Annotated in this window: 53 protein-coding genes (1 of these 53 running past the window's edge); 35 read left to right on the top strand and 18 right to left on the bottom strand. The window is 43.9% G+C overall.

Features of this window, described 5'->3' with window-relative positions; translation table 11 throughout:
- The 5 genes from dnaA to AB4135_RS17685 form a co-directional block, all read left to right on the top strand.
- Positions 1–825, top strand: the 3' portion of a protein-coding gene (gene dnaA, locus AB4135_RS17705) for a chromosomal replication initiator protein DnaA (RefSeq protein WP_371994786.1). The gene continues 561 nt to the left of window position 1, outside the view; the window shows 825 of its 1,386 coding nt (coding positions 562–1,386); the start codon falls outside the window, past its left edge; its stop codon occupies positions 823–825.
- Between the two features lie 19 nt (positions 826–844).
- Positions 845–1,945 carry a DNA polymerase III subunit beta gene (gene dnaN, locus AB4135_RS17700; protein ID WP_371994785.1) on the top strand — a complete coding sequence of 367 codons (1,101 nt, stop codon included), beginning with the start codon at positions 845–847 and terminating at the stop codon, positions 1,943–1,945.
- 116 nt (positions 1,946–2,061) lie between these two features.
- The gene (recF, locus tag AB4135_RS17695) at positions 2,062–3,144 is read left to right on the top strand and encodes a DNA replication/repair protein RecF (RefSeq protein ID WP_371994784.1); all 1,083 of its coding nucleotides are present in this window, start codon (positions 2,062–2,064) and stop codon (positions 3,142–3,144) included.
- A 16-nt stretch (positions 3,145–3,160) separates the two neighbouring features.
- Positions 3,161–5,578, top strand: a complete 2,418-nt coding sequence (gene gyrB / locus AB4135_RS17690) for a DNA topoisomerase (ATP-hydrolyzing) subunit B (protein ID WP_371994783.1) — start codon at positions 3,161–3,163, stop codon at positions 5,576–5,578.
- A 116-nt stretch (positions 5,579–5,694) separates the two neighbouring features.
- On the top strand, positions 5,695–6,735 hold the full coding sequence (locus AB4135_RS17685) for an HDOD domain-containing protein (RefSeq protein ID WP_371994782.1): 1,041 nt from the start codon (positions 5,695–5,697) through the stop codon (positions 6,733–6,735).
- A gap of 83 nt (positions 6,736–6,818) precedes the next feature.
- Here AB4135_RS17685 and glyS read toward each other — a convergent pair whose 3' ends face one another.
- Entirely contained in the window at positions 6,819–8,888 is a 2,070-nt protein-coding gene (glyS, locus tag AB4135_RS17680; protein ID WP_371994781.1) for a glycine--tRNA ligase subunit beta, read from the bottom strand.
- An 11-nt stretch (positions 8,889–8,899) separates the two neighbouring features.
- Positions 8,900–9,805, bottom strand: coding sequence for a glycine--tRNA ligase subunit alpha (gene glyQ, locus AB4135_RS17675; RefSeq protein WP_371994780.1), 906 nt, complete (start codon positions 9,803–9,805; stop codon positions 8,900–8,902).
- 117 nt (positions 9,806–9,922) lie between these two features.
- Here glyQ and AB4135_RS17670 point away from each other — a divergent pair, with 117 nt between their 5' ends.
- Complete coding sequence (locus AB4135_RS17670) at positions 9,923–10,489, top strand: DNA-3-methyladenine glycosylase I (protein ID WP_371994779.1); 567 nt, start codon at positions 9,923–9,925, stop codon at positions 10,487–10,489.
- A gap of 338 nt (positions 10,490–10,827) precedes the next feature.
- Here the strand turns inward: AB4135_RS17670 and AB4135_RS17665 are convergent, their stop codons facing one another.
- The 5 genes from AB4135_RS17665 to AB4135_RS17645 form a co-directional block, all read right to left on the bottom strand.
- Positions 10,828–14,022, bottom strand: a complete 3,195-nt coding sequence (locus AB4135_RS17665; protein ID WP_371994778.1) for an amidohydrolase family protein — start codon at positions 14,020–14,022, stop codon at positions 10,828–10,830.
- Between the two features lie 262 nt (positions 14,023–14,284).
- Complete coding sequence (locus AB4135_RS17660) at positions 14,285–14,734, bottom strand: MOSC domain-containing protein (protein ID WP_371994777.1); 450 nt, start codon at positions 14,732–14,734, stop codon at positions 14,285–14,287.
- Positions 14,735–14,901: 167 nt separating this feature from the next.
- Entirely contained in the window at positions 14,902–15,147 is a 246-nt protein-coding gene (gene tusA / locus AB4135_RS17655) for a sulfurtransferase TusA (RefSeq protein WP_371994776.1), read from the bottom strand.
- A gap of 135 nt (positions 15,148–15,282) precedes the next feature.
- The gene (gene ybaK / locus AB4135_RS17650; protein ID WP_371994775.1) at positions 15,283–15,750 is read right to left on the bottom strand and encodes a Cys-tRNA(Pro) deacylase; all 468 of its coding nucleotides are present in this window, start codon (positions 15,748–15,750) and stop codon (positions 15,283–15,285) included.
- A gap of 18 nt (positions 15,751–15,768) precedes the next feature.
- Positions 15,769–16,230 carry a GNAT family N-acetyltransferase gene (locus tag AB4135_RS17645; protein ID WP_371994774.1) on the bottom strand — a complete coding sequence of 154 codons (462 nt, stop codon included), beginning with the start codon at positions 16,228–16,230 and terminating at the stop codon, positions 15,769–15,771.
- A 276-nt stretch (positions 16,231–16,506) separates the two neighbouring features.
- Between AB4135_RS17645 and AB4135_RS17640 the strand changes: the two genes are divergently transcribed.
- The 5 genes from AB4135_RS17640 to AB4135_RS17620 all read left to right on the top strand — a co-directional run bounded on the left by AB4135_RS17640 (position 16,507) and on the right by AB4135_RS17620 (position 21,338).
- A complete protein-coding gene (locus AB4135_RS17640) occupies positions 16,507–17,256 on the top strand; it encodes an ETEC_3214 domain-containing protein (protein WP_371994773.1) in 750 nt (249 codons plus the stop codon).
- 15 nt (positions 17,257–17,271) lie between these two features.
- Positions 17,272–18,243, top strand: coding sequence for an LPP20 family lipoprotein (locus tag AB4135_RS17635; RefSeq protein ID WP_371994772.1), 972 nt, complete (start codon positions 17,272–17,274; stop codon positions 18,241–18,243).
- 33 nt (positions 18,244–18,276) lie between these two features.
- Positions 18,277–19,317, top strand: a complete 1,041-nt coding sequence (locus AB4135_RS17630) for a hypothetical protein (protein WP_371994771.1) — start codon at positions 18,277–18,279, stop codon at positions 19,315–19,317.
- A gap of 9 nt (positions 19,318–19,326) precedes the next feature.
- Positions 19,327–19,923 (top strand): LPP20 family lipoprotein, encoded by a 597-nt coding sequence (locus AB4135_RS17625; protein ID WP_371994770.1) that lies wholly within the window; start codon positions 19,327–19,329, stop codon positions 19,921–19,923.
- A gap of 86 nt (positions 19,924–20,009) precedes the next feature.
- Entirely contained in the window at positions 20,010–21,338 is a 1,329-nt protein-coding gene (locus AB4135_RS17620) for a transglycosylase SLT domain-containing protein (RefSeq protein WP_371994769.1), read from the top strand.
- A gap of 61 nt (positions 21,339–21,399) precedes the next feature.
- Here AB4135_RS17620 and fadA read toward each other — a convergent pair whose 3' ends face one another.
- Both fadA and fadB read right to left on the bottom strand, forming a co-directional pair.
- Positions 21,400–22,563, bottom strand: coding sequence for an acetyl-CoA C-acyltransferase FadA (gene fadA / locus AB4135_RS17615; RefSeq protein ID WP_371994768.1), 1,164 nt, complete (start codon positions 22,561–22,563; stop codon positions 21,400–21,402).
- 18 nt (positions 22,564–22,581) lie between these two features.
- Positions 22,582–24,735, bottom strand: coding sequence for a fatty acid oxidation complex subunit alpha FadB (gene fadB / locus AB4135_RS17610; RefSeq protein WP_371994767.1), 2,154 nt, complete (start codon positions 24,733–24,735; stop codon positions 22,582–22,584).
- A gap of 403 nt (positions 24,736–25,138) precedes the next feature.
- Between fadB and AB4135_RS17605 the strand changes: the two genes are divergently transcribed.
- From AB4135_RS17605 to hemG (AB4135_RS17540), 14 genes are all read left to right on the top strand, one after another.
- Entirely contained in the window at positions 25,139–25,885 is a 747-nt protein-coding gene (locus AB4135_RS17605; protein ID WP_371994766.1) for a helix-turn-helix transcriptional regulator, read from the top strand.
- A 327-nt stretch (positions 25,886–26,212) separates the two neighbouring features.
- Positions 26,213–27,388: a hypothetical protein gene (locus tag AB4135_RS17600; protein WP_371994765.1), complete on the top strand. Its 1,176-nt coding sequence runs from the start codon at positions 26,213–26,215 to the stop codon at positions 27,386–27,388.
- Between the two features lie 29 nt (positions 27,389–27,417).
- The gene (locus tag AB4135_RS17595; RefSeq protein ID WP_371994764.1) at positions 27,418–27,786 is read left to right on the top strand and encodes an iron-sulfur cluster assembly scaffold protein; all 369 of its coding nucleotides are present in this window, start codon (positions 27,418–27,420) and stop codon (positions 27,784–27,786) included.
- 3 nt (positions 27,787–27,789) lie between these two features.
- A complete protein-coding gene (locus AB4135_RS17590) occupies positions 27,790–28,974 on the top strand; it encodes a cysteine desulfurase family protein (protein WP_371994763.1) in 1,185 nt (394 codons plus the stop codon).
- Positions 28,971–30,650: a fatty acyl-AMP ligase gene (locus tag AB4135_RS17585; protein ID WP_371994762.1), complete on the top strand. Its 1,680-nt coding sequence runs from the start codon at positions 28,971–28,973 to the stop codon at positions 30,648–30,650. Before AB4135_RS17590 ends, AB4135_RS17585 begins: the two co-directional genes overlap by 4 nt.
- Positions 30,651–30,677: 27 nt before the next feature.
- Complete coding sequence (locus AB4135_RS17580) at positions 30,678–30,941, top strand: acyl carrier protein (RefSeq protein ID WP_371994761.1); 264 nt, start codon at positions 30,678–30,680, stop codon at positions 30,939–30,941.
- A 1-nt stretch (position 30,942) separates the two neighbouring features.
- Complete coding sequence (locus AB4135_RS17575) at positions 30,943–32,004, top strand: flavin-containing monooxygenase (RefSeq protein ID WP_371994760.1); 1,062 nt, start codon at positions 30,943–30,945, stop codon at positions 32,002–32,004.
- Positions 32,001–34,340 carry an RND family transporter gene (locus AB4135_RS17570; protein ID WP_371994759.1) on the top strand — a complete coding sequence of 780 codons (2,340 nt, stop codon included), beginning with the start codon at positions 32,001–32,003 and terminating at the stop codon, positions 34,338–34,340. Before AB4135_RS17575 ends, AB4135_RS17570 begins: the two co-directional genes overlap by 4 nt.
- 7 nt (positions 34,341–34,347) lie before the next feature.
- Positions 34,348–35,172, top strand: a complete 825-nt coding sequence (locus AB4135_RS17565) for an outer membrane lipoprotein-sorting protein (RefSeq protein ID WP_371994758.1) — start codon at positions 34,348–34,350, stop codon at positions 35,170–35,172.
- A gap of 8 nt (positions 35,173–35,180) precedes the next feature.
- Positions 35,181–36,359, top strand: a complete 1,179-nt coding sequence (locus AB4135_RS17560; RefSeq protein WP_371994757.1) for a hypothetical protein — start codon at positions 35,181–35,183, stop codon at positions 36,357–36,359.
- A gap of 133 nt (positions 36,360–36,492) precedes the next feature.
- Positions 36,493–37,815, top strand: coding sequence for a Xaa-Pro dipeptidase (pepQ, locus tag AB4135_RS17555; RefSeq protein WP_371994756.1), 1,323 nt, complete (start codon positions 36,493–36,495; stop codon positions 37,813–37,815).
- Between the two features lie 57 nt (positions 37,816–37,872).
- Positions 37,873–38,484 carry a YigZ family protein gene (locus AB4135_RS17550; RefSeq protein WP_371994755.1) on the top strand — a complete coding sequence of 204 codons (612 nt, stop codon included), beginning with the start codon at positions 37,873–37,875 and terminating at the stop codon, positions 38,482–38,484.
- 125 nt (positions 38,485–38,609) lie between these two features.
- Positions 38,610–40,067, top strand: a complete 1,458-nt coding sequence (locus AB4135_RS17545) for a TrkH family potassium uptake protein (RefSeq protein WP_371994754.1) — start codon at positions 38,610–38,612, stop codon at positions 40,065–40,067.
- Between the two features lie 88 nt (positions 40,068–40,155).
- Complete coding sequence (hemG, locus tag AB4135_RS17540) at positions 40,156–40,683, top strand: menaquinone-dependent protoporphyrinogen IX dehydrogenase (RefSeq protein ID WP_371994753.1); 528 nt, start codon at positions 40,156–40,158, stop codon at positions 40,681–40,683.
- A gap of 71 nt (positions 40,684–40,754) precedes the next feature.
- Here the strand turns inward: hemG (AB4135_RS17540) and AB4135_RS17535 are convergent, their stop codons facing one another.
- Positions 40,755–41,060, bottom strand: coding sequence for a metalloregulator ArsR/SmtB family transcription factor (locus tag AB4135_RS17535; RefSeq protein ID WP_020910282.1), 306 nt, complete (start codon positions 41,058–41,060; stop codon positions 40,755–40,757).
- A 198-nt stretch (positions 41,061–41,258) separates the two neighbouring features.
- On the opposite strand from AB4135_RS17535, the gene hemG (AB4135_RS17530) reads away from it, so the two are divergent.
- Entirely contained in the window at positions 41,259–41,801 is a 543-nt protein-coding gene (gene hemG, locus AB4135_RS17530) for a menaquinone-dependent protoporphyrinogen IX dehydrogenase (protein WP_371994752.1), read from the top strand.
- A gap of 178 nt (positions 41,802–41,979) precedes the next feature.
- Entirely contained in the window at positions 41,980–42,486 is a 507-nt protein-coding gene (speG, locus tag AB4135_RS17525; RefSeq protein ID WP_371994751.1) for a spermidine N1-acetyltransferase, read from the top strand.
- 117 nt (positions 42,487–42,603) lie between these two features.
- On the opposite strand, the gene AB4135_RS17520 is transcribed toward speG, so the two are convergent.
- The 5 genes from AB4135_RS17520 to def are packed head-to-tail and all read right to left on the bottom strand — an operon-like array spanning position 42,604 to position 48,262.
- Positions 42,604–44,046 (bottom strand): TrkH family potassium uptake protein, encoded by a 1,443-nt coding sequence (locus AB4135_RS17520; RefSeq protein WP_371994750.1) that lies wholly within the window; start codon positions 44,044–44,046, stop codon positions 42,604–42,606.
- A gap of 27 nt (positions 44,047–44,073) precedes the next feature.
- Positions 44,074–45,483, bottom strand: coding sequence for a Trk system potassium transporter TrkA (gene trkA / locus AB4135_RS17515; protein ID WP_371994749.1), 1,410 nt, complete (start codon positions 45,481–45,483; stop codon positions 44,074–44,076).
- A gap of 7 nt (positions 45,484–45,490) precedes the next feature.
- On the bottom strand, positions 45,491–46,771 hold the full coding sequence (rsmB, locus tag AB4135_RS17510; RefSeq protein WP_371994822.1) for a 16S rRNA (cytosine(967)-C(5))-methyltransferase RsmB: 1,281 nt from the start codon (positions 46,769–46,771) through the stop codon (positions 45,491–45,493).
- 5 nt (positions 46,772–46,776) lie between these two features.
- On the bottom strand, positions 46,777–47,745 hold the full coding sequence (gene fmt, locus AB4135_RS17505) for a methionyl-tRNA formyltransferase (protein WP_371994748.1): 969 nt from the start codon (positions 47,743–47,745) through the stop codon (positions 46,777–46,779).
- 4 nt (positions 47,746–47,749) lie between these two features.
- The gene (gene def / locus AB4135_RS17500) at positions 47,750–48,262 is read right to left on the bottom strand and encodes a peptide deformylase (RefSeq protein WP_371994747.1); all 513 of its coding nucleotides are present in this window, start codon (positions 48,260–48,262) and stop codon (positions 47,750–47,752) included.
- Positions 48,263–48,397: 135 nt separating this feature from the next.
- Between def and AB4135_RS17495 the strand changes: the two genes are divergently transcribed.
- From AB4135_RS17495 to AB4135_RS17485, 3 genes are all read left to right on the top strand, one after another.
- A complete protein-coding gene (locus AB4135_RS17495; RefSeq protein WP_371994746.1) occupies positions 48,398–49,498 on the top strand; it encodes a LysM peptidoglycan-binding domain-containing protein in 1,101 nt (366 codons plus the stop codon).
- 139 nt (positions 49,499–49,637) lie between these two features.
- On the top strand, positions 49,638–50,657 hold the full coding sequence (gene dprA, locus AB4135_RS17490) for a DNA-processing protein DprA (RefSeq protein ID WP_371994821.1): 1,020 nt from the start codon (positions 49,638–49,640) through the stop codon (positions 50,655–50,657).
- A 2-nt stretch (positions 50,658–50,659) separates the two neighbouring features.
- On the top strand, positions 50,660–51,133 hold the full coding sequence (locus AB4135_RS17485; protein WP_220737799.1) for a DUF494 family protein: 474 nt from the start codon (positions 50,660–50,662) through the stop codon (positions 51,131–51,133).
- Positions 51,134–51,203: 70 nt separating this feature from the next.
- Here the strand turns inward: AB4135_RS17485 and AB4135_RS17480 are convergent, their stop codons facing one another.
- Positions 51,204–52,976 carry a collagenase gene (locus AB4135_RS17480; protein ID WP_371994745.1) on the bottom strand — a complete coding sequence of 591 codons (1,773 nt, stop codon included), beginning with the start codon at positions 52,974–52,976 and terminating at the stop codon, positions 51,204–51,206.
- Positions 52,977–53,100: 124 nt separating this feature from the next.
- Here AB4135_RS17480 and AB4135_RS17475 point away from each other — a divergent pair, with 124 nt between their 5' ends.
- From AB4135_RS17475 to hemF, 3 genes are all read left to right on the top strand, one after another.
- Positions 53,101–53,664, top strand: coding sequence for a topoisomerase DNA-binding C4 zinc finger domain-containing protein (locus AB4135_RS17475; protein WP_371994744.1), 564 nt, complete (start codon positions 53,101–53,103; stop codon positions 53,662–53,664).
- A 99-nt stretch (positions 53,665–53,763) separates the two neighbouring features.
- On the top strand, positions 53,764–54,327 hold the full coding sequence (locus AB4135_RS17470; protein WP_371994743.1) for an L-threonylcarbamoyladenylate synthase: 564 nt from the start codon (positions 53,764–53,766) through the stop codon (positions 54,325–54,327).
- A 12-nt stretch (positions 54,328–54,339) separates the two neighbouring features.
- Positions 54,340–55,254 carry an oxygen-dependent coproporphyrinogen oxidase gene (gene hemF, locus AB4135_RS17465; RefSeq protein ID WP_371994742.1) on the top strand — a complete coding sequence of 305 codons (915 nt, stop codon included), beginning with the start codon at positions 54,340–54,342 and terminating at the stop codon, positions 55,252–55,254.
- A gap of 31 nt (positions 55,255–55,285) precedes the next feature.
- Here hemF and AB4135_RS17460 read toward each other — a convergent pair whose 3' ends face one another.
- Positions 55,286–55,720, bottom strand: coding sequence for a group II truncated hemoglobin (locus tag AB4135_RS17460; protein ID WP_371994741.1), 435 nt, complete (start codon positions 55,718–55,720; stop codon positions 55,286–55,288).
- A gap of 128 nt (positions 55,721–55,848) precedes the next feature.
- On the opposite strand from AB4135_RS17460, the gene aroE reads away from it, so the two are divergent.
- Together aroE and AB4135_RS17450 are read left to right on the top strand one after the other, a co-directional pair.
- Positions 55,849–56,664 carry a shikimate dehydrogenase gene (aroE, locus tag AB4135_RS17455; RefSeq protein ID WP_371994740.1) on the top strand — a complete coding sequence of 272 codons (816 nt, stop codon included), beginning with the start codon at positions 55,849–55,851 and terminating at the stop codon, positions 56,662–56,664.
- A 22-nt stretch (positions 56,665–56,686) separates the two neighbouring features.
- The gene (locus AB4135_RS17450; protein WP_371994739.1) at positions 56,687–56,965 is read left to right on the top strand and encodes a DUF1488 domain-containing protein; all 279 of its coding nucleotides are present in this window, start codon (positions 56,687–56,689) and stop codon (positions 56,963–56,965) included.
- Positions 56,966–56,972: 7 nt separating this feature from the next.
- Here the strand turns inward: AB4135_RS17450 and AB4135_RS17445 are convergent, their stop codons facing one another.
- A complete protein-coding gene (locus tag AB4135_RS17445; RefSeq protein WP_371994738.1) occupies positions 56,973–57,530 on the bottom strand; it encodes a gamma carbonic anhydrase family protein in 558 nt (185 codons plus the stop codon).
- Positions 57,531–57,671 lie beyond the last annotated feature (141 nt).

Raw genomic sequence — 57,671 nt, 5'->3', positions numbered from 1 at the left:
CCTGATGCAAAAGTGGTTTATATGCATTCAGAGCGTTTTGTTCAGGATATGGTTAAAGCCCTGCAAAATAACGCGATCGAAGAGTTTAAGCGTTACTACCGCAGTGTCGACGCCTTGTTTATTGATGACATTCAATTCTTTGCCAACAAAGACCGATCTCAAGAAGAGTTCTTCCATACCTTTAATGCATTGTTAGAGGGTAACCACCAGATCATTTTGACCTCTGACAAATACCCAAAAGAGATCGACGGTGTTGAAGATCGTCTTAAGTCTCGCTTCGGTTGGGGTCTAACGGTTGCGATTGAGCCACCTGAGCTAGAAACCCGCGTGGCGATCTTGATGCGTAAAGCACAAGAGAGTGGCATTAACTTGCCTGATGAAGTGGCATTCTTTATTGCTAAGCGTTTACGTTCGAATGTTCGTGAGCTTGAAGGCGCATTGAATCGTGTTATTGCTAATGCCAACTTTACCGGGCGCCCGATTACTATCGATTTTGTCCGTGAAGCACTGCGTGACTTACTTGCACTGCAAGAGAAGCTGGTAACTATCGATAATATTCAAAAGACAGTGGCTGAATATTACAAGATTAAGATGGCCGATATGTTGTCAAAGCGTCGTTCACGTAGCGTGGCGCGTCCAAGACAGATGGCGATGGCATTATCAAAAGAACTTACTAACCAGAGCTTGCCAGAAATTGGCGACGCATTTGGTGGTCGTGACCATACAACTGTTTTACATGCATGTCGTAAAATTGCGCAGTTGCGTGAAGAAAGTCATGACATTAAAGAAGATTATGCTAACTTGATAAGAACCTTATCTTCTTAATATCAGGGATTTGAAACCAATGAAATTTTCTATTGATAGGGATGCCCTATTAAAGCCACTGCAGCTAGTCAGTGGCGCGGTGGAAAGACGACACAACTTGCCTATTCTGGCAAACCTCTTGGTAGAAGTAAGTGCTCACTCACTTAAGTTGACCGGTACCGATTTAGAAGTTGAACTGGTCGGTGAAGTGCAACTTGAAGGTGAAGTACTTGAAGGTCGTACAACGGTACCCGCGAAGAAATTCCTCGATATTGTTAAGTCGTTACCTGATCAGGTAGAGCTTAAAATAGAGCAACAAGAAAACCGTCTATTGTTACGTTCTGGTCGTAGCCGCTTTACCTTGGCAACTTTGCCTGCGGAAGAGTACCCGAATGTAGAAGCATTTGAAGCTGAAATCGAGTTTACCCTCAAGCAAGGCACGATGAAGTCCTTGATTGATGCGACACAGTTTTCAATGGCTAACCAAGACGTACGTTACTACCTTAATGGTTTGCTGTTAGAGACAGAAGGCAACGTTTTACGTGCTATTGCGACTGATGGTCATCGTTTGGCGTTAAGCCACCGTATGATAGAAGCATCACTGCCTGAAAAGCAGGTGATTGTGCCGCGTAAAGGTGTGCTTGAGCTTATGCGCTCATTTGAGGGTGATGATTTAGACGTCACTATAGCCATTGGTGAAAACGCAATTAGAGCGACCACCGCCACAGCAGTGTTTACCAGTAAGTTGGTTGATGGTCGTTTCCCTGATTATCGCCGCGTGTTACCAAAAGGCGGTGATAAGATTGTTATCGCCAGTCGCCAGCAACTTAAGCAGGCTTTGCTACGTGCTTCTATTCTGTCGAATGAGAAGTTCCGTGGTGTGCGTGTACAGCTAGAGAATAATCTCATTAAGATCACTGCTAATAATCCTGAGCAGGAAGAAGCGGAAGAGATCTTAGATGTTGAATACGAAAACACGCCGTTAGAGATTGGTTTTAACGTTAGCTATTTGCTTGACGTACTAAACAACCTGCCGTCTGATGATGTGCGTATTACGTTAATTGATGGCAACTCTAGCGCGCTTATCGATAACCACATAGAGCAAGACTCTATGTATGTGGTCATGCCAATGCGTTTGTAGCAGGCTGTATTACTCTGCTTTAGATACCAGATAAAGTTTCTCAGACACTCTGTCGGCTTTATCTGGTATAAATACCACCTCTTAAATTTTTGTCCCCGCAGTGTTAAAAGGTATCAATGAGTCTTAACCGCCTTCATATTGAAGCATTCCGTAATATTAGCTCGGCGCAGTTGCAGCCAGGTGAAGGGCTAAATGTTATTTATGGCCAGAACGGTAGTGGCAAGACTAGCATTTTAGAGGCGATTTACTTTTTGGGAATGGGGCGCTCTTTTCGAAGTCACTTGTCTCAGCGTGTTATCAAGAATGATACCGATGCACTGACCTTGTTTGCCAATATGGTGAGTGGCGAAGATGAGAGTAAAATTGGTCTTAGGCGTTTTAGAAGCGGCGAGATTGAAGTTAAAATTAATGGTGATAAAGTAAAGCGTCTATCAACGTTAGCTGAAACATTGCCTATTCAGGTGATCACACCAGAAAGCTTTTCGTTGCTTTTTGAGGGACCAAAATCCCGACGGCAGTTTATTGATTGGGGGGCGTTTCATTCTGACCCTCGTTTTTATGCTGCATGGGTGAATGTCCGCCGTATTTTGAAGCAAAGAAATCAGTTACTCAGAGACGAATCACCCTATAGTTCGATTCAATTTTGGGATAAAGAATTTATTCGTTATGCTGAACTGGTTACTGAGATACGAAAGCAATATGTAGACTCGTTAAATGAGCTACTTAAGGGTATAATCGAAGAGTTTTTACCTCAGGTTGATGTTAAGGTTTCTTTTACCCGAGGATGGGATAGTAAAACAGAGTATGCACAGCTGCTCGAGACGCAGTATCCCAGAGATTTAGCCACAGGCTTTACCGTCAGCGGACCTCATAAAGCGGACTTAAGATTGCGGGTGGGAACACTGCCTGCACAAGATGCTTTGTCCCGTGGACAGTTAAAATTGTTAGTCTGTGCATTGCGTATTGCACAAGGAAAGTTGCTCAAACAACAAATAGATAAAAAAAGTATTTATCTGGTGGATGATCTTCCATCGGAGTTGGATGCACAGCATAGGAAACTATTGCTGCAGCAGTTAGCAGATACCGGCGCACAAGTTTTTGTCACGGCAATTGAACCTGCAGCCATAGTTGATTCGTTAATCACGCCACCAAGTAAGATGTTCCATGTGGAACATGGGCGTGTAACGGTAATTGAATAACCGACGAGAGAATAATATGTCAGAGAATAGTTATGATTCTTCGAGTATTAAGGTTTTAAAAGGCCTTGATGCGGTACGTAAGAGACCAGGAATGTACATCGGTGATACCGATGATGGCACCGGTCTACATCACATGGTATTCGAAGTGGTCGATAACTCTATCGATGAAGCGCTAGCGGGCCACTGTAGCGACATTACTATTACCATTCACGCTGACGGTTCTGTATCGGTCACCGATGATGGCCGTGGTATTCCGGTTGAGATCCATCCTGAAGAGGGTGTGTCTGCTGCCGAAGTTATTATGACGGTACTGCATGCTGGTGGTAAGTTCGATGATAACTCTTATAAAGTATCTGGCGGCCTTCACGGTGTAGGTGTTTCAGTGGTAAACGCACTGTCTCATAAGCTGCAATTGACTATTCGTCGCGATGGTAAAGTCTATGAGCAGTTTTACGCGATGGGTGAACCTGTAGAGCCGATTAAACCGGTAGGTGATGCAACAACAACGGGTACAGTAATCCGTTTTTGGCCAAGTGAAGAAACCTTCTCTGATGTTTTGTTCCATTTCGACATCTTAGCTAAGCGTGTTCGTGAGCTGTCGTTCTTAAACTCAGGTGTGGGTATTCGCCTGACTGATGAGCGTGATAACCGCGATGAATTCTTCAAGTACGAAGGCGGTATCAGTGCATTTGTTGACTACTTAAACGTTAACAAGACACCAGTAAACAAAGAAGTGTTCCACTTTATTCAAGAGCGTGAAGACGGCATTACCGTTGAAGTGGCGATGCAGTGGAATGATGGTTTCCAAGAGAACATCTTCTGTTTTACCAACAACATCCCACAGCGCGATGGTGGTACTCACTTAGCGGGCTTCCGTGGTGCGTTAACCCGTAACTTGAACAACTACATGGAACGTGAAGGGTTCAATAAGAAAGGCAAGACCGGTGCAACCGGTGATGATGCTCGTGAAGGCTTAACTGCTGTTATTTCAGTTAAGGTTCCGGATCCTAAGTTCAGCTCACAAACTAAAGACAAGTTAGTTTCGAGCGAAGTTAAAACGGCTGTAGAGCAAACTATGGGTGAGCAGTTAGGTGATTACCTAATCGAGCATCCAAACGAAGCTAAGTTGATTGTCGGTAAGATTATCGATGCAGCTCGTGCTCGTGAAGCAGCGCGTAAAGCCCGTGAAATGACTCGTCGTAAAGGCGCTCTCGATTTAGGTGGTTTGCCAGGTAAGTTGGCCGATTGCCAAGAAAAAGACCCTGGTCTTTCTGAAATATACATAGTGGAAGGGGACTCTGCTGGCGGATCAGCCAAGCAGGGACGTAACCGTAAGAACCAAGCGATTCTGCCACTTAAAGGTAAGATCTTAAACGTTGAAAAAGCACGTTTTGACAAGATGTTATCTTCGCAAGAAGTTGCCACGCTGATTACTGCACTCGGTTGTGGTATTGGTCGTGACGAATATGATCCTGATAAGACGCGTTACCATAACATCGTCATCATGACCGATGCCGACGTCGATGGCTCGCACATTCGTACCTTGCTATTGACCTTCTTCTTCCGTCAAATGCCTGAGCTAATTGAACGTGGTTATATCTACATCGCCCAACCACCTTTGTACAAAGTTAAGAAGGGTAAGCAAGAGCAGTATCTGAAAGACGATCCTGCATTGACTGAGTACCTAACTACTCAAGCATTGGATAATGCCAACGTTTACCCAGCGCAAGGTGCACCAGGCATGTCTGGTCTACCATTAGAGCGTCTGGTTAACCAGTACCGTGAAGTAGAAGCTATTATTGAGCGTTTAGAGCAACGTTACCCAGCTAACATTACTGATTTGATGTTGTATCACCCTGCATTGACCAATGAAATGCTGAGTGACGAAGCACAAGTTAAAGTTTGGTCTGACACTTTTGTTGCTGCACTTGAAGAGAAAGAGACTGGCGGTATTTTATATAGTGCTGAGCCAGTACTCGATCCTGAGCGTCAAGTTTACCTGCCGAAGGTTACTATTCGTAAGCATGGTATTGATACTCACTTCTTGTTCACGTATGACTTCTTCCAGTCTAACGACTACGCGACAATTGTTAATTTGGGCGCTGAAATCAGTGGTCTCATTGAAGAAACTGGCTATGTTCAACGTGGTGAGCGTACTAAAGATGTTAGTAGCTTTGTTGAAGCACTAGATTGGTTAATGAGCGAGTCTAAGCGCGGTCAATATATTCAGCGTTATAAGGGATTGGGTGAGATGAACCCTGAGCAATTGTGGGAAACTACGATGGATCCTGAGTCACGCCGTATGTTGCAAGTGACGATCGAAGATGCGATTGGCGCCGATCAGCTATTCACCTGTTTGATGGGTGATCAAGTTGAGCCTCGTCGTGACTTTATTGAGTCAAATGCACTGAACGTGGCTAACCTAGACGTCTAGTTTTATTGCGAACTTTGCAAATAGTGAAATCGGCGCTTCTAGCGCCGATTTTTTGTTGTATTGCATTTCATATCTGCTTGCTAAATTTAAGCAACTGATATGTCCGGTCATGTAAAATGTTTAAGAAAGCATTCAAAAAACTGTTTAATATCAGAGATAAAGTCGTAATCGAAAAGCCAAAAAGCTTTTCAACGACAACAGAGCTTTATCAACCCTCCCAGCTAAAACTACAACCAAGTAATATTCAGTCAGAGGTTACTCAAGTTACCGCTGTAGATGTTACTTCTCTTTTCTACAGCTTGTTGTTTCCTAGTATTCAACAAAGCGGCGTGGCAAATGAATTAGAGAAAAATGTGTTTAGGCGAGTAGAAGCTGCGTTGTCTGCGCCGAAAGCCATTGCAGACAGAGTATTAAAGCTACCAACCCAGGTTGCGGCATTGGATAAACAACTGGCAGATGAGGCTAGCGATACCAAAGCCTTGCTCGCCTTGATAGAAAAAGACCCTCTACTCAGTATTGAGGTGCTAAAACTATGTAACAGCCCGTTGTTCAGACGCAGCGAAAAAGAGATCACCAGCTTGCAGCAAGCATTAGTGCAGTTGGGGCGAGAGCAGATAAGGCGTTTTGTTACGACCAGTTTACTGCGTGGCTGTATCGAAATTAAGCCTATCTATTTCCGTCGCTTTGGTTCGCAAATTTGGCGTCATTCAATGCAAGTGGCCTATTTGGCAGGTGAGTTGGTTGAAGAGGATAGCGAAAGTGCCTTTATGTTGGGATTAATCCATGACGTTGGCAAAATAGCGATCTTTAAATTGTTGTTAGAAGCGTTTAAGCAAGCAGAACCGGGTGAGCAGCCTTGTTCTAGTCTCTTTAAGCAAGTGATGACTGCTAAATCACTCAGTCTAAGCGCCTTATTGGCGCAGTATTGGGAGTTACCTGCAATATTCAAGGCAGAGCTTAGTCGGTTAGCGATTGTTGATTCTAAGCCTGCTGGTGGCCTTGCTGAAGCGGTATGGCGGGCTAACTTAATTAGTGAGTGTTCGATGTTGTTGGAAGTTGGGAAGTTACAGGAGCAGCAACTTATTCGGTTACTCACCGATACAGGTATTGATAGGGCTAGCTTTGATGAATTACACCTGAAGTTGATCCAGTTTTGATACTGGCAATAATGGTCGTCAGTTTTAAGATACAAAAAAGCCCCAAAAATTGGGGCTTTTTAATGGCTAACTGTTATCAGTCATTACTGTAGTAATGAGATATCAGCAGCATGTAAGAACTGCTCGCGTAGGCTAGAAAGTAGCGCTAGGCGGTTATTCTTTAGAGCTTCATCATCAGCCATTACCATGACATCTTCAAAGAAGGTGTCTACGCTTTCACGCAAGCTAGCGAGTAGTGCGAGTGCTTCTTGATAGTTAGCAGCAGCGAATAATGGTGCCAATTGCGGCTGTAATTCAGCTAGCTTTGCAGCAAGTGCTTTTTCAGCGGCTTCAACTAACAAGTTATCGTCGATAGTGGCGGGTAGTTCACCTTCCACTTTAGCCAAAATGTTAGACACACGCTTATTAGCAGCTGCTAGAGCTGATGCTTGTTCTAGGGTTCTGAAGTGAGCAACAGCTTTAATGCGGCTTTCAAAATCTGCTGGCGCCGTTGGACGACGAGCGAGTACGGCTAGAATCACATCTACACCAACACCTTGATCTTGGTACCATGCACGGAAGCGACCCATAAAGAACTCTAGTACCTGCTCCGGAGTCTTGTCGTTAGTGAGGTTTTCGCCATGTAGCGCTTGTGCTTGAGCAATCAAATCGACTAGATCAAGTGGTAAGTTATTTTCTAAACAGATACGCAACACACCAATCGCTGCACGGCGCAGTGCGAATGGATCAGCAGCACCTTTAGGTGCTTGGCCAATACCAAAAATACCCACGAGTGTGTCGAGCTTTTCAGCCAACGCGACACAGATAGATACTGCTGCAGTCGGTACTGTATCGCCTGAGAACTTAGGTTTGTATTGCTCAGCTAGTGCAACCGCTACCGCTTCTGTTTCACCATTTAGGCGTGCGTAATGCATGCCCATAGTGCCTTGAAGATCGGTAAACTCCATTACCATGTTAGTCATCAAATCAGACTTAGACAGTAGACCTGCACGAGCCGCTTCTTCACTATTAGCACCGATGCTGGTGGCAATATATGCAGCCAAGGTAGAGATACGTTCAACGCGTTGCTTGATCGTGCCAAGCTGCTTTTGGAACACAACGGTTTCTAAACTGCTAAGGCGTGACTCAAGCGAGTTTTTCTTATCTGTTTCGAAGAAGAACTCTGCATCGGCAAGGCGAGGGCGAACCACTTTTTCGTTGCCAGAAATAATCTGTTGCGGATCTTTCGATTCAATATTGGTAACAAAGATGAAGTTCGGTAGTAGCTGACCCGCATCATCAAATACTGGGAAGTATTTTTGATCGCCTTTCATGGTATAAACCAAGGCTTCTGCTGGTACATCGAGGAACTTTTCTTCGAAACTCGCCGTTAATACAACTGGCCATTCGACGAGTGAAGTCACCTCTTCAAGCAGGTCATCTTCTAGATCGGCGACACCACCAATTTTAGCCGCAGCAGCTTCTGCATCAGCTTTAATCTGCGCTTTACGCACGGCATAATCGGCTTCAACTTTGCCTTGTTCTTTCAGTGCAGATAGATAGTTGTCTGCATGATCGAGTTCGAAACTAGGCTTACCCATAAAGCGGTGACCACGGATGATGCGATCAGACTTAATGCCTAATAGTTCACCTTCAACCACTTCACTGCCTAATAGCATAGTCACTGTATGTACTGGACGGATAAACTGGGTGGAGTTGTTACCCCAACGCATTGGTTTAGGGATTGGTAATTTGTCTAGTGAGCGCTGCGCCATTGCCGCAATCAAGCTCTTAGTTTCAACACCAACCACTTTCGCTTGGTGCAGTAACCATTCACCTTTATCAGTCTTAAGGCGATCAGCTTGCTCAACGGTTATACCATTTCCACGTGCCCAGCCCATGGCTGCTTTTGTTGGGTTACCGTCAGCATCAAAAGCTTGCGCTACTGCTGGACCACGTTTTTCAACGACCTTGTCTGCTTGAGCAAGCGCAAGTTGGTTGATGTTTATCGCTAGGCGACGCGGTGCCGCGTGCCAGACTGCTGATTCAAAGCTAAGTTCTGCTTTTTTCAGTTCATCAGTAAAGTTGCTAAGAAAAGACTCAGCTAATTTACGTAGTGACTTTGGTGGCAGTTCTTCTGTACCGACTTCAATCAGTAAGTTTTCAAAATTCATCAGTTAATCCTCTACTTACCGATAGGGAAGCCAAGTGCTTCACGAGATTGATAGTAAGCTTCAGCAACGCCTTTAGCCATGGTGCGAACGCGTAGAATATAACGCTGGCGTTCAGTAACAGAGATTGCGTGGCGAGCATCAAGTAGGTTGAATGCATGCGAGGCTTTCATTACCTGCTCATAAGCTGGTAAGGCGAGAGGTTTTTCTAATGTGAGCAGGTGCTGGCATGCAACTTCACAGTCATCGAAGGCTCTAAATAAGACTTCAACATTGGCATGTTCAAAGTTATAAGCTGATTGCTCAACTTCATTTTGATGGAAAATATCACCATACATCACTTTGCCCATTGGGCCGTCTGTCCATACTAAGTCATAGACGTTATCTACTTCTTGAATGTACATAGCAAGGCGTTCAAGACCGTATGTGATCTCACCAGTGACGGGCTTACACTCTAGTCCACCCACTTGCTGGAAGTAAGTAAATTGCGATACTTCCATGCCGTTTAACCATACTTCCCAACCTAGACCCCACGCACCTAAAGTCGGTGATTCCCAGTTGTCTTCAACAAAGCGAACATCATGGATGTTCATGTCGATGCCTGCGGCTTCTAACGATCCAAGGTATAGCTCTTGGATACTATCTGGTGAAGGCTTTAGCACGACTTGGTACTGATAAAAGTGCTGTAGACGGTTTGGGTTGTCACCGTAGCGGCCATCGGTAGGACGACGACTTGGTTGTACATAGGCACAACTCATCGGCTCTGGGCCTAGCGCTCTTAGGAAAGTCATAGGGTGGAATGTGCCAGCGCCTACTTCCATATCTAATGGTTGAACAATTGCGCAACCTTGCTGCGCCCAGTATTCCTGTAGGGTCATAATAAAACCCTGGAATGTTTTTACGTCGTGTTTGGTCGTCATATCCGCTTGTCTACTGCCTGGAAGCCTAAATAGAAAATGGTTTCGATTATACCTTGTAGAATAGCGCTTATGTAGGTTATTTTTTATCTGGTTGGTTAAAATTATAGGATTTGTACTATGGAAGTAATACGTTGTGCTTGGGTGGGGAATGATCCTATCTACCAGGAGTACCATGACCAAGTATGGGGTAGACCGGTATTTGACAGCCAAGAGCTGTTTGAGAAGCTCTGTCTCGATGGTCAGCAAGCCGGTTTGTCTTGGATTACTATCCTGAAAAAGCAGCAAAACTATCAGGCCGCTTTCGCTAATTTCAACCCTGATATTATCGCTACATTCGACGCTGATAAAGTTGAGGAACTACTGCTCAACCCTGGCATTGTTCGCAACCGTTTGAAGGTTAATTCAATTATAAGAAATGCTAAGGCATATATAGCATTCGTAGAGCAGGGTAATGATTTTTCTAACTTTTTATGGGAATTTGTTGATGGCAAGCCTAAAGTGAATCATCCTCAGTCGATGACAGAAGTGCCAGTACAAACTCCCGAGTCAGAAGCAATGTCGAAAGCACTTAAAAAGCTTGGTTTTAACTTTGTCGGACCGACTATTTGTTACGCTTTCATGCAAGCGGTTGGTATGGTCAATGACCACACCACAGATTGCTTTTGCCATCGCTCGCAAAGCTAAGATCAGGTGCTGCGCTGTAATAGAGAATGGAACTAGGTTTAGAAAAGTTTGGTGTTCGTTTTTAGGAAGCACAATGACAGTGAAGCCAGAGCATTATCATTTTTGTAGGTTGGGCTTTAGCCATCGATTAAGGTTTATGCTAGAAGTTAAAGTTTCTAATACTCGAGTCTAGAATTTAGCTGCAATAATATTAGGAATAAAAAAGGATGTTCCACGTGGAACATCCTTTTTGTTTTTTGTTAGAGATCAGTTTTTATTCATTTTTAGAACAAAAAATAATTTTCCTAAAATATTAAAACCTGAGTAAAGTTAGCCAGATTTAAAATTAAAAAACGATATTATTTTTCAAAAAAGAATGGTTTTCTCTCTTTACCGCGATTTTTGTTGCCGCCATTTAGTTGGTCCATCGTTTCAGCGTTATAAAGTTTGCCATTGACCATAGTGTAAGTCACGCGATCTGTTACTCGAATATCTTCAAGTGGATTGCCATCAATTACAATTAAGTCAGCTAGCTTACCCTGTTTGATTGAACCAATTTGATGATCCATCGCAAAATGTTTGGCTGGGTTAATCGTCGCTGTTTTAAGTACTTCAAGGTTACTCATACCACCTTGGGCAAACATCCACATTTCCCAGTGAGCCGCTAAACCTTCTCGTTGACCATGAGCACCGATGTTTGGCTTAATGCCAATGTCGTTCAGTTCATTGGCAACGCGGGCAACATTGAAATGGTTGTAATGCTCATCCGGTGCAGTGGGGCGACGCATTGAGCGTGCATCTAGAATATCTGATGGTACATACATAGATAGACGGGGATGAGCCCAAACATCTGTTTTGTCGTACCAGTAGTTTTCACCTGAAATACCACCGTAAGCCACAACCAGAGTCGGGGTGTAGCCAACTTCTGTTTGTCCCCAGAACTGCTTAATATCGCTATAGATATTCGCCGCAGGTAATGAGTGCTCTATACCGGTGTGACCATCAGCAATCATGGTGAGATTGTGCTGCAGTAAACTGCCACCCTCTGGAACAACCATCATTTCAAGCTCTCGCGCTGCAGCAATCACTTGTTGACGTTGGTTACGGCGTGGTTGGTTGTAACTCTTAACGCTGAAGGCTCCCACTTTCTTTAATCGCTCTAGGTGGAACTTAGCATCATCCAGCGAGTCGATATGCGAGGTGTAGCCTGGAGCGTTCGCTCCATACAAAATTGTACCGGTTGAGAAGATACGTGGGCCGGCGATGTTACCTGCTTTTTGCTGCTCAGAGGCTGCAAAAATTTCAGTGGTATCATTTGATGGATCATGAATGGCGGTAACGCCAAGTGACAGGTTAGAGTAAAGCTCCCAGTTTTGCTGAGGGATGATTTCATTTTCACCTTGTGCGCCATGGGCGTGAGCATCGAATAAGCCTGGCATCAGTGTTTTGCCTTTAATATCGATAACCTTTGCATCACTTGGAATATCAATGACAGATGATGAGCCTACACTCACAATGTGATTATCTTTGACAATAACGGTGCCGTTTTCGATGACTTGGTCATTTTCCATGGTAATGATATTGCCACCAACAAAAGCTATTGTTCCACGTGGAACATCTGCTTTTTTAGTGAAGCCTAGGTCGGTAATTGTTGGCTCGACTTTATCATCTTCAGCTTGTTCGCCATATTGGGTATCAACGCTAACTTGGTAAAGTTCTGGACCTAGCGTCCAATAAAGCTGGTCATTATTACTGTTCCAGCTAATACTTTCACCGGCTCGAACACTTAGCTGAGTAACCGGTAAGTTACTTGCTTTCGGACCAATCTGAACCGTTTCACCATGCTTGGCAAACGGAGTTACAAAGACTTTAAAGCGCTCAGCAAAGGCTAGCTGTTTACCATCAGGTGATACTCTAAATTCGGTTGCATGCTTACTGGTGTAATGCACACGCTTTTCGAAACCGTTTAAACCTATAGATGATAGCTGTGGTGTTTCGCCACTTTCCATGAAGTAAACGCGCTCATTATCTGCACCAAACTGTGGTTGGTAGCCAGAGGCGGTGATCTTAGTGTTGTTATCACCGTCAACATCTACTTGGTATAAACCTGTTTCTTGTGACCAGGTCCGAGGGGTGATATTACCACCTTTAGCTTTGCGGTAGACAATAGTTTCACCGTCTGGGGAGAAGGTGGGTTCTACGTATTTACCAGGCTCATTAGTTAACACCTTTACACGCTTATTACGCACGGTCGCTAAGCTAACAGTACCCTGTTGTTGATCATCCCAAGTGGTGAATACTACCTTTTTGCCGTCGCGTGACCATTGAGGAAATAGTTCTCTAAGTTCACTATCAAGCTTGGTGAGTCGTGTCATCTTGCCGTCAGGTAAACTCTTAAGCCAGATTTTACCTAGTGCTTCAAATGCCACTTTTTTGCCGTCTGGTGAGACTTGCGCCATGCGCAGCATTTTTACATTAAACACATCTTTATCGAGATCTTGCTGGAAGCGAACTGCAGGTTGGACTGCTCGATCAGCTTTAACACTGAATGGTATTTGTGCCACTGACTTTGAGTCGACATCAAGTTTGTTTATTTTACCATTAGCCCAAAATACGATTTCATCATTATCAGCTGTCCAACTCATGGTCGGGTAAACGCCGTGGATTGCCCATGTTTCCTGCATGTCGCGGTCAAGCTCACCATATAGTTTCTCGGTTTTACCTGATTTGAGATCTAACAAATATAGTGAAGACTGAAAACCATCGCGCTTGATATAAGCCAGTTTCTTTCCATCTGGGCTTGGTGTGGGTCTAATTGCACCGCCGGTACCTTGGATCAGCACTTCGATATCACCAGTTTGGGTATCGTAACGCTTGATCTTGTAAATACCTTTTACCGAGTCTTTTGAGTAATGGAAGGTTTTACCTGGTGTGGCATCTTGGCTGAAGTAGATGTAACGACCATCTGGGGAGTAGGCTGGTTCACCTAAGTCTTTCTGTTCATTTGGTCGTTCGGTTAGTTTTACCCCTTCACCACCGGCAACGTGGTACATCCAAACCTCGCCTGCGCCTAAACTGCGGCTACCGGTATAATGTTTGCGAGCTACTAGGTATTGCCCATCAGGGCTCCATGCCGGGCTGTTGAGTAAGCGAAAAGTTTCAGTGGTCACAGGGCGTGGGTTGCTGCCATCAGCCTCCATGATCCAAATGTTATCGCCGCCGTCTTCATCAGAGGTAAAAGCAATGTATTTTCCGTCTGGGCTATATACCGGCTGCATCTGCCAAGCGATGCCTTGAGCCAGTGGCTTTGCTTCACCGCCATCTGTAGAGATCTGATAGATATCTCCAAGCAAATCGAACACTATATGTTTGCCATTAGGGCTAACACTGACGTTCATCCATGTGCCTTCTGTGACATCAATTTTGACTTGTTGCAGCGGTGCATTAGCCGGGGCATTTACCTGCCAAGCTTTGCTGTCTTCTTCGGCTAAGCTGGGAATGCTGATGCTTAGCGCGATGGCTGCATATAGTGGGGTGAGCTTATTTTTTAACATGCTTTTCCTATATTTTTTTTGTAGTTGTTCAGGAGTGACAATAATAGATTTAGTACAATGCAAATTTCGGTAACAGTTATCGCACAGATCCGTTAACAGTAAAACATAAATTCTGTTTCAATTGGTTAAAGGTAAGAGTAAGCAATCTAAAGATATAGGGCGTTGGCAAGATGGTGGTGCGTATCGACTGACCGTCGTATCTATTTAATGCAGAGTATGCGGCCGCAGCTGTGATACGGCCTTATACCAATTGGTATGAGTTTTATTCGGTAGATGCTGTTAGGGAAACAGGGTCATTTATCGCAATGCTAGCATCGTTTAATACACGGCAGGTGACACCGCCTCGCCAATCTGGCAACAATGCTTTTTCTAGACCAGGGTAAGCCATCTCCATCTTCTTACATGGATCGGTCTCACCAGTTATCTCGAGAATAAGCTCGCCGATGACAAGCTGTTTGCCTTGGTCTTGTGCTGAAAAGCTTAAGCCGTCAACTAACAGGTTTGCTCTACGGGTAAACCAAGGGAGGTTTTTATCTATCTCATTACAGGCTTGTTGCCATTGCTGTAGTGACATCACTGTTACTTGACGTTTACCAGGGCGGCCAAAAATATCATTTTCGACACCAGTTTTTTGAGTGACGTTTGCGCTCTCAGTTGTGATCATCGCACCACGCTTTTCATTTTTATATGCAATAGCAATTAGTTTAGTCATCGGGTAAATCCTTTTGTCCGGGTGATACTTCCATCTTACTTGAATATGTTCACATTATGCTTGTTCATTTGGTTGTGGCAGATTAGCATTTCTACGCCAATGCGCCTAAGAATGAGCCAGCTCTTTGCGTCTGAAACAAACTGATCCAAGTAGGGTGGCTATAATAACTAAAGGCCTTTCTTTATCAAATACTGGTAAGGAGTGGCTTCTGTCTGACTGGCGATTAGTGTGTGATCCATGAATTCACAAAAGCTTGGTATATCACGTGTGGTTGCTGGATCGTCGGCAATAATCAATAATGTTTCACCATCACTCATTCGTCTTACGGATTTTCGCACCATCATCACTGGCTCAGGACATCTAAGCCCTTGTGCATCGAGTTGGTGTTGTGCGTTATTAAATTGGTCGCTCATAATGCCTCGGAAGAACGATTAAACAGAAGTGGCTAATATTACTCCAGAGCCCGTGTTTATCCAAACAGATTACTGGGTTTTGTGAGATTGACTCTGTTTACTATAAGCTAGATGTTCCACGTGGAACATTGTGCATCAAGCTGTAAGGGGGGCGTAACTAGCCCTAATCAGTTGCTTTAAATCTGTCGGCGATAATGCGATGTCTAAACCTCTGCGCCCGCCGCTAATATAGATAGTTTCTAGCGTGCTGCTAGAGTCATCGATAAAGCTTGGCAGTAGTCGTTTTTGCGCTATTGGACTGACGCCACCTAATACATAACCAGAACTACGCTGAACGTCGGTCGCTTCTGCCATTACTGCCTTTTTAGCTTTAGCTGCCTTGGCTACCGCTTTCATGCTCAGTTTCTCTGCGACGGGAATAATGGCAACAGCCAATTGCTTTGCATCCAGTTTTACCACTAAGGTTTTAAAGACCCGCTCTACAGGTACACCGATTTTTTGTGCCGCTTCTAAGCCATATGCTTGGCAGGCGGGGTCGTGTTGATACTCATGCAGTTGGTGAGGTATTTTCTGTTTAATCAGTAAGTCTATTGCTGGAGTCATAATTTAACCTTGCTCAAATCAAATTGATTTTTCCATAACTAAGACTTTTATACCGTGATAGGTAACCTGTTCTACAGCTTGCCAGCCTAGTTTAGTATAAAGGCCTCCACTCTTGTCTTCTGTCTGTAGGTTTAAACTTGTCACCCCTAATGCCTTTGCCTTGTTGATAATCGCTCCAATTAATCTTTCAGCAACGCCTTGTCCTCTTGAAGAGGCTTCCACATATACACCTCCTAGCCAATGATCTCTATCTGGATAGATATCCATTTCATGAAAGCGCAGCTGGGCTGCACCTATTAACTTGTTTTTTTCCTGTGCAATAATGATCAGTGGCAACTTGTCGCTGTTGAGGTAATCAGCGAGTTTTAGCTCTAGTTCGCTTGTACTGCGACCAGCGCCAATATAACCCCATTCGTCGCTATACCATTTTGCTATTTGCGCTATAGCCTCAGGTGTTTCAGAGAGTAAAAGTAGTTGCATATGTTAGTGTTCTCCAAATACGTATTCAGCGCACAGATTTAACAGTTGCTAAAGTTTTAGGGTGCGAACTTAGGCTCGTTAGGATGGTTTTTTATCTTGTTAAGCAGCCAATATACACAGTTGCTGACGTTATAAAAGCCGCTGTATGAACGTTTTATCTGTTTTGCTACAAATTAGAACTTTTACTTAACTTACTTTAAGTTGTTGTGTTACATTGAGTTTATTAGTTGAGGGGGTGCTCCTCTTATATATTGATTCAAGGATGATTAAGTCGACATGGATAATGCTGAGAAGCCTACCAAGGTGAGTTTCTGGAGTAAACTGCAAAGTATAGCGTTGACCGTTGTTGCGGTAATGTTGTCACTAGGGCAGTGGAATGACACTAAAGATGCTGTCAGCAGTGCCTATGAAGCATTTGTCGCAAACTGGACAAACGACATCGAGTACAAGCATATTTCTACTCTGCATGTCGGGCAAACTCAAGCTTACGTTACCAGTATCTTTGGTAAACCACACGTGTCCAAAAAGTCCAAATTGGACTCCGAGATTGTCTACTTCTATTACGGCAATAAAAAATACCAACTCACGTTAGCCATCAAAGATAAGCGTTTATCAGGCTACGCTATTGTCGGCTTAAATACCGATTTCCAAGTCTCAGTACCTTATACAGCGCAGACACTATTATCGACGCCGCTTGAGCAATATTTTTCTCAAACTGATAGTTACTTCTCTGATGCCAATAATATTGAGTATTACGCAGAATCCCATGATTTAGGTAAAAAGGCGATGTTCTACAACCTTATCTTAGGGGCTGTAAATTATGGCAATTTCAGCGCTAGTGATCGTAGCTCGGTAAAAAAATTAAATGCTGACCTAGATCGCGGTGTTGCAGATGTGACCGCTGCATTATCCACAAGCCGCAAACTTACTCCAAACTATTTTGCAGTTACTGAGCTTGCGCCCAACGTAATGATCGAAGGGCTGTTAACACACTTTGAATATAAGACCCTTTTAAAAATAGATTAACATCAAGGATGAAGTATGAATCTAAAACTAAGCGCTATATTTTTAGGGCTGACCTTAGTCGTGGCTTGCCAATCAACAAGTAAAGCCCCTGATTGGTATTTGAACCCTGTAGCGACAAGTGGTGCATCACTCATTGCTGTCGGTGAGGCTGCATCACTTGATAAAGCAAAGCAAAAGGCGATGAGTGCGCTTAATCAGCAGCTTTGGACGGAAGTTAAATCGAAAGGTCTAAGTCGTAATATTGCTAACGACATTAATGGTCAGGAGCATTATCAGCAGCTAAATGATTTTAGCGTGAATACCAAGACGTCTGCAGTTGTACTGAATGGCGTTGTTTTCTCAAAAGCTCAACAAGTGGGTAGCACGTTTTATGTTGAGGCCGTGGTTGATAAGGCAAAAGTTAGAACGCAACTGCTTGCCGATATAGAAAGCTACAATCAACAAGCGCAGTTTGAACTCGACAGCTTGCCACGGGTAGACCCTCTGCTGTGGTGGTTAAAAAATGTTGATGTGAGTTCGCTTGAGCGCAGCATGGCTAGCCGCTTATCTATGTTGGTAGCTTTGTCGCCAGCAGGCAGCAGTCGTCCAGATAACCTCATCCCAGCACTAAAAGAAAAAGTCGCTGAGGTGCATGCAGGCATAAAAGTAGCAATAGCTGCTAAGCCAAATGATCAATGGATGAAAAAATCAGTGACGGCTCATTTTACCGATTTTGATATTCAGGTTGTCGATGGCCCATCAAGCAACTTTAGTCATCAGCTTATTCTAGATACTGATTGGCGTAAAAATTACATTTCAGATATGTATATTTCAACCGTCCAAGTAAATTTAATACTTAAAAATCAGAGTGGCATTACTTTGGCTAGCAATGAAATTATAGCTAATGCTAATTCTGTAACCAGTTACGAGCGCGCCGATGAAGGTGCCTCTCGCCGTTTCTCTGCCGAGTTAAAAGAGCAGGATTTTTGGAAAGCTTTAGGGCTTTAGTTAGTTTTTTATAATTGAATTAGGGATATCAATATGTTTAAAAAAGCTTTTGTTGCGTTAGCCGTGTTAACCGCTGTCACTGGTTGTAAGTCAACTGGCCCTAATGTTTGTTCAGCATCGACTCGAGTTGAATTACCTGTAAGTGATCATGTGGTTAAAGGCACTGCTAGCACTAAAGTCATTATTTTTGAGCCAGATCTAAAAGTTGATACGATGACAGCCAAAAATATTACTGCATCTTTTCATCAATCGCTCACTAAGCAGGTCGATAAGACTGGATCAAAAATCGTCGATCGAAGTTTAGCTAAAAAATTGAAATCAGAGTTACAGATAGCTGAAGCGAGTGGCATATATAGTTCTGAAGGCGTTCCTGTAGCAGACTTTGCTATCTTTACCGATATTGGCGTTGCTAACTTTTCTCGCGAGTTTAAAGCTGCTCATGAAGCCTATGATCCAATCAAGGATAAGCGGGTTCGAGTGGCTGCCTCGTGCAACTTCAAAGCAACTATTGAAGCTAGTACTAGAGCGGTTTCATTACCTGATATGTTGACGTTAGATCAAATCGAATTCGAAGGGGACAGTGACTTCTCATTTGATACAAGTAATTCACGCTGCCCAATCTCTCAAGACCAAATGCGCAGTATGATCGCTGAAGCCGCTAAGTATGCGGTTACTCGCAATGATGATTTGAAGAACTTATTGGCCCCAAGAGCTGGCGTTGTTGAGATGCGTCAATGTGATGCGGGTACTATGGTGCGTATCGATATGGGCAGTCGTCATGGGGTTGAACCTGAATGGGAAGTCGATTTTATTACTCATGAGAAAGTCACCAATTATGCCGGTGAAATTGAAATCGAAACCAGTGGTTATGGCGAAGGTGAGGTCATTAACAATGCTGAGCATGGCATAAAACCAAACCATTCTTGGGTTATTATCGATAATGATATGGCTGGAAAAGTAAAGCGTGGCGATACCGTTAAAGTGAAGTTTGAAGATGCATGTAATGACATGTCTATTTTCGCTAGTTTATGCCATAAAACATCAGAAACAATGTCAAAAACATTTAGCTTTTAAGGGATTAAAATGAAAAAAGTATTAATTACAGCAGCCGTTTTGGCAATGCTAGGTGGTTGTTCAAGTAACGATACAGTACAAAATGTGCAGCAGGTCGACTGTTTTTACCCTGATGCTCCAACCGTTAGCGCGCCGCGTTGGGTGTGCGATGTTATGCCTGAAGGTATCGAGATGGGAGCGGTTGGTTACGCTAAGAAGAGTGTTGCTGGCCTAAGTATTATGCGCGATGTTGCCACTAATGATGCGCGTGCTCGATTGGCGCAGCAATTCGAATCAAACGTAAATACGTTGTTCAAGCAAGCAACCAAAGCGAATGTGATCTCGACCACTGAAAGCGTGTCTGAAGAGGTTAACGAATATTTTGAGTCGGTGACTAAAAACGTTACTAGCCGTACTTTGTCTAATAGCCGGGTGGTTGTTACGCAGCGCAGTCCAGGTGGCGGGCTTTATACGCTCGTGGGGATGGATAAAGCGACTTATGATGACAACCTAGCTAAAGTGGTTGCTGCAGCGGGTAAGAAAGATCCTGAATTGTGGAATAAGTTTAATAACAAGAAAGCCGCAGAAGAGCTGGATGCGGTGCTTTCAACGTTACAAAAACTTTAGTACTTAGAAATGAAAGAGGGAGGCTATTTGCTTCCCTCTCATTTTTCGCCAAGTATTTTTCACGGTAGTAATGAAAGGATTCAATAATGAAAACTCGTTTAACAGGTGTGATGGCCTTAATGCTGAGTGTGCCGTCGGTTTTTGCTGCGGATCGCTTTGCTGAGATTGATACTGAAATAGATAAAGCCAATTTCACTCAAGAGCAAATGGATAAGGAATATCAAGATTTTGTTTTTGCTTATATGGCTGAATATGAGAGCTGGCGAGTTGAATACCTTAAAGAGTTCGACCAGTACCGAGCTGAAATTATCAAGAAGTGGGGCGTTGGCGATGTCTCTGAGCCACATAAGAGTGTTGAATATTCCGCTGACCAAACTGTCAAATCTATCATCGACTATGCTAACAATGAAGTCACAGTTTCAATGCTGGTTGATAGTAATACTAGCGATGAAGAGGCAAAAGCTGAACTTAGCACACAAGTAGAAGCGTTAGCTGCAAATCCAGACTCGAATGTATCTAAAGTCATTATAGCGCTTGAACCACAAGCTGTTTCTGCTGTTGAAGTTATTCCGGTAGCGTTTTCTGCTGAAAATGAGAAGCAGGCTAAACAGGTCATCATCGAGCAAACAAAAGCACAGTTAGTTGAAATAGATAAAGAGTCGGATAAGGTACAACTGAGCAAAGCTGACAACTTATCTATCGATATGATTGAGCAAGTCACTATTCAGAAAAAGAAAAAGTTACTTGCTGTAGCCAAAGAACGGCTAATTAGCTTAGCTGATGATTACGATAAGCAGCGTGCTGAAAAGACGGCAAAGCTAACGACAAAGAAGATTGTCGAATACAAAGTAAAATTACCTAAAAATGGATTGAGTTCGAGAGCGAATGCCGTTGTCGATTTTGCCCAAGAGGAGGGCAAAAGGTGGCAAATTTCATCAGCACTAATTATGGCGGTTATTCATTCTGAGTCGAGTTTTGACCCTAAGGCAACCTCGCCAATTCCAGCCTATGGTTTGATGCAAATTGTGCCAACTACAGCGGGCTATGATGTTAATCAAATCGTTAGAAAGATCAGTGAACCAATGTCTTCTGGTGACTTGTACGTTCCTGATGTGAATGTAGAAACGGGCGCCGCTTACCTTAATATTTTGAATAAGCGCTACCTTAAATCAATTGAAAATGACGAGAGCCGTTTGTACTGCATGATTGCTGCGTACAACACTGGCGCGGGTAACGTTGCTAAAGCGTTTAATGCCGATGGTGCGAGAAATATTAGAAAGGCAGCTAAGGTGATTAATAAGATGGCGCCAGATGAAGTTTATCAGCACCTACTCCATAATCTTCCTTATGACGAAACTAAACATTATCTGAAGAAAGTCAGTAGCCGTATCGAACTTTATCAAAACAAGATTTGATATTTTGAGTAATAAAAAAGCCAGCTGATGCTGGCTTTTTTTATGAACGATTAACTCATGGTTATGGGCGTTCAAAGATGGTTGCGATACCTTGGCCTAAACCAATACACATGGTCGCTAGACCATATTTAGCATCTTTAGCTTCCATCAGGTTAATCAAGGTAGTCGAGATACGAGTACCAGAACAACCTAATGGGTGACCCAGTGCAATCGCGCCTCCATTGAGGTTAATCTTTTCGTCAACCACATCCATCAAACCTAGGTCTTTAACACAAGGTAGAGACTGCGCGGCAAACGCTTCGTTTAGCTCAATAACATCTAAATCATCAACAGTGAGACCTGCGCGCTTAAGTGCTTTTTGAGTTGCAGGTACTGGGCCGTAACCCATAATCGCTGCATCACAACCGGCAATCGCCATTGAGCGAATACGTGCTCTAATCGGTAAGCCAAGCTCTTTAGCCTTCTCTTCTTCCATCACTAGCATGGCAGAGGCGCCATCTGAAAGCGCTGAAGAGGTACCGGCAGTCACTGTTCCGTTAGCTGGGTCAAATGCAGGTCGTAGACCTGATAGTGATTCCATTGAGGTTTCTGGGCGAATAACTTCGTCGTGTTCAACTTTAATCAGTGCACCATCAGCATCATGACCTTCAATAGCGACGATTTCATTAGCAAAACGGCCTTCAACGGTTGCTGCTTGAGCACGTTGATGTGATCGCACTGCAAAAGCATCTTGCTGCTCACGGGTAATACCGTGCATCTTACCTAACATTTCTGCGGTAAGACCCATCATGCCAGATGCTTTAGCAACATTGTTAGCAAGACCTGGATGGAAGTCGACACCGTGGTTCATTGGCACGTGACCCATGTGCTCAACGCCACCTACGATAAAGGTATCGCCTTGGCCTGTCATGATGGCACGTGCTGCTTGATGTAGTGCATCCATAGATGAACCACACAAGCGGTTAACGGTTACAGCGCCAACTTGCTTAGGAATGCCTGCAAGCAATGCCGCATTTCGGGCAATATTGAAACCTTGTTCTAGGGTTTGCTGCACACAACCCCACATCACGTCTTCGATGGTATTTGGATCAAGCTTTGGGTTACGCTCTAGAAGCGATTTCATTAGCTCTGCAGAAAGAGTTTCTGCACGTACATTTCTAAATACACCCGCCTTAGAACGGCCCATTGGAGTACGAATGCAATCTACGATAACGGCGTTTTTCATTGTTCTAATCCTTGCTGCTTAAGCCTGCTGGTAGTAGCTGCCATTGTTGGCGGCGAGTTCACGCATAGCGTCGGTGACTTGGTATAGACCACCTAAGTGTGCATATTTGTCGGCAAGCGCCACAAAGTTAGCTACACCCATGGTATCTAGGTAACGGAATACACCGCCTCTAAATGGTGGGAAACCAAGGCCGTAAACTAAGCCCATATCTGCTTCAGCAGGCGAAGCGATAATTCCTTCTTCAAGACAGCGTACAGTCTCAATGATCATTGGGATCATTGTGCGAGCGATTATTTCATCAGACTCAAAGGCTTTTTGTTCACCAAACTCAGCTTGTAGTAATGCGTAGCTAGTCGGGTCTAAATCTTTCTTCGGCTTACCGCGACGATCAACTGAGTATTGATAGAAGCCTTTATTGTTTTTCTGACCAAAACGCTCGGCCTCAAACATCACATCAATAGCATCTTTACCGGTTTTACCCATACGCTCTGGGAAGCCTTCAGCCATTACTGCTTGGGCGTGGTGACCAGTATCGAGACCGACAACATCCAGTAGGTAAGCAGGGCCCATTGGCCAGCCAAATTGCTTCTCCATCACTTTATCAATAGCAGCAAAATCAGCGCCATCGGCAAGCAGGCCACTAAAACCAGCAAAGTATGGGAAAAGAACGCGGTTAACGAAGAAGCCTGGGCAGTCATTAACAACGATTGGCGTTTTGCCCATCTTGCTAGCATAAGCAACAACTGATGCCACTGTTTCATCTGAGCTATTTTCGCCGCGAATAACTTCTACTAGCGGCATTTTGTGCACAGGGTTAAAGAAGTGCATACCACAGAAGCGTTCAGGCTTTTTAAGGCTCTTAGCCAGCAGATTGATTGAAATCGTTGAAGTGTTTGAGGTGATGATTGCATCTTCACTAACATGCTCTTCGACTTCAGCTAGCACCATAGATTTAACTTTTGGGTGCTCTACGACAGCTTCAACCACCACATCAGCATCTTTAACTGGCGCATAATCGAGTGCAGGGGTGATATTGTTGAGTACCGCGGCCATTTTGGCTGGGGTAGAGCGCCCACGCTTTACTTGCGCTGTTAGCAGTTTAGATGCTTCGCCCAAACCTAGGTCGAGTGCGGGTTGGGCAATATCTTTCATTACAATCGGGGTGCCTTTACTAGCACTTTGGTAAGCGATGCCACCACCCATAATGCCCGCACCTAATACTGCGGCAGAATTTACTTTCTTAGCCAGTTTGCCAGCTTTTTTAGCTTTACCTTTAACTAATTGGTCGTTAAGGAAAATGCCAATCAGTGCTTGAGCAACTTCGGTTTTAGCCAGCTTTAAGAATGCTTGATGTTCAACTTTTAATGCGCCTGCGCGGTCAAGTTGTGCTGCTTGCTCAATAACACTAATTACAGCCATTGGCGCTGGGTAGTGCTTACCTGCAACTTTAAATACCATGCCTTTTGCAGTTGCAAATGACATCATCGCTTCTAGCTTAGGAAGTGTTAGTGGTGCCAGCTTTTTAGCACGGCGGGTTTGCCAGTCTAGTTTCTCTGCGATAGCATCTTTAAGCATTTTTAGCGCTGCACTTTGCAACTGCTCTGGTGCTACAACAGCATCGATAGCGCCAACCTGTAATGCTGCTTCTGGACGCTGGTCCTTACCTGAGGTAATCCACTCCAGTGCGTTATCTGTGCCCACTACGCGTGGCAATCGAACTGTGCCACCAAAGCCTGGGATAATACCTAGCTTAGTTTCAGGTAAACCGATGCGAGCAGTTGTGTCTGCGACTCGAAGATCTGTCGCTAGAATAGTTTCGCATCCTGCACCAAGGGCAAAGCCGTTGATTGCTGAAATCGTTGGGAAGGGCAGATCTTCCAATTTGTTGAAAACGACGTTTGCATCTTCCAACCAAGTCATAAGTACTGAATCTTCTTCAGCAAAGAGACCTAAAAATTCTGTGATGTCAGCACCAACTATAAATGCTGGTTTAGCTGAGGTCAGCATCAAACCTTTAATGCTGTTGTTTTGCTTGATGCTGTCGAGTGCAGCATTTAAAGAGTCGATGGTTTCTCTATCGAACTTGTTGACCGAACCTTGTGCGTTAAAACACAAATGAGCGATGTTGTCCTCAAGTAACTCAACCTCAATTGTAGGGCTTTGGTAGATCATTGCTTGCTTCCTTATAGCGTAAGTTAAATATTCACTCTTTTTAGAATCAATATAACTCTCTTTGTTTCCGGCAGCTTCGGCCATCATTTGACCAGTTGTTGCTCAGTGTGCGACTAATCACAAAAAATTACAACACCCAATTTAAACACTTGTTCGATTTCTGTTTGCTCGTTTATTTTAGTTGTTATTAAACAGTGGTTTATTCTTTTGTAGGTGATGCGCTGTTACAATTTGTTGTTGTAAATATATAACGCTCAAGCCTTGCCTTGTTGTTTGAAGAGCTGAATTGTTCAGCTTAAAAACTGACAGTGAAGTTTTCTAACTTGCAAAGCGCGCTTGTTGAGGTAGTTTGAGTATAGTGGGCTTTTAGGCGCGCAGTTATTCGCTGAATTATGGGGGGATTTTGAAACCACGAGTTTGGATTCGACATGGAGTGTTAATCACCTACGGTGCAGCACTTGATACTGCATTGCACCGCCATCACGCTGTACAGCTAGTATGGGCGAGAGGGGCTTCTTCTTGCCAATGGCGCGGTGGAAATACAACGGGCAACCTGATCATTGATTCGCAAGTTGAGCATAAGCTGCAACTCGATGAAGGTTGGATATTATTGATTGAGCCTCAATGTGAACTTGGTGTAAAACTGCGGCAGATGATAGACGGGAAAGAGGTCGTCCAATTTGAACCTTTACTTGCCCCATATATCAACGAGCACCCTAAAAGTAATCCAAATACGCAACTAACCCCTTTGTTTAGCGCGCTAAACCTCTCTTTAAGTGTTGATCCCAAATTAACTTCAACACTTGATCGTCGAATTCAGACTCTACTGGCTAAACTCGATAGGTGCTTACAAGGTGGCTGTCAGAAACCTGCCCGCTGGCGTGCTAGTGATATTGCTAATGAGTTAGCTATGTCAGAGAGTCGTTTTAGGCATTTATTTCGCAATGAAATGGGGATTGCTTGGCGTCCTTATCTTAGGTGGCGCCGTTTGTCCTGTGCTATCACTGCAATGATGTCCGGTCACAGTGCAACTGAATCGGCACATTTAACCGGCTTTGCCGATAGCGCTCACTTAAGCCGGACTTTTAGAGCTATGTTTGGCATCTCTATTCAGCAGGCTAGAACTCTCTTTTCCTCTAAAGAACGTTAGAATATTTATTGATCACTATTAGTTTTGGTCATCAATACCGCTAAAAGTTAGCCAGTTTGTTCAAGTTTCAAGTTACCCCCCAGTCATATACTTAGTAACAATAGTTTTACAATTGTTTGTGTCGATATTTCAGGTTTTTTGATCTAAAACGACTTCAGCAACTGTAGGTGTTGGGGTCATTCCTCCCTTGTTTGGTCGCAACACCCTTTTTATTGAACTTCAACAAAAATTATTACATATACACCGCGTGCAGCTTAGCAAGCTCTCGATATAAATTTGCTAGGTTTTTCGCATTAAGTCTCTACTAACTAAGGCGATTACAACTAAATGGAATTATATAAAACACTCGAGCAGGCAGGGCTTGATCCTGTAAAGGTTGCGCTATCTTCTGTGGGGCAGTTGTATGCAATGAGTGAAGATAATTTGCTGTCGTTTAAGCATTCATTGGTCGTTGAATCATTTAAATTTCATTATCAGCATAATGAGTTTTTTCGCCATGCTTGCGACTCTAGAGGCGTCTTACCATCGCAGATTTTAACTGCCGATGACTTAATTAAAATTCCTTTAATCCCTATTCATCTTTTTAAAGCCAATGATAGTTATAAGCTGTTATCAAAAGGATTAAACGCTATTGAGCTAGAGATGCGCAGCACTGGAACGTCAGGTATTCCGAGTGTATCGCGACGTTGCAGTGAAACGGTGGATAATGCGATTTTAGGTATCTACGCCATGTATCGCGAGTTTTTAAAACTATCAAAAGGGGCGGGGTTATATCTATGCCCATCGACTGAAGAGATCCCTGAAATGGGGATGATTAAAGCGCTTAACCTGCTTGCAGGCTTGTTAGATACCCATAAATTTATGGTTAAAAATGAAACCTTCGCCCCTGAAGATGCTCTTGAGCAGCTGCAACAATGGAGCGGCACATTTGATCGTCACATTATTGGGCCACCGTTCCTTATAAATCGATTTATCCGCTATTTAAAGGCGACTAATACGCGACTCAAGTTAGACAAAAATACCTTTGTGATCACTCTAGGCGGTTGGAAACGTTTTAGTGGTGAGATGCTTTCAAGAGCTGAATTTAATCAGGAATGTATTGAGTATCTCGGTGTTAGAGAGGAGCAGATCCGCGATGTCTATGCGCTTGTTGAGTCCAATGTCATTGCTATTGATGATGAGAATGGCGTCAAGCATGTATCACCTTTTGTTCACTTTTCGGTGCGAGACCCTAAAAATTTAGATAGGGAAGTTAGCTTAGGTGAGGTTGGTCAATTGGCCATTCTCGATCCACTATCGCGCTCTACCCCTGGTTTCATTTTGACTGAAGATTTAGTGCGCTTGTTGCCAAAAACTAATGATAGTGATCGCAGTGGTCAGCGGATGCAATATGTAATGCGCTTGCCTGAATCTAAAGAGTTTGGATGTTGTGCAGTCAACCTTGATAAGCGGCTGGATGACCTAGAGGTCGAGCAGCAATCAACTTGTCCCATCGTGTCTTAACAACCGCTATAACCTAGAGAGGCTGAGCTATGTATAACGATATTATCGTCGATAACTTTAGTAACCCTAAGTTTGTCGGTGATTTGGAATCTGCTGATTACAAGTTTGAGATTGGTAACCCTGTTTGTGGTGACCGGATTCACATGCAGGTAGAGCTTGATGGAGATTATATCCGCGACAGCAGATTTAGAGCTTGGGGCTGTGCTACGTCAGTTGCCACTGCAAATATCTTCTGTGAATCGATTATAGGCCTGTCGATAGAAGCCATTTCTGCTCGGGAAAGCACTGAAATTTCGGAGATGTTGGGCGAGCTGGAACCGTCACAGCAGCACTGCATCAATATACTTATTGAGTTACATCAAGAGCTCATTCTTGCTGTATCTTTGGTAGAGGTATAGGCCGTGAATCAAGAGCATCTGCAAGGCTACTTCGATTACAATGCTACCACTCCTATTTCCGAAGGGGTGGCGTTATCAATGCAACCTTCCATCAGCTTATTTGCCAACCCTTCTAGCCCTAATCGATACTCAGCAAATAGTCGTTCTGCTATATCTGAAGCTAGAAATAACTTAGCTGATCTATTAATGACGAGGCCTGAACGCATCTTTTTTACCTCTGGCGGTTCAGAAGCAAATAATTGGGCGATAAAAGGGGTGTTGTTTAAACACCTTCGTCGACCAGGCCACATTATAACCACTTCCATTGAGCACGCTTCGGTGCTTGATACAGTGCGCTACTGTGTTGAACATCTCGGCTTCAGTGTAACGTATTTGCAACCAGATGCTGCGGGCCATATTAGCCTTAAAGAGTTTGAGTCAGCGTTAACTGTTGATACCCAACTTGTCACCATTATGTACGCCAATAATGAAACGGGTGCTATTCAGCCGATTGAACAGATTTGCAAAATAGCCGCAGAGAAGCAAGTGCCTGTACATGTCGATGCGGTGCAGTTTGTTGGTAAGCGTCTGATTGATGTGGAGCAGCTTGGAGTTAACTATCTATCGCTGTCGGCGCACAAATTCTATGGCCCAAAGGGAGTGGGTTGTCTTTATATTAAGGATAGAGACGCGATCGAACCTTTGATCCATGGTGGTGGGCAAGAGTTTTCTATGCGCTCTGGTACAGAAAATATTGTTGCTATGACTGGGATTGCGGTTGCCGCAGAAGAAGCCAAGCGAGAATTAGTATATTGGGACAGTCACTGCTTTAGGCTTAAAAATCAGATGATAGCGTTGCTTGAAGCGGCCCCTATCGCTCTCGTTTTTAATGGCACGACAGACTATGAGTCTGCACTATCTAATACGCTAAATATCTCGATCGACGGAATACGTGGAGAAGCTTTGGCTTTGAGAATGGAGATGTTGCACGGCTTTATTATTTCTGTGGGCTCAGCTTGCAGCAATAATAAAACTCAGCAGCTATCTCATGTGTTAACGGCGATGGGGCTCACTGAGGAACGAGTGTTAGGCGCGATTAGGATCAGCTTTGGTTGCTTCACTGATGCCAAGCAAGTCAGTAAGTTTGTCGACGCCTTGGTTATTGAAGTACAGCAGTTACTGCGTATTAGTGGTTGTGAAGTGTCATGAGGTTAACACAAGGTACACCGCTATTGATGGATGTGATCCGTGAGCATGCATTTAATGAGCCTGAAACCATCGCTTGCTCCTTTCAGCCAAGAGGCCCAGAAACTGCAATTCACCTAACTTATGGAGAGTTAATCAACAGAGTTGAGTCTAGAGCTAGGTTGTTGGTTAGACTCGGTTATCAAGAGAAGCATATTGCACTGCTATTTCCCTCTGGACTTGAATTCATCGTCGATTTCCTTGCCTGTATGCGCGCAGGGGTGATTGCGGTACCGCTTAATGTCACCCGTAATGCGAAGCAGTTTGAGCGAACACTCACTATTTTAGAAGACGCCAAAGTGCAGGCGATTCTTACCACTGCAGATACTCAGAAAACCTTATCTAAGCAATTAATAGCGGTTAGCGGTGGCCATGAATCTGATTTTATATGGATTGATGAACACTATCGCACGCTAGAAGAGATAGATATTGCACCCGTCTCACCAGAGCTTGTCGCCTTCATTCAATATACTTCCGGCTCTACCTCTAGCCCCAAAGGAGTCATGGTTACTCATGGTAATCTGATACATAACATGCAAGTGATGCAGGCATCTTGTCTGCATCCTAAAGGCGCTATTGTTGGCGGATGGTTGCCGCAGTTCCATGATATGGGATTAGTTGGGCACATGCTGTTACCACTGTACCTAGCAGGTCGTTACGTTTTCATGCCGCCAATGAGCTTCATTCAGCGACCAAGTCGTTGGTTAAAGTTGATTTCACAATATCGCATTTTCTGCTCTGCTGCGCCTAACTTTGGTTATGAGCACTGCGTTAATTTAATTCGTGAGTCTGAAGATTTGTCTGATATAGATTTAAGTTGTTGGAAGATTGCTTTGAATGGTTCTGAGCCTGTTAGTGCTGTAACCATGCAGCAGTTTTCAGATCGATTCTACCATTTGGGTTTTGATCAAAATGCCTTTTTTCCAAGCTATGGTATGGCGGAAGCAACACTGTTTGTCTCCGGCGGCCCTCAAGGGACTGGGGTGCAATCGCTTTCGCTAGATAAGGCATCATTTGAGTTAGGCAGAGTAGAGGTTAAGCCTGATGGCGCCAAAGTGGTGTGTTGCGGTGCGATTAATAAGGATTTTACCGTCCGTATTGTTAACCCTGAAACATTTGAGATCTGCCGTTCTAATGAAACCGGAGAAGTTTGGATAGCGGGTGACTCAGTTGCAGTCGGTTACCTAAATCAAACAGCGAAAACAGCAAGCAACTTCCACGCGAAACTTTCTAATGGCGATGCGACCCCTTACCTGCGTACTGGTGATATGGGCTTCATTCTGGATGGGCAGCTCTATATTACTGGTCGGATTAAAGAGCTGCTTATTGTGCGCGGTCGAAACCTCTATCCCTATGATATTGAGCGTACTTGTCGCTCGTATCGTTATGCTGCCAAAGGTAATGGCGCCGCGGTGTTTACATTTAATGGACACTCTAAAGCCAAGCTTGCCGCAGTTGTCGAGGTGAGTCGGCAGGCGTTATCAGATAAACCGCTGCGTCAATTGATGGACGATCTTAAAGCTTTGGTAACCGAAGAGCACGAGATTGCCCTAGACCGTATCTTAGTCGTCCCACCTGGCACTATCCCAAAAACCACTAGCGGTAAAGTGAAGCGAACCGCTTGTAGTGCACTTTTATAAACTCAAAATTTGTTAAAGGAAATAACAGTGAAATTTTGTAAACAGACCCTAACTGAAGATATAACTCTTTACCTGACCGATGCTATCGAAGAGTTTAGTGTCGAGCAGCACTTGGATACATCGTTTTCTCGGCTAGGTTTAGATTCAACAGGGCATGTGCAATTGTCGAGCATAATTGAAGATCATACTGAAACAGAAATTGAACCAACCATCGCTTTTGATTATCCGACGATTAACTCTCTATTGCAGTTTTTAGAGGCCAAATACCTGCAAGTCAAAGAGATTACTTAGTATGTCTTTGATTGATGTAGTGGTTGTTGGCGCTGGCCAGAACGGATTGTTTATGGCTAAGAGATTGCAAGAGCAGGGGCTTAGTTACCTTGTTTTGGAACGAGATGCTATTGGCCAAGTATGGGATAACCGCCTTGAAGGTATGAAGTTGTTTACCTCACGACAATTTTGCCAACTACCAGGTTTAGTTTTTCCTGGAGAGCAGTGGGGATTCCCGTCCTTTATTGAAATGGCGGATTATTTACGTCGTTATGCAGCAACATTCGAACTCAATATCAGGCAGCAAAGTGGCATTGTCTCGATGGAAAAAGTAGATGGGGTTTTTCTGATAAAAACAGATGACGGATTGTTGCTATCAGCTCGAACAGTGATTAACGCTACCGGAGCTAACCAGTCTCCACTTATTCCAAAGCTTGCTGATGGCTTATCAAATCGTGTTATCCAACATAGCTCAAACTTAACATCATTAGCTGAAATTAAGAGTAATGCCAGAGTCTTAGTGGTTGGTGATGGCGCTACTGGTCGGCAAATTGCTGGTGGGCTTGCCAGTCGCTGTAAGGTCACGCTGTCACAAGGTGGTAAGCGTACATTTCCCCCTAATGAAGTTCTTGGGCGCGACATTTTTTGGTGGTTAAAGTTAGCGGGGGTTTTATTTGCAGACCGCAAAAGTAAGGTTGCGCGTATGCTCCAAAAGCGTAACCCGGTTCCTTGTGGTGAATTTAATAATGCGGGCTTACGCGCGTTAGGTGTATCACTTAAAGGCCGCATGGTTCGAGCTGCTGATCGCCGGGTTTACTTTCACGATGGTCGTTTAGATGGTGTTGATGTGGTTATCTGGGCGGTAGGTTACCGCGATAACACTGATTGGTTAACCATCCCTGAGTGTGTTGATGGGCAAGGTTTTGTGCAGGAACATGGCCGCTCTCCTGAACCCGGCTTGTTTGTTGTTGGACGTAAATGGCTTAGTTGCCGTGCATCTGAGCTGATCCTTGGAGTAGAAAAAGATGTTAACTCCGTTGTGGCTTTAGTCGAAGCTTTCATTAAGCAAAGGAGATCGCTATGAGTACGGACACTCTATGGCAAAAAATGTTGACCTCAAAGGCAGCCTTAATGATGTTACTCATTTGCCTATCGTTTACCAGCATTTGTATTGTTGGCCTGAAGGATATGGGACTCGCTAGCGACTACAAAATATTTTTTGATGACAACGATACAGATCTGCAGACGTTAGAGCAGATGGACGCGACTTATACTGCGACTGATAATGTTTTTATTATGATTAAACCTAAGCAGGGGCAGATCTATAACATTGAAACTCTATCGTTGGTTTATCAGCTTACAGATCGTCTATGGCACACGCCTTTTTCTACCCGCGTGGATTCGCTGACTAACTATCCTTTTAGCTGGGCTGATGGCGATAACATTGAAATTGAAGAGTTGCTATATGAACAGGAACAGTTGGATCTAGCAAGGGTTAACTTTATCAAGCGAGCCGCTGAAGGTGAGCGAGATCTGCTTGATAGTCTGGTGACGAGAGATGGGTTGTATACGGCCATTAATGTAACCACTCTACTTCCTGGTGAGAATCATAAAGCGGAAATATTGGCCATTATGCAGGCGGTAGAAGCCGATATTGCACTGTTCGAGCAGCGTTATCCTGAGCACTCGTTTTATGTCACCGGGCTGGTTACCATGAATGGCGCGTTTTTTAAGGCGGCCAAAACCGATTTTACCACCCTGATTCCATTAATGATCGTGTTTGTACTGGTTGCTGCTGGCGTTATTCTTGGATCGGCGCAAGCTGCGTTGAGTATCCTTGTGGTATTGGTGTTGTCATTGTTGGGAGCATTAGGGCTCGCAGGCTGGCTGGGGATTGACCTTTCTGCTCCTTCGGTTTCCGCACCAATCATTATGTTTACCGTGATAGTAGCCTCGAGCATACATATTATCAGTTATGTAAAGCGACAGTTGATACTGGGTCATTCACAATTTGATGCCGTGCTGAGTTCCTATCAGCATAATGCTAAGCCGATAATTGTGAGTCACTTAACCACAGTTATTGGTTTTCTTGCGATGAACGCTAGTGATTCTCCACCGTTTCGCGATCTTGGTAATATTGTCGCGTTTGGGGTGATGTTCTCGCTTATGCTGTCGTTTACCTTGTTGCCAAGGTTACTGCTATTAATTCGAATATCCAATAAGCAAACGCTAGTGACTAGCATCTTTGAGCGAATGAATGGCTTGGCAAGTATAGTTATCCGCTATCGAAACCCAATTCTGTTTATCTTTTTACCTATCAGTGTTGTATTTGCCTCGTTGAGCTTTCTAAATGAAACCGATGATGACCTCATTAAATATTTTAACAAGAGCGTGCCTTTTAGGGTTCAAGCTGAGGAGATCGATCAGCATTTTTCAGGGCTATACAACATTGGTTACTCGTTATCGAGCCATCAAGAGAATGGTATTTTTTCACCCTCATATTTAGGTTTTGTCGAGCAGTTTGATGCTTGGCTATTGGCTCAAAAAGAGGTGGTGATTACTGATAGCCCGCTGCACCGGATTAAGCGGCTTAATCAGTTGATGCATGGTGATCAGAGTCAGTTTTATCAAATACCCACAACTGCGAAAATAGCAGCGCAACAGTTCCTGCTGTATGAGATGTCGCTGCCTTTTGGTAAAGATGCCGGTAACCAAGTGAGCTTCGATAAATCCTCACTTAAGTTAACTGCTCGATTAAGCAATATGACTTCGGTTGAAATGTTAGCGTTCGAAGCGAGAGTTGCCGACTGGCTGCAGCAAAATAAAATGCAAAAGATTACGTTCGAATACTCCAGCCCCTCTCTTATTTTCTCGCATGTGGGTCAGAGTAATATTTTCAGTTTACTGCAGGGGGCATTTGTTGCCTTTCTGGTTATTTCGGTGGCGCTAACAGCGGTATTTCGCTCGTTCTATATTGGCATCTTGACCCTCATTCCCAATCTCATCCCAGTTGGCGCAGCTTTCGGTTTTTGGTATTGCATACAAGGGCATATTTCGATGGGATTGGCGGGTGTGTCGGCGATGGCTATCGGGATTATTGTCGATGATACCGTGCATTTTCTTTATCAATATATTGCAGGGCTAAAGCGAGGCTTAACCCCTGAGCAGAGTGTTACTAATACCTTCGAGCATACGATGAGTGCGATTGTGATTAGTTCTATCTTGCTGATTGTCGGCTTTATGTTGCTGTCGAGTTCCTCTTTCGAAAAGAACGCCCAAATGGGCTTGCTCACCAGTGGCACCATAGTGTTGGCTCTGCTGTTTGATCTCATCGTATTACCCGCCATCGTTTTAAAATTTATGCGCCGTTTGCCGCAATATGCAGGGCAACCACAACTGACATTGGATCAAGCAAAGTGAGTATTAAATGAAAAAACATAAATTTGTGTTTGTTAGTTTTGTCTGTAGCTACAGCTTTATTTTTGCAGCACATAGCAGTGCGGATACTGCCAGTGAGCAGCAAGGTTATGCGATTGCTAGTGCCGTTGAGCTACGAGATGAGGGCTTTATGGATAGCCGAGCGATACTAACTATGGAGCTGCAAAGTAAGGCTGGAGCGACCACTACCCGTAAATTAGATATTAGCATTCTGGAGAATGTCGCCGAAGGGGATAAATCGCTTATCAAGTTTACTTTTCCGGCTGATATTAATGGTACCGCTTTGTTAACTCATCCTGATAAAGCCAAATCAGATGAGCAATGGTTATATCTGCCTGAGGTACGTAGAGTGAAACGTATAGGTTCTAGAAATAAGGCGGGTGCTTTTGTTGGTAGTGAGTTTTCCTTTGAAGATATGACCAATAAAGAGTTAGCTGATTACAGTTATAACTATCTTTATAGCAGCCCTTGCAGTGAAATTAGCGCTCAGGCCGATGAATTTGCCGGCAAGCAGTGTGAAGTGATTGAGCGCTTTCCCGTCGATAAACATTCTGGTTATAGCAAACAGCAATTATGGATTGAAAAGACAGATAAGAAAGTTATTCAAATAAAGTATTTCGATAGGAAAAAATCACTACTTAAAGTATTTACTGCATCTGACTTTAAGTTGTATCAAGACAAGTATTGGCGACCTGATTTAGTTGAAATGGTAAATGTGCAAACAGGTAAGGTGACAAGGTTGAGTTACCAAAGCATAGTGTTTGCCTCGGGTTTGTCTGAGCAAGACTTTCATCGCAGCAGCATAGGGGATTAGCCTTGTTGATGAGATTGTTGCTTAACTTTTCATTGGGTTTATTGTTTGCTGTTAGCTGTGCTGGAGTTACTGCACAGCCATTACTTGAACGCTTAAATGTCGACATCGCAGCGACATCTCGCTACTACTTTGAGCCGACTCAAACCCCTGACATTACTATCGATAACTTAGCCTATGGCGCTCGCGGTGAGGTGCTGGCTTCTCAGCGTTTTGGGGTGGTTAAGTTTGATGCTAAGCTTTTTGCTAACTGGGATAGTGCTGATGACCATCGTCGCTATGCTGATATCCGCCAAGCAAAACTCTCTGGTCGCTGGGGCAATATTAGTGCTGCTGCCGGCGTGGATACCTTCTTTTGGGGAGTATCAGAATCAATAAACCTTGTGAATGTGATTAACCAATCAGATATAAAAGAAAGCCTAGACAGTAAGGTGAAGCAGGGGCAGACCTTTGCCTCATTAAGTTATCGGTTACATGCTGGTGAGATAGGCCTTTATTTTTTGCCCAATTTTAGCGCTCGTGAGTTTCCACTTCGTCCAGCTTACGGGTTACCTATTTCAGATTCCAACCATTATGAAGACAATGATAAAAATGGCGGCATTGCTGCTAGAGGCTTGTTTTACCTTGATGATTTTGAGTTTGCCGTGGGCTACTTTAACGGTACTCGACGAGACCCTCTTCTGGTGCAGCAACCTCAAGCAGGCGAGCTAACACCCTTCTACCTTCAAACTGAAAACCTACTGTTTGATGCGATATATCTTGGCGATTCATTAACATATAAGTGGGAGTTTAAAACCGGCCGCGAGCTTAATAGTGGCTTTGTTGCCAGTAATATTGGAGTTGAATACCCCATTTACGCACTTGAAGATACACTGCAAGAGCTCGTGGTTATTGCAGAGTATGTGTTTGATGATAGGGGGGATCGCGCTGAGTCACATGGGCAGAATGACCTTTTTCTCGGTACTAAATTTGAGTTTGCTGAGAATAGTGGGCAGATAAGGCTGTTATATAGCTATGACATGGACAACGCGAGTCAGTACGCAGAGGCAAGCTGCCAGTATCGATTAAATGATTATTTACGGATAAAAGCCAAGATTATGGGCGTATTGTCTGCGACGGCTGATGCTAAACGCTTGTACGCTTTGAAAAATGAAGAGTTTGCCAAGTTTAGTCTGCATTATGCTTTTTAATGTGAGGTTTCTGCTGGGATTTCTTTACAGACGTTGAGGCGATCGACACAGTGACAAATCTAGAGTTTTACCTACCTTATGATAGACTGAGCCAACGTTGATATTTAGCTATAAAATAATAAGGTAAACCACCATGGAACAGCTAGCGCATCTTTATCACGACCACATTAGCGAGTTAAATCGTCGTGTCGCTGATATCACTTCTCGTGAAAATCTGTCCGGCCTAGTGATCCATTCTGGTCAACCCCATAGACAGTTTTTAGATGACATGGACTATCCATTTAAGGTTAATCCTCACTTTAAAGCTTGGTTACCGGTGATCGATAACCCCAACTCTTGGTTAGTTGTTAATGGTCGCGATAAACCGACGCTTATTTTTTATCGTCCGGTTGATTTCTGGCATAAAGTGGCCGATGAGCCAACAGACTTTTGGGCCGATTATGTCGATATTAAGTACCTGACTAAAGCTGATAAGGTCGCTGAGTTTTTACCTGCAGATATTGATGATTGGGCTTATATTGGCGAACATTTAGATGTTGCAGATGTACTGGGTTTCAACCGACGCAACCCTGATTCGGTATTAAGTTACCTGAATTACCACCGAGCCGAAAAAACCGCCTACGAACTGGCGTGTATGCGTAAGTCGAACTGTATCGCAGTGACAGGTCATCAAGCCGCGAAAACGGCTTTCTATAATGGTGCTAGCGAATTCGAGATCCTTCAAGTTTACCTAAGTGCAATCTCTCAGGGTGAAAATCAAGTGCCATATAGTAGTATTGTGGCATTAAATGAAAACGCTGCCATATTACATTATACCGCACTAGAGCAGGCATCACCGTCACAGAGACTGTCATTTTTGATTGATGCTGGCGCTAATTTTCATGGCTACGCTTCAGACATCACTCGTAGTTATGCGTTCCAGAAGAATATTTTTGATGATTTGATCACTGCTATGGATCGTATGCAGTTACAGGTTATTGCGATGATGAAACCTGGCGTTAGCTATATCGATCTACATATTGCCACCCATCATAAGTTAGCGCAGATACTCATAGATTTTGATATTGCATCTGGTGATGCAGCGGGATTAGTAGAGCAGGGGATCACCAGTGCTTTCTTCCCTCACGGTCTCGGACATATGCTAGGGCTACAAGTACACGATATGGGAGGTTTCCTTGCCGATGACAAAGGGACTCATATCGCCTCGCCTGATGCGCATCCATTCTTACGTTGCACCCGAACACTCGCTGAGAATCAAGTATTGACCATTGAGCCAGGTGTTTACATTATCGATTCATTATTGGCTGAACTAAAGCAAGATAATCGCCAACAGCAGGTGAATTGGAATACGGTTGATACCTTGCGTCCATTTGGTGGGATCCGTATTGAAGATAATGTCATTGTGCACAGTGATCGAACTGAGAATATGACTCGGAACTTTGGTCTTAATCGCTAACAATATGTCTATTTTAAGACGCTTACTAATGTTGAGAAACGTAATGAGTCATTCATTTTGAGTGAGAGCTACCAGATCCCTGCGGGTAGCTTATTGATCGAAGAAGAGATTAAGCATAGTCGATTCATCTCAAAAATATTCCACTGTCAGTCTGAACTGGAGTTTAAGTGTGTACTTACTAACCTAAAGGTTGAATATCCTGGCGCAAGCCATTATTGCTATGCATTTGTTGCCGGTGCACCGTCCGATAGTATCAATATTGGCTCAAGTGATGATGGTGAACCATCGGGCAGTGCTGGCCGGCCGATGCTGGCCGCTTTGCAAGGCAGTAATATCGGTGAAGTTGGCGCAGTGGTTATCCGTTATTTCGGAGGCACTAAGCTAGGTGTTGGCGGATTGGTACGCGCTTATAGCTCAGGCTTGAAAAAGGGATTGCAGCAGCTAGAGACTAATCTTAAGCAGATCCGCTATCCGGGAAATCTAGTGTGTGGTTACCATCAACTTAAAGATGTTGAACATCTTTTTTCACAGTTCGATGTGGTGATTGCAGATAAAGTCTTTGCCGAAAATATCAGTATTGAGTTTGCCATACCAAAGCGCTTTAAAAGTACGCTAAATATAGAGCTGGCCACCATGAGTCAAGGACAGTTAAAAGCACTATATGACTGAAGAGGCTAAACTCTCGCTGAGAGAGCAAATCTTTATACTGACCGCTATAAGTAAAACGATTGTGAACATTCTTAAGAAGTGTGCGAAAATGCATTTGAGCAAAAATGCGCTAGCAATGGAATCTAATGCAATATAGAACAATAATAAGAATTACAGGCCTATTAATGGGGCTGTTCTCCTTGTCTTTACTTCCGCCAGCTTTGGTGGCCGTTATCTATAAAGATGGCGGCGGTATGGCATTTATACAGGCATTTGTTTTATGCCTAATTCTTGGCTTTACACTTTGGTATCCCAATCGTCGCCACCGAAAAGATTTGCGCACTCGAGAGGGGTTCTTGTTGGTGGTGCTATTTTGGGTCGTGCTTGGTTCTATTGGTGCGGTGCCGTTTATTTTTTCTGGCCAACCTTCGCTTAGTCTAACTGATAGCTTCTTTGAGTCCTTTTCTGCGCTAACAACTACCGGTGCGACTGTCATTGTTGGTTTGGACGCGCTACCTAAAGCAATCTTGTTCTACCGACATCTGCTGCAGTGGCTTGGCGGTATGGGGATTATTGTATTAGCAGTGGCCATTTTACCAGTATTGGGTGTCGGGGGGATGCAGTTGTACCGCGCTGAAACGCCCGGACCGGTAAAAGACAGCAAGATGACACCGAGGATTGCCGAGACCGCTAAAGCGCTTTGGTACATCTATTTAGCCTTAACAGTGGCATGTGCAGTGGCCTATTGGGCGGCTGGAATGGATGTGTTTGATGCTATTTGTCACTCGTTTTCAACCATAGCTATTGGTGGGTTTTCAACTCATGACGCCAGTATTGGCTACTTCGAAAGCCCTGCCATCAATATGATTTGTGTGGTGTTCTTATTAATTGCGGCACTGAATTTTAGTTTGCACTTTGCTGCATTTTCACGCCGCGGCATCAACCTAAAAGTCTATTTTAAAGACGCTGAGTTTAAAGTTCTTATCGCTATCCAACTCGGTCTAACTGCGATTTGTTTTGCTACGCTCTATCATAGTGGCATCTACGATTCACCAGAAGAAACCTTTGATTACGCGCTATTTCAGGCTGTTTCTGTTTCAACAACTGCAGGTTTTGGTACAGAAAGCTTTCATGCTTGGCCGCTGTTCTTGCCTATTTTGTTAATATTTTCCAGTTTTATTGGCGGTAGTGGTGGCTCTACTGCTGGTGGTATTAAGGTAATGCGGGTTATTTTACTGCTGCTACAGGGCTCACGTGAACTTAAGCGGCTAGTGCATCCTCGTGGTATGTTTTCGATTCGTATAAGCGGTAAAGCGCTGCCTGATCGAGTGATTGATGCAGTGTGGGGATTCTTCTCTGCCTATGCCTTAGTCTTTGTATTGTGCATGTTGATCTTAATGGCGATGGGCATGGATGCGATTACTGCATTTAGCGCCACGGCTGCATGTTTGAATAACCTTGGCCCCGGTTTAGGTGAAGTTGCCAGTAACTATGCCAGTATTGGTGACGGTGAAAAGTGGGTATTGTTATTTGCCATGCTATTTGGTCGCTTAGAAGTGTTTACGCTGCTGGTATTATTTACACCTACATTCTGGAAGAATTAAAATTGCTGTGGCTAAGCTAGTTTTAATCATATAGCTTTACCCTAATGGTCGAGAACCATAATTTTAATCTACTAAGAGCAGGAACTGAATGAGCAATACACTGGTTATCTATTCAACCGTCGATGGTCAAACCAAGGCAATTTGTGAGCAGATTAGCAAGATCAATCGCCAGCTAGGTGCTACTGTCACTTTAGCCTCACTTGAAGAAGCTGAAGCCTTAGGTTTAGCTCAGTTTGATAAGATATTGGTGGCTGCGAGTATTCGATATGGTAAACATAGACCTGAACTGTATCAGTTTATCAACCGTCATCATGCAGTATTAAGTGCAAAGAAAAATGCTTTCTTTACTGTGAATGTGGTGGCGAGAAAACCTGAGAAAAATACTCCAGAAACCAACCCGTATATGACAAAGTTCCTAGCGCTTTCATTGTGGCAGCCGCAGCAGCTTGGCGTGTTTGCGGGGAAGATTGATTATCCCAAATACCGCCTGTTCGATAAAGTAATGATCCGCTTTATCATGTGGATGACTAAGGGGCCAACTGATACCAGCGGTACCTTTGAATTTACTAACTGGGATAAAGTCGATGAGTTTGCTCGCAGTTTCGCTGAGCGGTAATTATGGGTTTGCTATGATCATAAAAAAGCCTGCTATTGAGCAGGCTTTTTTCCTATGAATGCTTACAACTACTATGCGCAGTATTTCTTATGCAGGATTGAGATAACTTCGGTCACTTGTTCATTCTTCAGGGTGTAGAACACAACCTGTGAGCTCTTACGAGTCGCAACTAAGTCTTCCGAACGTAACACCGCTAAATGCTGTGATAATGCAGACTGGCTCAATGGCACCGTTTCATTTAACTCAGTTACGCTTAACTCTTTATCAAGTAATAAGCATAAGATCATTAATCTGTATGGGTTTGCAATTGCTTTAAGCCATTTTGCAGCACTCTCTGCATTAGTTACCATTGCACTGACATCGATTTCTTTTTGCATACGGTTACTCACTTCATAGCCTTTAATTAGTTAATTCTAATTGAGTTGGTGTGATAAAACAATATACCCCTGCGCTACAGGGATCTCAATTTTTGATGTTGATAATATGAGCTATGCCTAATTTGTGATCTATTATCCTGTTAAATCGACCATTTACTGCAACAATGAATGCAATGTGAAATTTTCCGAGTTGGAATAATGAATAAATCAGTTTTAGTTTTGTATTACTCACGTGGCGGTCATACGGCCAGAATTAGTCGAGCGATTGCCGACCGTATTGTTAGTGAAGGGCATCAGTGCGATATGATGCATATCAACGAAGCTAAGGCTGAAGGGTTGGACTGGTCGAAGTATGATGCAGTCGCGTTGGGTGCATGCGTGCTTTATGGTTCATACCATAAGTCTGTTTTTGAATTTGTTACCGAGCACCAAGCTGAGTTGGCCGCTAAACCATCGAGCTTTTTCAGTGTAAACGTAGTGGCACGTAATCCAGAAAAACGAGTACCTGAAAATAATAAGTATCTGCAGAAGTTTATTGAGCTCTCACCTTGGAAACCGCAAGATGTTAAAGTGATAGCTGGTAAAGTTGATTACCCATCATGGCGTTGGTACGACCGCTGGATGATCCAGTTCATTATGAAGATGACTAATGGCCCAACGGATCCGACATCGATTATCGATTACACCGATTGGCAAGATGTCGATGTTTACGCTGACCACTTGGTTACTTTGTCAAAATAGCGCGAAGTAGACAGATAAAACCATAGCTAAAGGCTATGGTTTTTTTATGGCTATGAATCCACATTAAGATGATCAAAATTTAATTAGCGACTGCAAAACTATCCACTCTATAATCCGCCGCCAGCATGCCATTTAGGCATATTTGCTGGGTATGAAATTGATTATTTAGAGGTCATTTATGAGTAGTGAAATAAAATTGCGAGCATTAGAACGAACCGATTTAAGGTTTATCCATCAGCTGAATAATAACCGTACCATCATGGGCTATTGGTTCGAAGAGCCTTATGAATCGTTCGATGAGTTAGAAGCACTTTATAGTAAGCATATTCACGATAAAACCGAGCGTCGTTTCATTGCTGAAGGTGCTGAACTGCAGACTGTAGGGTTAGTCGAGCTGGTTGAGATCAACAGCATTCACCGTAGTGCGGAGTTTCAAATCATTATCGCTCCAGTATACCAAGGTAAAGGTTACGCCAGAACATTGATAAACAAAGCACTTAATTATGCTTTCACAATTCTCAATTTGCACAAAGTTTACTTACATGTCGCGATAGATAATGAAAAGGCAATCCATCTTTACCAGAAGTGTGGTTTTGTAGAAGAAGGGCATTTGGTGAAAGAGATATTTATTAATGGTGAGTATAGCGACGTTAAGCGTATGTATATACTGCAAGGCACGGTGTGATTTATTGCCTTAATATCAGTCTTTCCACTCGCATTTTTTTACTGTAGTAGAGAATATTGATCTTCAATATTCTCATCAAAAACTAAGCATTGTGAATGCTGTTAAAAATATTAGTTACTAGTATTTCCAAAAGCTCGGATGAAACAGAACAGCCACTGTTAAAATCTCTAACCTGCCTAACAGCATACCAACCGATAATGCCCATTTAGCAACATCGGGTAATGGCGCAAAGTTACCCGCAGGACCAATGGTGTCACCCAGTCCTGGTCCAACATTGGTCACGGCTGTAATTGCGCCGGTAAAGCTGGTGATAGGATCTAAACCCGTCAGTACCAAGATGATAGATAAGCCAACAATGACCAACATAAATAGCAATATAAAGGTGACCAGTGAGCGGACGATATCATCCCTGATGATGCGGTTGTTGTAGCGTTCTTTAAACACCCCATTAGGGTGAAATTGCTGTTTAAGTTGTTCACGCATAATCACGCCAGCAATTTGAAAGCGGAAAATCTTAATCCCACCAGAGGTTGAGCCCGAGCAGCTACCGACGAACATTAAAAATAGGAATACGATATTGGCAACGGCGCCCCAAGCGGAATAATCAGTGAGGCCGTAACCCGTCGTGGTCACAACAGACACTACGTTAAAACTAGCGAGGCGCAGGGCATCAATAGGCTCTATCTCTCTGCTACTCCATAACCAGATTGCCAGCAATGTTGAAACCAGAACGACAAACTTTAAGAAGCCTTTTACCTGAGCATCATTCCACACTTTCAATGACTTCTGTTGCACCATGTAGACAAACATTAACAGCGGCAGGCCACCGGCGAGCATAAAAGTGGTGCCGACCCAGTGCGCCTCTTTTGAAAAGGCAGCCATAGAACTGTCTGAAGTTGAATAACCGCCAGTTGAAAGGGTGGTCATTGCATGGTTGATTGCCTGAAACCAATTCATGCCGCTGCTGTGGTAAGCCAAAAAGCACATAAAAGTCAGAAGGATATAAACGGTAAATAGGCTTTTTGCCATATGCTGGGTGCGAGGGGTGGCTTTATCACCCCAATCTGAAGACTCTGTCCTAAATAATCGCATACCACCGACGTTTAAAAATGGCAGCACCGCTACCGCCATCACAATAAAACCTATACCACCGAGCCACTGCAGCAGTGAACGCCAGATAAGAATACTGTGATCCATGCTATCTAGGCCTGAAAGTACCGTTGAGCCAGTGGTAGTGATCCCTGACATGGTCTCAAAGAAGGCATCGGTATAGTTAATACCGTGATACAGCGTAAAAGGTAGTGCGGCGAATAAGCTAACAATAAACCAGGTGAGACTGGTGAGTAGAAACATATCGCGGATGTTGAGGTGTAGTTGCTGAGATTGTCCTTGATGCATGCAAAAACTGGCCGCGGTGCCCGCAACCAAAGAGGAGATCATAAATGCACCCACTGTTTCTTCGCCGTAGTAAAGCGCGAAAGCACCAGGGATTAACATAAACGCAGTGAGCGTTGATAGAAAAATCCCCAATATAAACAGCAGAGGCCGAAAGTTCAGCATGGTGTTAAGTTAGGCTCCAGAACACATTTAAAAGAAGAAGGCGCTCGGTTGGAATAACTTTTCAACTTCACCGATAAACTTCTTGTTAACTAAGAACAGGATGACATGATCACCTTGTTCAATGACCGTTTTATCGTGTGCCATCAAGACTTCGTCATCTCTGACAATAGCACCAATTGTGGTACCTGGAGGCAGTTTGATTTCGCCAATCTGCTTACCGACAACTTTTGAGGTATTTTTATCGCCGTGGGCAATGGCCTCAATGGCCTCAGCTGCACCACGTCTTAACGAGTAAACATTACAGATATCGCCTTGACGTATATGGGTCAAAAGCGCAGAAATAGTGGCCTGTTGTGGTGAGATGGCGATATCAATATTGGCCTCTTGCACGATATCAACATAAGCTTCTCGCTGAATCAGCACCATGACCTTTTTGGCGCCCATACGTTTTGCCAATAACGCAGCCATAATATTGGCTTCATCGTCATTAGTGACCGCAATAAAGACATCGGTTTGATCGATATGCTCTTCGAGTAATAGCTCTTGATCTGAAGCATCACCACAAAATACCGTAGTATTTTCAAGTTTTTCAGATAACTCTTCGGCGCGCTCTTGTTTGTGTTCTATTAGTTTGACTGAGTGGTTGCGCTGCAGTTGTTTAGCGAGCCCAAGACCAATATTACCACCACCGGCAATCATAATATTGCGGTAGGAGTTATCCAGTTTCTGCATCTCACTCATTACTGCGCGCACATGACGACTATCGGCAACAAAGAACACTTCATCATCGGCTTCAATAATGGTGGTGCCGCGCGGCATAATAGGGCGGCCTTGCCTAAAGATAGCGGCAACGCGGGTATCAATATTGGGCATATGCTCGCGCAGTGCGGCTAAGGCATTACCCACCAGTGGACCGCCGTAATAAGCACGAACAGCCACTAGGCTTAGTTTACCTTCGGCGAACTCTAATACTTGCAGTGCACCTGGGTATTCAACAAGGCGACCAATATAGGCGGTCACTAGCTGCTCTGGTGCAATAAGTTCATCAATGATGAAACCACCGCGTGGACGATTCTCTGAGTGTTTAGTTTCACTATCAATAAACAGTTTATCGCGCAGGTTTAAGTATTGTTCTGAGCGGATCCGGGCAATTTTGGTGGGCGTACCAAATAGTGAATAGGCAATTTGGCAGGCTGCCATATTACACTCATCGCTATTGGTTACCGCAATCAGCATGTCAGCATCTTCTGCGCCAGCTTCCCTTAATACATCTGGGTGAGCACCGTGGCCACAAATAACTCGCAAATCGTACTTATCTTGCAAGGTACGTAAGCGAGTTTTGTCGTTATCGACGATAGTAATATCGTTATTTTCACCCACTAAGTTTTCGGCTAATGTGCCACCAACTTGTCCTGCACCCAAAATGATTATTTTCATTGCCGTACTAATCCTTCACTAGGCGAGCGTAATAAAAGCCGTCCATATTCTCTTGTCCTGGAACAATTTGCCAACCTATATCCTGCGGGTTGGGTTGCTCTTCGATAGGCACTAAGGTTGCATCAGCAGTTCTTGCTAAAAAGGCGCTAACTTGATCTTTGTTTTCTTGTGGCAAGATAGAGCATGTTGCATATAAGAGTGTGCCACCTGGCTTTAACCACTTCCAGCAGTGATCAAATATTTTGGATTGCAGTGCGGCTAACTCTTCAATATCGTTGTTTTTTCTGAGCCACTTGATATCAGGGTGACGGCGAATAACACCGGTTGCAGAGCAAGGTGCATCGAGCAAGATACGATCAAATTTATCACCATGCCACCAAGAATCAATATTCGATGCGTCGCCATGGATGAGTTCAGCTTGTAGCGATAATCTATCTAGATTCTGTTGTACTCGCTCAAGTCGCTTGGCATCAAAATCGATTGCAACTAGCTTAATATCGGGAGCGAGTTCTAATAAGTGACAGGTTTTACCACCAGGTGCAGCACAAGCGTCGAGTACCAACTCTTCCCCTTGTGGGGCGAGTAGTGTTGCTGCCCATTGAGCGGCACCATCTTGTACTGATGCTGAACCCGTTTCAAAACCTGGCAGTTGCATCACATCTCGAGGACTAGACAGTAAAATAGCATCATTGCTACTACCTGCTGTAGCTTCAACGTCCATATCGGTCAATGCACTGAGATAGGCTTCGCGAGTTTGTGATTGCTGGTTGTTACGCAGCCACATAGGCGGTCGTTGATGGCTCTGTTCTATAATCTGCTGCCAGTTTTCAGGATACGCATCTTTTAGGCGTTTGATGATCCATGCTGGCGTATTGTAGGCAAGCGTATCGTTGTCGGTCGCTAGTGGTTTTTCTTGACGTTGAATAGTGCGCAGTACCCCATTAACAACCTTAACTAAGCCTTCAAACTTTAATTGGCGACAAGCTTCTGCTGTTTCTGAAATCGCAGCATGACTAGGGATACGTGTAAAGTAGATCTGATAACAGCCAACCAAAAGTAGCTGGTGAACAATACGCTGCTTCCCTTTGAGTGGTTTGCTCATACAGTCACTGACTTGTTTGTCGAGCTGGGGTAGATGGCGCATGACACCATAGCAAAGCTCTGCTAACAGTGCTTTATCTTTGCCACTTTCTAGGTGACGTTGCTGATCGGGCAGAGCGACAGAAAGTGAAATGCCTTTTTCTAACACCTGAAATACCACTTTCGCGGCTAGTGCTCTTAAGTTTATTGCCATTAGCCTTGGTCATCCATTGCATTGTTGAGTTGAGTGCCTGGTGTGAACCAATCGGCGCGAGAATTGAGAATATCAGCAACACTAAGTGGTTTCTTGCCGGGTAGTTGCATCGTAGTGATGGTTAACACACCGTCTCCGGTCGCAACCTCAATACCGTTTTTATCGGCAGAGATGACCGTTCCTGCTGCTGCTGCAGTTGAAGTACTATCACTAACATGGCTTTGCCAAACTTTTATGGTATTACCAGCATGTTGATAGTGGCTTACTGGCCATGGGTTAAAAGCTCTGATTTCACGCCAAAGGGCTTGGGCTGATTTAGACCAATCAATTTGCGCTTCTTCTTTTGATAATTTCTCTGCGTAGTTGGCTAGGCTCTCATCCTGCTTTTCTGCTGGTAAAGTATCAGCCGCGATGCCCGCTAACGCTTCAACGAGAGCGCTTGGACCTTGTTCGGCGAGCTTTTCATACAGAGTGGCTGAGGTATCAGTATCTTCAATTTTTAACTGGGTCTTTAATAGCATGTCACCGGTGTCCAGGCCAACATCCATCTGCATGATGGTAACACCTGTCTCAGTATCGCCAGCCCATAAGGCGCGTTGAATGGGCGCTGCTCCACGCCAGCGAGGTAAAATAGAACCGTGCACGTTGATACAACCTAAGCGTGGTGTATCAAGCACTACTTTCGGTAAGATTAAACCGTAAGCCACTACAACCATAATATCGGCATTAAGCGCAGCTAATTCTTGCTGCGCGGTTTCATCGCGTAATGACTTAGGTTGTAACACTGGAATATCATTTTCGAGTGCCAATGCCTTTACCGGGCTAGATTGTAGCTTTTTGCCACGACCTGCAGGTCGGTCTGGTTGGGTATAAACTGCAATCACATTGTGCTGTGATTCGATAAGCGCTTGAAGGTGGCGAGCGGCAAAGTCTGGCGTACCGGCAAAAATGACATTAAGTGGTTTCAAAAATTTATCCTTGTTTTGCTTCTAAGCGAGCGGCTTTTTCTAGCTTTTGCTTAATACGTTGGCGTTTCAGTGGCGATAGATAATCCACAAATAATTTACCCGCTAAATGGTCGAGTTCATGTTGCAGGCAAATAGCAAACAGCCCTTCAGCTTCTAAAGTAAACTCATTACCGTCTCGATCAAGCGCTTTGATGGTGACAAATTCGGCACGATCTACTTTTGCATAGATACCAGGAACCGATAAGCAGCCCTCTTCATTACAGAAATCACCGCTTTTGGCAATTATCTCTAAATTAATGAACACTTTTGGGCGATCGATCTCATCTTGAAGATCCATTACGATAAGTTGATGATGAAAATCTACTTGGGTAGCCGCTAGACCAATCCCCTTTTCTTCATACATAGTCTCGAACATATCGTCGATTTGTGTCTGTAGAGCAGCGTTAAACTCGGTGATTGGCTTTGCTACTGTACGTAATCTTTCATCTGGAAAACGTAAAACTTTTAATAAACTCATACCTAAACTCTTAACAAGTCTGTCAAATCTAAACCAGTTAGTTATACTGGCTCAGGCTAATGGCTCAATTTTAGTCCTTAGCGGCATTCAATAACAGCAAAAGCTCTACTTATAATCTAATAAAGAGCAAATAGCATGGATACCCTGATGAAACGGTTACTATTACTTGCTTCACTTATGCTTGGTTGCACCTTCGTTTTCGCTGATACTTTGACACTGAAGTCTGGACATCCTGAGTCCTATGTTGTTAAAAAAGGCGATACTCTTTGGGATATATCGGCTTTTTTCCTAAAAGATCCTTGGCGTTGGCCTAAATTGTGGGGCGCTAACCCGCAAGTGGCTAACCCACACCTTATCTATCCTGGTGATCGATTGACGCTGGTGTTTATTGATGGTGAGCCCCGCTTAGTGGTCAAGCCTCATTTAAGCAAGAGTCCTGCTGGGCGTGTTTCACCCAAAAATGGTGCCATTCCTGCTATAGACCTGTCACTGATCCAACCCTATTTGTTGCACAATCGAGTCGTTGAGGCCAATTGGTTTGAGCAACAGCCGATGGTTATGGGCGGTGAAAGCGAATCTCGCCACCATGTGGTATCAGATATTGTTTATGTTCAAGGCGAGCTTACCGTTGGTGATAAATTTGGTATTTATGCCAGTGGCCGTGAGTTTGCCAATACTGATGGCGAAGCACTTGGGCTCGAAGCTATTTTGACTGCAAGTGGCCGGGTTGTTGAGTCTGGTCCGGTATCGAAAGTGGAGCTGTTAAGTAGTTTACGGGAAACTAAAGCCGGTTACCGCTTGCTGCCAATTGAAGATGACTCATTAATGTCAGCCTACTTTATGCCTAGAGCTGCACAACTGACCGTTCCAACTACAGTGTTGGCCTCGGGCATTGATATTCGAGCTATGGGTAAGTTCGATGTCGTTTACATTGACCGTGGTGATACCGATGGTGTTGAGACTGGACAAGTGTTCTCAATATTTAAAGAGGGCGATGTGGTGGTGATAGATGGTGACGGAGTGCCTGTACCACCAAATGACCGTACTCGTTATGAAAAAATGTTGGCTGGGATCTCAGCTGACAATGCGGTACAAATGCCTGATCTTTATCGTGGCAAGCTAATGGTTTTCAAAGTTTTTGAAAAAGTCAGTATGGGGATTATCTTAGTTAATGAGCGCCCGGTAAGGGTCGCGGATAAACTGACCATTCCTGACTCGCTGATAGCGAGCGAGTAGTCTAAAGTTAAATCTGTGCAGTGATATTACTGCGCAGATGACTTGAGGATAGACTATTAATGAAAAGCTGGTCGACTGGCTAGTTGTTTCTGCTGTATCCGGGCTAGGACCCGCTCGGATTAAACAATTGATAAATTACATGGATGTGGAAGAGTTAAGACAAAGACTAACGCATGAGCCAGATGCATTGCCTTTGCCTGAATCTTTGCTTCGCTCCAACCTTACCCCTAATTACGCTTTAGTTGACTCGGCACTTGAGTGGCAACAGCTGAGTGAACATCATCACCTGTTATATTGCGACGACCCTCTTTACCCGCCTTTGCTTAAACAAATTAGCGATCCTCCTAGCGTGTTGTTCGTTAAAGGTAACGCTAGTGCTCTTCTTCGCCCAAGTATTGCTATTGTTGGCAGCCGAAATGCCACCCCGGGAGGCTTAAAAATGGCACATGCTTTGTCATCGCAACTTGTTGAGCAACACCTATCTATCACCAGTGGCATGGCGCTAGGTATCGATGGTGCAGCTCATCGCGCTGCAATTGAGAATCATGGCGTATCCGTTGCTGTTCTTGGTACTGGTGTTGAAGTTATCTACCCCAAGAGACATCAGAATATTTACAATGGAATTCAAACAGATGGTTGTGTTATTAGTGAGTTTTGGCCACAAACTAAGCCATTTTCTGGCAATTTTCCGAAACGAAACCGCATAATTAGCGGTCTAACTCTAGGAACCCTTGTTGTAGAAGCGGGTTTAAAAAGTGGCTCATTAATCAGTGCGAGATTGGCTAATGAGCAGGGGCGCGAAGTATTTGCATTACCTGGTAGTGTACTAGGCGGCCACAGTGAAGGTTGTCATCAACTATTACGTGATGGGGCTAAGCTGGTGGAGTCTGCCGCTGACATTTTAGAAGAAGTTGCGGTTTTATCTGGTCTTCACCTTGAAGAAGTCAAAGCCAGTCACCATATAGGGGAGGAGATAGTCTCTGATTTGCCATTTGCTTCGCTGTTAGCTAGTGTAGGTTATGAAACCACAACGATCGATAACGTGGTTGAGCATAGTGGAAAAACCATAGAGCTAGTATTGGAGCAGTTACTTGAACTTGAGTTACAAGGTTGGGTTACTGCTGTACCCGGTGGTTATGTAAGACTTAAGAGGAGCTAGCCATGTTTGATATCCTCATGTATCTATTCGAAAACTATGTGCATAGTGAAGTTGAGTTTCTTGTCGATGAAGACGAACTCACAAAAGAACTAACCCGTGCTGGGTTTCACCAGGCAGAGATCATTAAAGCACTAACTTGGTTAGAAGGTTTAGCTGAGTTGCAAGAGGCGGGAACACCGTACCTTTGCAATCATGATCAGCAGTCTTTCCGTATTTATACTAAAGATGAGATTAATAAAATAGATGTAGAAAGTCGCGGCTTTCTGCTGTTTCTTGAACAGATTAAAGTGCTTAGTGTTGAAACCCGTGAAATGGTTATTGATCGAGTGATGGAGCTTGATGAAACGACGCTAAATTTGGATGATCTTAAATGGGTTATCTTAATGGTGTTATTTAATGCACCTGGCCATGAGTCAGCTTATGAGCAGATGGAAGATCTGATTTTTGAGCAACCGGATGGTCGATTGCATTCATAATAGTTTGCTGTGGTATCAGATAAAAAAGGAGGCTTATGCCTCCTTTTTTAGTACTGGAATTCACGCATATTTAAAAATGCAGGTGATTACTGTCTTGCATGAGATGCTGCGGTTGCAAGTAGTCACGATAGGCGTAACGATTCTGCTTATGCAGTCGTGGCTTAGACTTTTCTTCGCTGTCATCAAACTGCGCCACTTGAGAGGTTAACCACTCAGAAAACTGTTGCTGATGTTGTGTTAAGTCAGCTAATAACAGCTCATACCCTTCGAAGTAATCTGTTTTTAAGAACTGACTCAATTTCACGTAATCACTATGGTAATGCTCTGCGAGGAAACGCACTGCCATATAGCTCCACTTGTAAGTCATATCAACGCCATCTTTATATTCAGTCGCAAATATTTCTTCTAACGTTGGCGCCTTGTCGATATCGCGTTTGATGATCTTTAGTGCGGTAGGATTAGTATCACCTTGAGCAATATATTCAGCTAACCCTTCTGACCACCACACCATTTTGCTCGGGAAGTGTCCAAAACCGCCATATTTTACAAAGTGGCCGTCAAGGTAGTGTACGTATTCATGATTTAAGTTCCAAATGGCAAACTCGGGTTCAATCCAAAACTGACGATAGGCAAAAAATGTTGCTTGGTTACCGGGTTTTGAAGGTGTTCCTTCGATATACATTCCGCCGTTGTCGGTTTGAATATCGAATATTAGCTGACCATAGTAGTTGTATTGACTCCAGTTCTTAAATGCGACAACTCTCAGTGCTTCATTGTTATCATTTGCGGTTGCTTGCTGCTGTGTTTCTAGTACTTGATGAAAGTGAGATTCTTGCGAGGTGAGTTTAGTGCAACTCTCGGCCAGTTCTTGTTCATTAAGATCTTGCGCCAAGATAAACAGTGACTCAGAACAGTGATGCTCAATAGGCAGTGCTTCAGTTAGCTCTGGTACGCGACAAATATCACTATTTTCTTGGCAACGTTCTTGGGCTGAAAAGGTATTAACATGGTAGCCCTTGCTATAGGTATCTTTTGCACTATTCCCTCGTTGGGCTACATCTTGCCTAGCAATGTCGGCCACGGCTTTATCGACAGCAAGCTCAAGTTCAGTTGCAGCGCCATCTTCTGAACCCGGGAGTGCGAGCCTATATAATGCTAACGCCCAATAGGCGTTGATTTTTGGCCAATCCTGCTCCGCACGTATACTATTTTCACTTGTCGCAAATTCTAATAATGGTTGATTTAGGTTTGCTGCGATTAATGTCGTATTCAATTCGCCGTCGACATCTTTTCGACTAACGTTAAACAAAAAACCATAGGCCTTTAGTGTTTCTAGTAGCGCGTAATCATTTGCCTGTTGGCTAGTGGACGTTGTTAGTTGTGCCAGCTGATTATTGAGTTGTGGTAAAAGAGTGGCAAGTTGCGCTGCGCGCTCGTTATCAGCCAAGTAGCGGTAAAGGGTCACTGCAAATTGTTCTTGTAGGCGAGCATTTCTGTTTAATAGCCCTGAGTCTGCAAGACTTTTTAGGGCATTAGATAAGCCGACATAGTCAGATTGTTGCAGATCGTCAGTTGGACCGTAATAACTGAATGCACGAAAATAGTAGAGTAAGTTATCAAGTGCTTTAGGATCGGTTGTACTGGCTAATGCAGCACTTGCTTGCTGGAAATGAGATACTGTAAAAAGTGGGTTGGTTTCATCAAATAGCGCACTTTCAGAGTTGGCGCTTATTTGTTGGATTATTTCAGGTGCCGCAGCAGGGGGATTGGTTGTGGAGCAACCTGATATTGAGCCTGAGAGTGCCACTATAATCGTTAAAGCAATTTTTGTTTTTGTATTCATTTATAATGCCCTGTATTTTTTTGGATACAATATATCACCGTTTTTTATCAAAACCTATTAGATGAATACAACTGTCAGGCCAATACTTGGTAGAATAGCGACATACTGATGAACTGAGATAATCATGGCTAAAATCGATCAGCAACTGTTTACAACACATGAGCATGCACTAGAAAAGGAGTATGAACTCTGTCCTAAGTGTGGCTGCGAGTTGTCGGTAAGACATAGTAAACATGGTGGATTTATTGGCTGTAATAACTATCCAAGTTGTGATTACACTCGGCCGTTAGTGCAGCATGAATCCATCGAAACTCAAGTGATAGAAGGTTCATCTTGCCCTGAATGTGCCAGCGAGCTTGCGGTAAAGTCTGGTCGTTTCGGCATTTTTATCGGCTGTACTAACTATCCTGAGTGTAGCCACATTGAAAAGCATGATCAGGCTGATGCAGAGGATGAGATAGCTTGTCCTAAATGCAAAAAGGGTCATGTTGAGCATAGAACGAGTCGATTCGGTAAATCTTTCTATGCATGTAGCGCTTATCCAAAGTGTAAGTTTTTGGTGAACTATCCGCCTGTCGCCGAGACATGCCCTGATTGTGGCTTTGGAATACTCGTCGAGCGTAAAGGCGCTGCAGGTATGCGCTTGGAGTGCCCTCAAAAAGCCTGTAAATATAAACGGCCAGTCTGAGCTGACACGCTAAATGAGCATATTATCTTCCACTAATGCCGCTTTTAAGTAATCATAGCGATATTGCAATGTGTATTGAGCCAAGGTTAAGGGAGACCGATGTTAGAAGTATTGCCAGCTGAAGTAGCTGAAGTTGTTATGGGCGGAGGGGTGATTGCTTATCCAACCGAAGCTGTTTATGGCTTAGGCTGCGATCCTGACAATGACGCTGCGATTAATCATTTACTGCAGGTCAAGCAGCGTCCTTGGCAAAAAGGATTAATATTGGTGGCAGGAGAATACCAACAACTACTACCTTACATTGATGAGTCGCAACTAACTGCAGAACAACTTGCATTTGTTCACAGCAAATGGCCCGGACCATTTACCTTTATCATGCCAATCAAGCCCGGTTTGTCTAAATTATTAAGCGGTACTTTTGACTCCATTGCAGTGAGAGTGACTGCCCATGAAGGGGTGAGAGCTTTATGCGCCGCAATTGATAAGCCTATTGTTTCGACCAGCGCTAACTTATCAGGCCAGCAGCCAGCACTATCCCCATCGGCTGTAAAGCAGCAATTTGAAGGGATTATCTCAGGCTTAGTGTTAGGCGAGTTAGGCTATCAGAATGCCCCTTCAACTATTATCGATGCCAAGAGTGGCAACATTCTCAGAAAAGGTTAATCAAGGAAAAGTATGAGCACACCAGATTCAGCAGTAGTAAAAGCTTTCTTACTCGATCTTCAATCTCGAATTTGTCATGGACTGCAAGCTTTAGATGGCTCAGCCGAGTTTGTCGAGGATTCTTGGAAGCGTGAAGAGGGCGGTGGTGGACAGAGTCGAGTATTGACTAATGGTGCTGTATTTGAACAAGCTGGCGTTAACTTTTCCCACGTTACCGGTGCTTCTATGCCGGCATCAGCAACGGCGCACCGTCCTGAACTCGCAGGGCGTAGCTTCGAAGCGATGGGAGTTTCACTGGTTATTCATCCTAAGAATCCACATATACCCACCACTCATGCCAATGTGCGTTTCTTTATTGCGCAAAAAGAGGGTGCCGATCCTGTATGGTGGTTTGGTGGTGGTTTCGATTTAACACCATATTACCCATATCTCGAAGATGTTGTTGGTTGGCACCAAAGTGCCAAAACATTATGTGAGCCATTTGGTGATGAAGCCTATCCTAAATACAAAAAATGGTGTGACGAATACTTCTGGCTACCGCATCGTAATGAAACCCGTGGTGTTGGTGGCTTGTTCTTCGACGACTTAAATAAACAGGGGTTCGATAAGAGCTTCGACTTTATGCAAGCGGTGGGTAATGGTTTCTTAACCGCTTATGCGCCCATTGTTGAGCGCCGTAAAGATACCGAATATGGTGAGCATGAACGCCAGTTCCAGCTTTATCGTCGTGGCCGTTATGTCGAGTTTAACCTAGTTTATGATCGCGGCACCTTGTTTGGGCTGCAAACTGGCGGCCGTACCGAGTCGATTTTGATGTCTATGCCACCACTCGTTCGTTGGGAGTATGCTTATACTCCAGAAGCGGGCAGCCCAGAAGCGGCTCTCTACAGTGATTATCTTAAGCCGCGAGATTGGTTGAGCTTATAAATTGTCACTCTGTAAGCGTAATCAATAGCGGTTATTGATTACGCATATGATCTGCCAGAGTGGCTATTGCACTATAAATAGCTTGCTGATGCTGTGGGTCATTTACTTCGATCTCTATGGCTGCTTTCATGCAGATTAACCATTGATCCCGCATCGCTTCATCAACTTTAAAAGGCATATGTCTGGCTCGAAGTGCAGGGTGACCATGTTTTTGTTGATATAGCTGTGGCCCGCCTAACCAGCCGCTGAGAAACTCAAACAGTTTTTGCTCCGATTCACTCATTGGGGCACGGTGAATATCGAGTAGAGGTTTGGTTTCAGGTATGGTTTGCATCTGCGTATAGAACTGCTTAGCAATCGCGCGAATGGTTTGTTCACCACCGATACGATCATAAGCATTAGATTGCTGCGGATCTCTTTCACCCTTGCTGTCTTTGTTACCCACCAAGCGCTTTAACCAATTCATCTTGTATCTTCATTAATTTATAGTGAAGCCATTGTAACTGAAAATAACTGCATCGGAATAGATTGCTACTCACCGCAACAACGGTAAACTGATAGCCATTTCCGCTAGTGAATCGCAGGGTATTAAACATGACAGATAGATATGCAGTATTTGGTAACCCTATAGGCCATAGTAAATCTCCGAGCATTCATGCTGTTTTTGCTGCAGAAACCAATCAAGCTTTGCGCTACGAAGCGATATTGGCACCTATTGATGCGTTTGAAGCCAGTTTTCGTCAGTTTGTTGCTAATAATGGCTTAGGCGCAAATGTCACTGTGCCTTTTAAGGAACAGGCTTTTACCTTGTGCGATGAATTAAGTGAACAAGCGCAACTAGCCGGAGCGGTAAACACATTATCTGTATTAAGTGACGGCAGAATTCGTGGTGATAATACCGATGGCTTAGGTTTAGTGGCGGATCTACAAAGACACTTTGGCAGTCTTAAAGGGAAGAGTGTTTTGTTAGTTGGCGCTGGTGGCGCTGCGAGAGGGAGTGTTTTGCCGCTACTACAAGCTAATGTCGCAACGTTAACAATTGTGAATCGTACCCAGTCAAAAGCAGAGGCACTGGTCGATATATTTACTCAATACGGTAAGGTTTGTACTCAAGCTATTACTCATACTGGCCAAAGCTACGATGTCATTATTAATTCAACCTCATCAAGCTTAAGTGGTGAGGTGCCTAACCTTAGTGCGGAGGTCATGCACGCCGATACAGTTTGCTACGATATGATGTATGGCAAAGCACAGACAGCGTTTAACCTTTGGGCTGCAGAGCAAGGGGCGAAACAAACAATCGATGGTTTAGGTATGTTAGTGGGGCAAGCTGCTGAAAGCTTTTTAATTTGGCGCGGGGTTAAGCCAAGTGTTGAGACGGTTTTAAGCCAACTTAGAGCTGAGCTATAGGCGGGGACTGAACGGGACAGACATGAATCAAAGTATTTTATTTCCTGATCTACAAGATTGGGATCAATCATCGCAAATGATCATTTTTCCTGCTCAACAGCAGGGCATGAATATTGAGTGTCGGATTGGTATCGCGAAGTTAGCAGCATTATCAGAGACAGACTTAATAACTACCGATCAAGATATAGCAACCAAAGCGCTAGCAGTGTTTGAAACTTATCGATTTGATATAGAGGAAGAGGTGGAAGTGCTCATCGAACAAGAGCTGTTCGATGAGTTTGGGCGCATTATTGTTACCTAATGCACGCCTAATTACCTTCTGCTAAATACTCATTTTTCAGTCTGACGTAGTTATCGGCAGATTGTGGCAGAAAGGCAAGTTCAGCTTCTGTTAGTGGTCGTGCTTGCTTTGCTGGGCTGCCTACATATAAGTAGCCACTCTTAAGTATCTTATTTGGTGGCACTAATGATCCGGCACCTAGAATGACATCATCTTCCAATACCGCTCCGTCTAAAATGATGGCTCCCATACCGACTAATATTCGGTTTCCTACCTTGCAGCCGTGCAGCATGGCTTTGTGACCTATGGTTACATCATCGCCGATAATTAATGGCTGACCTTCAGGTAGTGAAGGGGACTTACGAGTAACATGCAATATAGTGCCATCTTGAATATTAGTTCTCTTACCAATAGCGATATAGTTTACATCGCCACGAGCTGCGACCAGTGGCCAAACGCTAGAGTCATCATCTAATGTGATATCACCCACCAAAACACATGCTTCATCAACATAAACATCATTCTTGAGCTGTGGCACCACGCCTTTATACGATCGCAGTGAGCGATTGTTTTGCGAGTTAGTCATCCAAAAGTCCTTAAAGTAACTGTTTTTGGCATTATAAAGCTTAAAAAGTAGCTAGTCAGGGTGTTTTATCAGCAAGCAGTAATAAAACTACACTTTTATTGCATTTTTTCGCATTTAGCCCCTTGCGCTCCGCTACGATTT

Origin of the sequence: Shewanella sp. 10N.286.54.B9, assembly GCF_041468565.1 — a bacterium.
In the GTDB taxonomy this organism is placed as follows: Bacteria; Pseudomonadota; Gammaproteobacteria; order Enterobacterales; family Shewanellaceae; genus Shewanella.
Note: the sequence above shows the minus strand (reverse complement) of the source record. Positions and strands in the feature narration are given on the sequence as shown.

Coding starts and splice junctions, on each gene's coding strand:
- ybaK (WP_371994775.1), bottom strand. CDS start 15,750: ATGACTCCAGCAATAGACTTACTGATTAAACAGAAAATACCTCACCAA.
- recF (WP_371994784.1), top strand. CDS start 2,062: ATGAGTCTTAACCGCCTTCATATTGAAGCATTCCGTAATATTAGCTCG.
- AB4135_RS17450 (WP_371994739.1), top strand. CDS start 56,687: ATGAATCAAAGTATTTTATTTCCTGATCTACAAGATTGGGATCAATCA.
- tusA (WP_371994776.1), bottom strand. CDS start 15,147: ATGAGCGACCAATTTAATAACGCACAACACCAACTCGATGCACAAGGG.
- AB4135_RS17520 (WP_371994750.1), bottom strand. CDS start 44,046: ATGCTGAACTTTCGGCCTCTGCTGTTTATATTGGGGATTTTTCTATCA.
- AB4135_RS17575 (WP_371994760.1), top strand. CDS start 30,943: ATGTCTTTGATTGATGTAGTGGTTGTTGGCGCTGGCCAGAACGGATTG.
- dnaN (WP_371994785.1), top strand. CDS start 845: ATGAAATTTTCTATTGATAGGGATGCCCTATTAAAGCCACTGCAGCTA.
- AB4135_RS17470 (WP_371994743.1), top strand. CDS start 53,764: ATGTTAGAAGTATTGCCAGCTGAAGTAGCTGAAGTTGTTATGGGCGGA.
- AB4135_RS17640 (WP_371994773.1), top strand. CDS start 16,507: ATGGATAATGCTGAGAAGCCTACCAAGGTGAGTTTCTGGAGTAAACTG.
- AB4135_RS17660 (WP_371994777.1), bottom strand. CDS start 14,734: ATGACTAAACTAATTGCTATTGCATATAAAAATGAAAAGCGTGGTGCG.
- AB4135_RS17645 (WP_371994774.1), bottom strand. CDS start 16,230: ATGCAACTACTTTTACTCTCTGAAACACCTGAGGCTATAGCGCAAATA.
- AB4135_RS17670 (WP_371994779.1), top strand. CDS start 9,923: ATGGAAGTAATACGTTGTGCTTGGGTGGGGAATGATCCTATCTACCAG.
- AB4135_RS17460 (WP_371994741.1), bottom strand. CDS start 55,720: ATGAATTGGTTAAAGCGCTTGGTGGGTAACAAAGACAGCAAGGGTGAA.
- AB4135_RS17625 (WP_371994770.1), top strand. CDS start 19,327: ATGAAAAAAGTATTAATTACAGCAGCCGTTTTGGCAATGCTAGGTGGT.
- AB4135_RS17445 (WP_371994738.1), bottom strand. CDS start 57,530: ATGACTAACTCGCAAAACAATCGCTCACTGCGATCGTATAAAGGCGTG.
- AB4135_RS17570 (WP_371994759.1), top strand. CDS start 32,001: ATGAGTACGGACACTCTATGGCAAAAAATGTTGACCTCAAAGGCAGCC.
- AB4135_RS17600 (WP_371994765.1), top strand. CDS start 26,213: ATGGAATTATATAAAACACTCGAGCAGGCAGGGCTTGATCCTGTAAAG.
- AB4135_RS17635 (WP_371994772.1), top strand. CDS start 17,272: ATGAATCTAAAACTAAGCGCTATATTTTTAGGGCTGACCTTAGTCGTG.
- fadB (WP_371994767.1), bottom strand. CDS start 24,735: ATGATCTACCAAAGCCCTACAATTGAGGTTGAGTTACTTGAGGACAAC.
- speG (WP_371994751.1), top strand. CDS start 41,980: ATGAGTAGTGAAATAAAATTGCGAGCATTAGAACGAACCGATTTAAGG.
- gyrB (WP_371994783.1), top strand. CDS start 3,161: ATGTCAGAGAATAGTTATGATTCTTCGAGTATTAAGGTTTTAAAAGGC.
- AB4135_RS17480 (WP_371994745.1), bottom strand. CDS start 52,976: ATGAATACAAAAACAAAAATTGCTTTAACGATTATAGTGGCACTCTCA.
- fadA (WP_371994768.1), bottom strand. CDS start 22,563: ATGAAAAACGCCGTTATCGTAGATTGCATTCGTACTCCAATGGGCCGT.
- def (WP_371994747.1), bottom strand. CDS start 48,262: ATGAGTTTATTAAAAGTTTTACGTTTTCCAGATGAAAGATTACGTACA.
- AB4135_RS17685 (WP_371994782.1), top strand. CDS start 5,695: ATGTTTAAGAAAGCATTCAAAAAACTGTTTAATATCAGAGATAAAGTC.
- glyQ (WP_371994780.1), bottom strand. CDS start 9,805: ATGACGACCAAACACGACGTAAAAACATTCCAGGGTTTTATTATGACC.
- AB4135_RS17595 (WP_371994764.1), top strand. CDS start 27,418: ATGTATAACGATATTATCGTCGATAACTTTAGTAACCCTAAGTTTGTC.
- hemF (WP_371994742.1), top strand. CDS start 54,340: ATGAGCACACCAGATTCAGCAGTAGTAAAAGCTTTCTTACTCGATCTT.
- hemG (WP_371994753.1), top strand. CDS start 40,156: ATGAGCAATACACTGGTTATCTATTCAACCGTCGATGGTCAAACCAAG.
- aroE (WP_371994740.1), top strand. CDS start 55,849: ATGACAGATAGATATGCAGTATTTGGTAACCCTATAGGCCATAGTAAA.
- AB4135_RS17620 (WP_371994769.1), top strand. CDS start 20,010: ATGAAAACTCGTTTAACAGGTGTGATGGCCTTAATGCTGAGTGTGCCG.
- trkA (WP_371994749.1), bottom strand. CDS start 45,483: ATGAAAATAATCATTTTGGGTGCAGGACAAGTTGGTGGCACATTAGCC.
- hemG (WP_371994752.1), top strand. CDS start 41,259: ATGAATAAATCAGTTTTAGTTTTGTATTACTCACGTGGCGGTCATACG.
- AB4135_RS17560 (WP_371994757.1), top strand. CDS start 35,181: ATGAGATTGTTGCTTAACTTTTCATTGGGTTTATTGTTTGCTGTTAGC.
- AB4135_RS17665 (WP_371994778.1), bottom strand. CDS start 14,022: ATGTTAAAAAATAAGCTCACCCCACTATATGCAGCCATCGCGCTAAGC.
- AB4135_RS17535 (WP_020910282.1), bottom strand. CDS start 41,060: ATGCAAAAAGAAATCGATGTCAGTGCAATGGTAACTAATGCAGAGAGT.
- dprA (WP_371994821.1), top strand. CDS start 49,638: ATGGATGTGGAAGAGTTAAGACAAAGACTAACGCATGAGCCAGATGCA.
- glyS (WP_371994781.1), bottom strand. CDS start 8,888: ATGAATTTTGAAAACTTACTGATTGAAGTCGGTACAGAAGAACTGCCA.
- AB4135_RS17545 (WP_371994754.1), top strand. CDS start 38,610: ATGCAATATAGAACAATAATAAGAATTACAGGCCTATTAATGGGGCTG.
- pepQ (WP_371994756.1), top strand. CDS start 36,493: ATGGAACAGCTAGCGCATCTTTATCACGACCACATTAGCGAGTTAAAT.
- AB4135_RS17585 (WP_371994762.1), top strand. CDS start 28,971: ATGAGGTTAACACAAGGTACACCGCTATTGATGGATGTGATCCGTGAG.
- AB4135_RS17565 (WP_371994758.1), top strand. CDS start 34,348: ATGAAAAAACATAAATTTGTGTTTGTTAGTTTTGTCTGTAGCTACAGC.
- AB4135_RS17630 (WP_371994771.1), top strand. CDS start 18,277: ATGTTTAAAAAAGCTTTTGTTGCGTTAGCCGTGTTAACCGCTGTCACT.
- AB4135_RS17475 (WP_371994744.1), top strand. CDS start 53,101: ATGGCTAAAATCGATCAGCAACTGTTTACAACACATGAGCATGCACTA.
- AB4135_RS17495 (WP_371994746.1), top strand. CDS start 48,398: ATGGATACCCTGATGAAACGGTTACTATTACTTGCTTCACTTATGCTT.
- AB4135_RS17485 (WP_220737799.1), top strand. CDS start 50,660: ATGTTTGATATCCTCATGTATCTATTCGAAAACTATGTGCATAGTGAA.